The following is a 48434-nucleotide window of genomic DNA, read 5'->3' on the forward strand; positions in this document are numbered from 1 at the left end:
CTGTGGCAACCGTTAGCCACCCACTGCCCTGGCGGGCACCACAGACTATGAAGTTGCGTTATTTTCAAGTAGAATATGGCATTCGTTAAACGGAGAAGTCCCCGTCGTCTACAACTTTCTCAAAGTAACGTTTTCTTCTTGAGGGTAGGGCGCAAACCCCGGCGGGAGGCTCGTTCGGTTCTCCATGGGGCGCAAACCCCGGCGGGAAGCTCGTTCGGTTCTCCATGTGGCGCAAACTCCGGCGGGAAGCTCGTTCGGTTCTCCATGTGGCGCAAACCCAGGCGGGATGCTCATTCGCCGGCCGCCGCATCCCTGGCGTCTCCTCTATTGCGGACGGTACGTTTCTTTGTCTTCCGTTTCGCTCGGATTCAGGATCGAGAGGACGACATGATCCTCCCAGACGCCGTTGATCCGTACGTTTTTCCGCGCCACGCCCTCGCGCTCGAAGCCCGCCTTTTCCAGCACGCGAAGCGAACCGGGATTGCGCGGCATCACCTGCGCTTCAATCCGGTGCAGGCCGATCACGTTGAACCCGAAATCGACGATGCGAAGCACCGCTTCGGTGGCGTAGCCTTTTCCGTGCACACTCCGGTCCAGGCTGTAGCCGATCAGACACCGCTGGAGAAACCGGCGCTCCACCTCGAACAGACTGACGCTCCCGACCAACTCGCCGGTCGTATTCAAAAAAACGCCGAAAGCGTACCCTTGGTCGTTTTCGCGGTCTTCCTTCGTTTTGCGGATGTACTGCAGCGTCATTTCCCTCGAATAGCTTTCCTCTTCGCGTTTTGGCGTGACGGTCTGAAACAGCTCCCGGTTTCTCCGGTTCATCTCCATCAGGGCATCGGTATCCAGCTCGGAAAAATAACGGATGTGAATTTGCTCGGATGCGGGGGACGTCATGGAAGGTCAGCTCCTTTGGTCAGTTCGTGAAGTCTCGTTTGTAGCGTTCTGCGATTTGCCCCGCTTTTTTGCGGATCACCTGTCTCAAAAAGGGCGGCGACACCACCTCCAGCTCGGGGCCGAAGGAGAGCAGCGTGGCGACGAGGGAATCGTCCATCGGCCAAGTGATGCGCACCTCCAGGCTCCCGTCGGGAAGCGGCGCAACCGCCTCATGCTCGAAAAAGTCGTAGACCCGCCGCGAGGCGGTCCGGGCAAAGCGCAGCACCAGGGGAGCGACGCTCCCGGGCGACACATCGGCCTCGCCGTCGTCCAGCATCTCCGGCCGGCGGGTGAAGCGTTCTTCCAGCGCCTCCGCCGCATGGACGCGGGACAGCCGGAACAGGCGGAAGCCGCCGCGTTTGCGGCACCAGCCCCACAGATACCAGACCCCTCCCTTGTAGAAAAGGGTCATCGGCTCGACCGTCCGGCTTTCGGGGCCCGCGGACCGCAGATACTCGAACCGCATGAGCCGGCGGTGGAGAATGGCGTCGCGGAATTCGCCGAAGCGGCCGTCGGCGCGGCCTGCGCCGAGTCCGGCCAGATCGACCCGCAGCCATTCGTCCATCCGGCCGGGGGCAAACAGGTCGCGCAGGCGTTCGCGAATCCGCTCCTCCTTGAGATCCTGCCGCTGCGCTAGCGCCGCCAGCGCCGACAGCAGGACGTTTCGCTCCGCCTTGTCGAGCAGCCTGGCGAGCGAATAGCCTTCCATCAGCCCCGTATCGCCAAGGGAGACCTGGGAGGCCCGCACGGGAATGCCGGACCGGGCGAGCTCATCCAGATCCTTGCGGACAGTACGGATGGAGGCTTCAAACCGGTCGGCCAGTTCCTGGGCCCCCGTGGTGCCGTGATCAAGCAAATGCATGAGAATGCCGAGCTGGCGTTCGATTTTCATTCGGCCGGTACACTCCAATCGCGGGAGAAATGGAGAAGCGCAAAGCGGGTGTCGGCTCATGCTGCAAAAGAAGGGCTATAACAGCCGGATGATTTCGGCGTCGTTTGCGTAGCGCTCTACGGCGATTTCCCGGACCCGTTCGGACAGCTCCGGGTAAGCCCCGTACGGAGCGGAGGCGAGCAGCCGGCAGAGCCGGAGAAAACGGTCGCGCGGCAGACGGTCGGCGTAGTCGGCGATGAGCCGCGGGGCGGCATCCAGATTGGCGCCGCGCTTCAGGGCCGCCGCCGCAATATTGGTCAACAGCGGCGGGCCGTAAGGGGTGCGCTCCAGATCGGCGCGGTAGCGGAGCACGTAGCCGAGCGTTCGCTCCCGGATCAAGTCGGGCCGCACCAGGGAGACCTCCCAAAGGTATTGATTGAACGGCCGGCTGTATTTGCCCGGGACGACCGTTTCCAGCTCCAGGTCCATGTCCTTGCGCAGAACAAAGCGGGACAGGCACAGTACTTTGTTGTTGTGGATGCGGTCGTCCTGCAGAAAATGACCGATCTCGCGCAGCTTCTCGTAGCACTCCTTGTAGCGGCCGGCGTCGTAGTCGGCTTCCGCCGCTTGCTCGTCGGCCTCCAGGCCGGCCATGATATCCGGCGCGCTGTCCAGCAGGGCGCGGTGCAGCTGCCGCTGCCGGACGGCGTCCCGGTAGCGGCGGCGGAGAAACAGGTTGGCTGTCAGCAGAGCCGCACCGAGAAAAACCGCCGCGTAAAGCTGGAGCGTATCTTCGGCCAGCCAGGCGGCCGCCGCCGCAAGCCCCGCAAGCAGAAGCGTCTCCAGGACGGCATGCGCCGCAAGGCCGCGGGAGGCGAGCCGGACGGCGGAGCCGAACGAGCCCTCCCGGCCGCAGTTCGGGCATACCTGTGAGGGCAGCGAAGTAAATGTTTCACATCGGCGGCACCAAAACAGCCTTTCGTACGTATGTAGGGTGACCCGGGGTTTGGCGAAATGCGCCGCCCGTTTATCCGCCACTGCCATCCCTCCCCGGATTCAGCCGTTCCAGCAGCTCCCGATCCACCGTTTCCGGGGGCGGGGCGTTCTTTTCGGAGCGGCGGTAGAATAGCCATCTGGCAAGCACGTAAAGCGCGATAACGCCAATCGGAATGAAAGCCGTCATGGGGTTCCTCCGAGAGAAAAGTAATGGAATTTTCCAAACGCTAAAGGTATGATAATTTGTAGAATTGAGACTTGACAGCATGCGAAACAGACTAGAGAACACAGGCTCATTTTACTATTTGCCGGCTCCGTTTGACCAGAAGATTATGCGGCGGGCCGGAAAAGAGCCGACCGAGAGGGGTCTACCATTGAACAGAAACCATAAAACCAACCGAACCGGATACAAGGCTCTGCTAGCCTTGCCGCTCGTCCTGCTGCTGCTTTTGACCCTGCTGCCGGCCCGGGCGCACGCCGCGGATACCGACCAGAAGCTGGACGCGGTGCTGGCGGTCGACGTGAGCACCTCGATGAACGACAGCGACCGGAACAAGGTCGCCAACGAAGCGATGAAAATGTTTGTCGACATGACATCGGTGGCGGGCGACAAAATCGGCGTCATCGCCTACACCGACCAGATCGTCCGGGAGAAGGCGCTGCTGGAAATCCGGTCGCCCGGCGACAAGCAGGATTTAAAGACATTTATCGACCAATTGAATCGCGGGCCTTATACGGATATCGCCGTCGGGGTGCGCGAGGCGGTCAAGGTGCTGGAGGCGGGCCGCGACCCGAGCCACCATCCGATGATCGTGCTGCTGGCGGACGGCAACAACTGGCTGAACGAAGGCCGCACGCAGGCGGAATCCGACCGGGAGCTGGCCGATGCGATCAAGCAGGCGCAGGCGATCGGCATCCGCGTCTACACGATCGGGCTGAACGCGGACGGCCAGCTGAACAAGACGGCGCTGGAAAAAATCGCCCGGGACACCGGCGGCAAGTCATTCGTGACCGACACGGCGGAGACGCTCCCGCAAATTTTAAGCGAAATTTTTGCCAGCCACCTGAAGCTGAAGGTGGTTCCGCTCCAGGGCTTCACGGCAAACGGAGACTTCCAGGAAGTGACCGTGACCGTTCCGAACGCCAATGTGCTGGAAGCGAACATTTCGATCATGTCCGGAAAGCCGGTCGAGGTCCGGCTGACCGATCCGAACGGCGCGCAGGTCGCGGTCCCTTCGGACAACGTGCTGTATTCCCGTTCCAGCTCGTATTCGCTGGTCAAGCTGACAAAACCGGTCCAGGGCGACTGGAAGCTCCAGGTAAAAGGGGCCGCCAGCGACCAAATCGACATCAATCTCGTCTTTAATTATGACCTGGCGCTTGTGATGGAGCCGCTGCAGGGCAGCTCCTTCAAAAAAGGCGACAAGGTGGCGGTCAAGGCCGGCCTGCAGTCCGGCGGCCAGCCGCTCGCCGACGCCGAGCTGCTGAAGACGCTGGAGGCAAAGCTGCTCGTCACGGATATCGACGCCAAGACGACGGAGGAAATTCCGATCGCGCTGGCCGGAGACGCGTTTGCCGGCGAATGGACGATTCCCGACAGCCGCCGGTACGAGCTCAAGGTACGGGTGGAGGACGCCAGCTTTTACCGGGAGACCGAGCCGGTAACGGTTGACGCGGCAGCCGGAACGGCCACCTCCGTCCCGTCCTCTTCTCCGGCGCCTTCCGCTCCGGCGGCGGACAAAAAACCGTTCCCGTGGCTCTACGTCCTGATCGGAGCCGCCGCGCTCGTTGCCGTTCTGGCCGCTGTCTTTTTCATCCTCGGCCGGGTCAAGAAAGCGAACCGCGGCTTTATCGGCCAGCTGGTGGTGGAGGTCCGCGACGAGAATACGGGCGAGCGCACCAGCCCGCAGTACAAGAAGCTGAACGTGTTCAAAGGCCGCTTCAGGCTGCATCAGCTTCTCCAGCTTGCGCCGGAATTCGCGGAAACGGATAAAATCGTGTTCGAGCCCGGCAAAGGCGACACCATTGTCCTGTACAACCGCTCGGAGGCTCTGATCGAGAAGGCCGGACGGGCGCTGGACGCCTCGGGCGGCGTGGAGCTGCGCAAAGGCGACCGGCTGCGCGTCGTGCTGCAGGGAGCCGGCAAATCGATTCAACTGGAGTATTTACTATAGGAGGCTTGGACCCATGAAAGCACTGGTCAGGGAACACATCCAGCAACTCGATGTCACGCTAGGCGGGGGCATCATCTCGGAGAAAATCCGCGTCGACACAATCGACAACCCGATGCTCGTCATCGGGCTCGGCGGAACGGGCATCGACGCCCTGCTTCGCCTCAAATACCAGATCAACCGGCGCTTCAAGCTGCCGAACGATCCGCTTTCCAAGAAAAAACGGGAGAAACCCGATAACATTGAATTCATCGGCTTCGAGACAAACGAAGGCGAGCTGCAAAAGAAATACAAGGGCATCGGCCTCGATCCGCTTACGGAGTTCGTGCTGCTCTCCAATGCCGAAATCGGCAGCCTGCTGCAAAACCGCCGGGTGCTGGAGCCGTACATAACGGAATGGCTGTCCCCGGAGCTTCTGGTGACGGACGGCGTCGGCGGAGCGTCGGGCAACCGGCAGACCGGCCGGCTGCTCCTGTTCACCAAGATCGTGCAGGTGGTCCAGACCATCGAGAAAAAAATCAAATCGCTGACCGAAGGCACGAGCAAAAAGCTGATGGTGTTCCTGCTGACCGGCTTGTCGGGCGGCACCGGAAGCGGCGGCTTCCTCGACATCGCCTACATCGTGCGCGGGCTTATGGAGCGCGAGCATTCTACGGCGGGCGTCGACAAGGTGAGCCTGCTCGGCTACCTGTTCATGCCGGATGTCAATTTGTCGAACAAAAGCCTGACGGACCATACCCGCGAATATATTAAAAAGAACGGATATGCCGCCCTGAAGGAGCTGGACTACTGGATGAACGCCGACGAGCGCGGCGAGCGGTTCCGCCAGCAGTACGGCAACATCCTGACCGTCAACTCGCCGCTGCCGCCGTTCAACCTGGCTCATCTGATCTCCGCGACCAATCTGGACGGCAAGCTGCTGGAGAACGCCTACGACTACTGTATGAACGTCACGGCCGAGAACATCACCAACTTCATGGCCAGCGAGGAAAAGCAGTCCGGCGAGGAGTTCGCGATCCACGACTACATCAGCAACATCCGCAGCAACATCAACCAGATGCCGAAGCCTTACGCGGCCAACTACCAATACAATATCATCGGGGCGTCTTCGGCCGTGCTGCCGATTGAGGAAATGACCACTTACCTCGCGTACCGCCTGTTCAAAAAGATGGAGACGATGTTCCAGGCGGGCCCGACGCGCGAAGACGCGGAAAAGCTGGCCCACAAGCTCGGCGCGGACATCGATTCCGTCCACCGGGAATTTCTGAAGCGGGTGCCCGAGCCGCTGCCGGGGTACCAGAACAGCGAGCGCCTGAGCTACCAGAACGTCATCAAGCAGCAGACGGTCAACATGGACACCGAGCTGGAGCAGAACTTCCTTTCGCGCGCGCGGGAGGAGTACATCAAGACGCGCCGGCAGCTTCCGGGCGAGCTTCTGGAGCGGTTCACCGAGGAAATCCGGCGGATGTTCCTGAACCCGGAAATGGGTCCCTTTTATGCAAACCGGATCATTTATACCAATAACGGGCCGTCGCTGCTCAGCATCATTCGCTCGTACATCGACAGCCTGAAGGAGTCGCTCTACCGGATTCCGCAGGACATCGAAGCGGCCGCCGACAACTCGCTGCAAAAGCTGGGCGATGCGCGCGACGCGTTCATTTCCAAAGAGAAAAAGAAGGACCTCTACATCGACGCCAAAATCCAGGAGTACTACCTGTATTCCGACCGGGACCGGATGGAGCAGATGATCGACTTTTACGAGGATCTGTACCGGGCCTACAACGAACAGAACGCGCGCATTTACGAGGTGTTCACCGAGCTGCTGAACGCGCTGAACGCCATTTTCGAGAAAAACGGCAACATTCTCGCCCGGGGCGACGAGGACGTCGACCACAAGGGCAACCGCACCTACTACTGGAACATTGTCAATGTGCCGGATGTGGAGCGGGTAATCGGCGGCATTCTGGACGAGAAGAACGTCCAGGACCTGATCCGCGCCTTCACGGCGGAGCTGATGGCCAAGTCGGAAAACTGGATCAAGGACTCCGAAGTGGACATCGTCGGCTCCATCTCCGAATTCATGACGGATCAGTTCGGCGACCTCATCACCAAATCGATGGAGGATTTCCTGCTGATCAAATACGGCAAGGACGAGTCGATCGAAAACATTATGGAGCGCGTCATCGCGAAGCGGCTGAACGAAGAGGCGGTGCCCGTTTTCCACCTGAGCAACAGCTCCGGCAGCTTTCATTTTCCGTCCTACGGGTTTGTGTCCGTGCCGGTCAAGGCGCCGAACCTGTACAAGGGCATCAAGAATTTCGAAGCGCACGCGGTCGGCAACTCGCGGTTTACGGTGAAGGAGAGCGAGGTCAAAAACCGGATTTTCTGGCTCAACACCAAAAACGGGGTGCCGCTTTTCTCCTACGCGCCGCTCAAGAGCTATGAGGAAAGCTACGAGAAAACGATTCTGGAAGCGGAGGGCACGGGCCGGCATCTGGTGCAGACCGACAAGGTCAACTGGGTCAACCTGCCGTCGCCGATCCCGGAAAAATCGTGGGGCGACACGTACGTCAACGCACGCGTGCAGCGGATGAACGAGACGATCCGCGAAGCGTTCGCGGAAGCCGAGAAGTACGGTGCCGTGCGGGAAAAAGGCCCGGATTCGAACACGTTCAGCCGCTACGAGGTCGTGCTGACGCGGCCGTTCGATTTTGAGACGTTTGCGGCAGGCTTCAACATGCAGCTTGACCAGCCGAAGCCGAACCTGGGCGAGGTGAAGCAGGCGGCCGCCCGGCTGAACCAGCTGCTGGAGAACGGGCTGGAGCCGTCCGGCACCCGCGAAATTTTCGGCAGCGTAAGCCGCGAAGCGGCGATCGACAACCTGATCCGCTACCCGGGCCTGTTCGAGGAAATCCGCAGCGAGCTGGCGAAGTACCGCCAGATCGCCGAGCAGGCGGCGCGCCTTGCGGGAATCATTGCGGCGGGCGAGAGCGAAGAAAAATGGATCGACCTGTTTATCGAAGCGATGTATACCGGCACGGTTGCGAAGAAGGGCGCGCAGTTCGTATACGACCACGATCCGGAGGAGGAAGCCTGGGAGCCGTTCGTCAACCTGCTGCGGGTGACCAAATTCGTCGACTACGCAATCTACGAAAAGCTCCGCTCCCTGGACGCGAAACGGATCAGCCAGCTGGAGCGTAAAGCCGCCCGGCGAAGCGAGACGCTTACTTCCTCGGAGGATATCGGCGGGCTGGTGGCGCACTTGGAGAAAATGGCGGCCGGCTTCCGCGAGGTCAAGTCGGCGCTTGATTTCGACCGCGCCGAGCTGGTAAACGGGGAAGAGATGTACCGGTTCTACCGCCAGGTATCGGCCAAAACGGCGGATATGCTCAAAACCATCCGGTAAACGCGCGTTTCCCGCGTTTTTCCGGTCCCGGCCCGTAGCGTTTCGGCTTGCGGTCCGCTGCGCGCGGACTGCCGCTAGACGGAAGCGGGGCGGGACATGAAACCGAAAGGAGCGGCCCACGGTGCGAGAGCGACTGATGGCTTTTGCCGAAGAATACGACAACCGGTCCGACGCGGCGGCCTCCGCCGCCGACGGGCAGAGAAGCCTGCACAATCCGCTTGCTTTCCTGTTTGTGGGCGGCAAGTCGGCGCCCGCTCTTGCGGAGGTGCGCCGGCTGATGAACCGCAAGTGCGACAACGGGGCCGCCATCGTCTATTTGCACTTGTGCGGGGAAGAAAATGCGTCCGGCGGCGCGGGCTCCGGATATGGCTCGGCGGGTTCCGCTGCGGCGGGCGGAACGGGAAGCGGCGCTTCCGCCGGTCCCGACGGGCGCCTTCGTCCCGACTACGCTATGGCGCCAGGCTCCGGCACAGACGCCGGGCCGCACGGCGCCGGGGTTATGGAAGGGTTTCGGCCGGACGCGGCGCGCCAGGTCCTCGGAAGGCCGGAGCCGTTTGTCGGGCGACTTGGCGTAAAGGACCTCGCGCTCGACCGCAAGTCGGCGCGTCCGGATGTCCGGCGCCGCTTTTATGCGGACCGGGCGATGCTCGCCTCCATGAACCGGGAGATTCGGCGGGCGGCGGCCCGGCTGTCCGAAGCCGGGCGGTTTTTCGCCAGCTTCGAGCGGCTGAACCTGGCGGTTGTGACGCAGGCGGACGACCCGCTCAATGTGCTCCTCCCGGAAGCGGTGCTGCTGGCGCGTTCCATCCTCGGCGAATCGTTCAAGCATGTCCAGACCGATCTGTACGTGCTGACCCGGGAAGCCGACACGGGCGGGGATTTCGCTTACTCCGCATCGCTCGGCTACGCCTTCCTGCGGGAGCTGGACGGGATGCAGGAGCGGGGCTTTCACTTGAAAGCGCCGCTGCTTCTGACCGAGGACGGCTTTGCGCTCGACCTGGAGCACACGCCCTCTCCCTTGTTCGATCTGGTCTATGTGCTGGGCGACAAAGACGAAAAGGGGATTCTCGACAAGACCGGGCTCGGGACCGCCTACAAGGCGATCGCCAGTCTGAACCTCCTCAAGAACCGGCGCACCATCCATGAATTTGACCGGGAGCGCGCGCTGTACAACAACCTGCAGTACAAACAGAGCATCACTTCGCCGGCGGTGCCGGAAAATGTTTATTCCACGGCGGGGTATTCGGAGCTCCGGCGGCCGAACCGGGCCATCGCGCTCACGGTGCTGGACGAAGTGTTCCGCGCGTTTGCCTCCCGGCTGGCGGAAAGCGCCGAAGCGGGGCGGCGGGACGCGGCGGCGCTTTTCGGCCTCGACGCCGCTTCCGTGGCCCGGCAGACGGAGGTTTTGCTTCCTCCCCGGGAACGGCTGGAGGACATGCACGCGCTGCTCGCCCGCGATACGCCGCTTGCAGCGCTCCGCCGGATGACGCTGCGGGAGGCGGAGGAGGAGCTTTACGGCGGAAACGCCCGCGCCTTTTTCGCCCGGCATTTTGAAGAGGCGGCCAAGGCGGGAGCGGAGGAGCTGGACATCGCCTCCGCCGCGGGGCGGCGGCTGGCGGCGGAGCTTCAGCCGCCGTATACGTTTTTCTCCGTGTACCGGTGGACGGACGAAACCGATCCGGACAGCCTGCACGCGGAGCTGAACCGGCAGCAGGAGGAAACCGCCCGCCAGCTGGCCGACGCCCGCGAGGAGCTGCAATCGGTATTGGACCGCTCGGCGGAGCCGCTTGCCTCGGGCGGAGGCTTCGGCTTTCTGGCCAAGCCGGCGCGGCGGAAGCTGCAGCGCGCTTTGCTGGACGCCTTGTACGGCCTCCGCTACGCGATTCTCGTCCTGGAGACCCGCCGCCGGGTGCTCGACCGCTGGGAGCTTGCGCTTGCCGGGCTTCATGCGGCCGCCGCCCGCCGGGTCGCCCGGATTCGGGAAGCGGGCGAGCTGCTGGCTGCGGCGGCGAAGGAAAGCGCGGCGGAAGGCGGGGACGACCGGCTCGGGCGCAACCTGCCCGAATACTACGGGCGCGAGGTGCGGCGCATTCTGGACGGCCTGGCCGCCCGCCGGGGGCCGGATTTTTTCCTCGACGACAAGTATTTCGGGGATGCGGCCGCCCTTGCCGACGAAGGCGCGTCCGCGCTGCTGGAGCGGCTGATCGCCATCTGCGAACGGGAGGTATTCCCGGACGCGGTCTTCCGGCAGACGTTTGAGGAAGAGCTGCTGGAGCGGGCGAACGTCGCCGTGCGCTATGAGGAGCAGGAACAGCTGGTGCCGCGGGAGGAGCTCTTTCGCGATTTATTCGAACGCCTTGAAAGCGGGGCCACCGTCCGGCAAACCCTGTTCCACTACACGCAAAAGCACCGGTACGAGGAAAAATACTTTTTCGGCGATTACGAAAGCGAGTTCATCCGCTATGCGTTCCGGCTCGACCAGGAAAGCCGGGCTTACCAGCTCGGCTGCGTCCATGAGCGGCGGGCGGTCGGCATCGACAAGCTGAACATTATGGGCGGCTTCCGGCTGGACGATACGATGTACAGCCGAAACGCGCGCAAATATTACGAATCCTATGCGGCGAACGAATTCCGGTTTCACGCCGGGCCCGGCGAGGAAAGCGGACCGCCCGCGGACTAGGGTCCGCCGATGGCGCAAGCGCAGAAACGGAAATTTGCTGGCGCGAAGTACCCGCTTCGGCAGGCGGACGGCGGGGCGGGAGCCGCTTTCGCGGCGGCGCATGATACGGAATGGAGAAAGCGGGGCCGTTATGCAGCGGCTCCCGAAATGGCAGGGGGGCTTGTTTGATGCGCCGGAAATGGAGCGCGCTATTGTTTTTGTTCAGCCTGATCGGCGGGGCGGCCGGCTTTGCGGCCGGGGAGGTACTGCTCGGGGCTTATGACGGCCGGATGGCCAATTTTTTGCTGATGGCCATTTATTTCGGCGTGCTTGGGCTCTTTGTCGCGCTGGCCTGTCTGATCGCGGAAACGCTGTCGCCCGATCTGAACGGGCGCGGCTGGCGGCTGCGGCATGTCGGAAGCGGCTGGAAGTGGCTGGTCCCCGCTTCGTTTGCCATGCTTTTGGCGGCAGGCGCTTTGTTTCAAACGATTTACGGGTTCGGGTTCGGCCGGCACAAGCCGGTGGAAGACATCGTGCTTGTGATCGACAAGTCTGAAAGCATGCAGGAGACCGACCCGAACCGGGAAAGCATCCGGGCGGCGCAGGAGCTCGTTTCCCGCATGGACGGCGGCAAGCGTCTCGGCGTGGTGCTGTTTAACGAGCGCCCGGAGGTGCTGCAGCCGCTCCGGCTGATCGACACCGCCTCCGCCAAGGAGGAGGTAACCGCAAAGCTGAACGAGTACCAGCCTGTCGGGCAAACCAACATCGCAGGCGCGCTGGAAACGGCGCTGGCCGAGCTCCGGTCCGTTCCGGACCGCCGCAAGGCGATGGTAATTCTGATCTCCGACGGGTACAGCGACGTGGATGTGAACGCAGCGGTCGCGCCGTATGCCAGCGACGAGGTGGCGATTCATACCGTCGGAATGAATGGAACGGACTCTGACGCGACTGCGCTGCTTCGCGAGCTTGCGGGGCGCTCCGAGGGCAGCTATCACGGCATTGACAAGGCGACCCAGCTGACGGGAGTGTTCAACAAGCTGTACGACTTGAACAAAGGCTGGCATCTGATGGGCGACCGCACCGGCACCGGAGCCGACAACCTCTATTACCTGGCTTTGCGGATTCTTTTCCTCGGCCTGCTCGGCGGGCTGATGGGGCTTTCGCTTGGCATTATTTTCGACAACCGCCATCTGGCCAAAGCCTTCACCGTCGGCGGGCTGCTCGCCGGCCTGCTGGCGGGCTGGCTGCTGGAGTCGTGGATTCGGGCCGGCTGGAGTCCGGGGTTTGGGCGTTTCGCCGCCGATCTTGTGCTGGCCGCCGTTATTTCGCTTTCGACGCTGATCGTGCCGGTCAAGGCGGGAAGCGATCTGACGGGCGGAACGCCGATCGACCGACAGGGCCGCGGGCCCCATGGACCGGGCTACCGGCAAACCGGCGGCAGCAGCTTTAACCGGAGGTGAGCGGGTTTATGAAAGAATGGCAATGGAATCCCGGGGAAGCTCCTCCCGGTCTGCGCATCGCCGGGGCGGCCTGCCGCGTGCGGGAGGGGGAATGCGTGCTTACCTGGGAATGGCCCGGGGAACTGAAGTACGTTTACGTCTACGGCTTCGATCCGGCCGAGGAAACGGGAGACGAAGCGGAATCGGCGGACCGCCGGCGCATGAAGCTGTACACCCGCGAGGAATACAAGGCGGCCGGGGGCTACCGCGACCGGCCGGACCGCGTCGGCGGGTACGGCTACCGGATCTTCCCCTGTATCCGGGAAGGCGGCGAAACGATCGTGTACCCGCAGCGGGACGGCGGGAACGAAGCAAGGTTCAGCCTTGGCAAAGCGCTGATCCGCTGCTCGGTCAAATACGGCGGAGGCTGGCTCGGCAAGCGCAGAACCGCACGGATCAGCGTCGAGGCCGAAATTCCCGTCTCGCGAGACGCGCTGTGCTACGTCAAGAAGACCGGCGGCCTCCCGCTCGGCAAGGAGGACGGCACGGCTTACCCGCTGCTCGGCGACCTGCCGGCCGGCCGCAGCGTGCTGCCGGACATCGAGGTGGGACGCGACGACCGGGTCAAGCTGTTTTTTACCGACGGGAAACGGTACGGAGCCGTCTACGAGCTCATTCACGTCTGAGCTTGGCGGGAAAGCGTTCGGTTAGCGCGGTTTTTTGCTGCTATTCCCGGCCGCGGCAAGCGGGACGGATAATGGCGGCAAAAAACCGCGTTAAAGCAAAGATCGGCGTTCCGCGTCCGTCCGTTGCGCCGGCCCGCCAGCGGGCTGCCCGCTTTGACGGTGTTCCGGCAGGACCAGGTTAGGCCGAATGTGAACCGCTATTTTCGAAATCCGGGGGGTCGCCCCGTTTATCAACTGCCGGTGCCGGCAGAGGGAGGATTGCCGCATGCTGAAAGCGTTAAAAGGCTTGTTCCAGAAAACTCCGGTCAAGGTCAGGCCGCCTTTTTACGATATCGTTTGTCCCTACTGCTTTCTGAAATTCGAACCCGACCGGGTGGTGTTCCGGGCGGCGCATCACAAAGAAAACGATCCGGAGTACGCCTTGCAAGAAGACGAGGAGCTGGACCGCTACCGGGCGAAGTTCAACCTCGACTCCGTAGGGGACGTGGAAGCCGTCGTGTATCCGTCGTCCATTCCGGAGGAGAACAAAACCTATTCCGAAAACGTGCTCGTCGCCGTAACGGACAAGCACGGGGTGAACACCCGGCGCAGGCTCTGCCCGAACTGCCACAACGAGCTCCCGCTGTCGGCGGGAAAAGTCCCGAGCAACATTATCTCCATTGTCGGAGCGACCTCGGTCGGCAAGTCGGTGTACATGACCTCGCTGATCCATACGCTGCAGCATGTCACCGCTTCAAACTTCAACGCGGCCTGCATCCCGATGAACGCCGAAATCAGCCGCCGGTTCCGCACCTACTACGAGGAGCCGATCTTCGAGCAGGGCCTGATGCTTGGCGCAACGCAGAAAATCGAGAAGATGGAGCCGTTTATTTTCAACTTTGTGTTCAAAGATGAAAGCCTGGCCCCGCTTACGCTCGTTTTCTTCGACGTTGCCGGGGAGGGCATGACGGACCGCAATTACATGGACATCTACGCCGCCCACATCAAAAACTCGTCGGGCATCCTGTTCATGGTCGATCCGCTGCAGATGAAAACGATCCGCGACCGGCTGCTCCTGAGCCTCGGCGATCACAGCGGGGATTTGGCGCCCCGCCACGCCGAGCCGCGCGACGTGATCATCACGATGTTCGAAAATTTTATCGGCCACCAGGAAAAAGGAAAAACCGACATCCCGACCGCCATCATCCTGACCAAAAGCGATATGCTGAAGCACCTGAAGGAGGAAGAAGGCGACTACATCGATACAAACAGCAACGTGTTCCGAAACGTCGTTCATTCCGGTTACCTGAACCTGACGGAGTTTGAGAACATCAACGGGGAAATTCGCCGTTTTATCGAAAAGGTGGACCGGCCGTTCAAGGACGCCGTCGATGTCTACTTCAACAACACCGCCTACTTCGCCGTTTCCGCGCTGGGCAGCAACCCTGTGGACAAGCGGGTGGAGGGCGTGGTGAGCCCGACCCGGGTGGACGAGCCTTTTGTCTGGCTGCTCCATAAGCTGGACTACATCGAGGGGAGAGAAGGCTGATGGAACCCTTGGGCAAAATTCAGCAGCATTATTACACCCGGGGGCGGGAGGGGCTTTTTCAGGGCGGCGAAGGGTTTGACACGGTTGCCAAATCGCCGGGGCTGGACCATGCGTTTATCAAAAAAACGCTTCACCCGTACTGCCTCTACATCCCGCCGCAGGAGCTGGTGCGCAGCGGCGAGCGGGACCCCGCGCGGTATCCGGCCTCGCTGACCGTCGTTCCGGCGGAAAGCGGCGAGCTGGTCATCGGCCGCAGCGTGTTTGCCGGTCCGGACTTTTCGGGGCAGCGCGATGTCATGTTCACGCACCAATATGTCGTTCCGGCCGGCCGGCGGGAGGAATACCTCCGCAGGCCGGATGTTCTGCTGCATGCGGCGGGCTTTCGCGCGCTCTACGACGAAAGCGAAGGCAAGACGCTGGCCGAACTGGACGATTTGCAGGCCGAAGGCCGCTTCGATGCCGCCGCCCAGGAGAATGTGCTGGCGGCGCTTGGCGTAGATGGTCAGCGCTACAAAGCTATGCTGAATGCGATTTTTTCTGCGGTCTCCTCCAAGAAAAAGGTGTACGTCGCCCTCGACACGGACGTGTCCGGCAGCGCCATTTCCGCGGCCGCCCTTCTGGATAGTCTGTACCGGGCGCTTCCTTACGGCGTGAGGCGCCGCTTTGGTTTTACCACGTACCACAACGAGCCGCAGGGACGCAAGGGCATCGACCTCATGTTCGTGGAAAAAGGCAGCCTGCGCGCCGGAGCGATGGGCAAGGACTACCAGTTTGATTTTCCGAACGGCCGGTTTTCCGACCGGGACCTTCCGGCCCGCGCCGCCTTCCTGGATTTTGCGTGGGACGAGCGCCGCGATCCCGCCCGGCTGGACGACTTTTTCGGGTTTGCCGAGGAAGCGCTGGACGGCCTGCCGGCGGAAGCGTACACGGATCTTTCGCTCTATAACCCGCTGGCTGCGATTTACTCGGCCGGCACCGGGAGCCGCGAGCGCTTTGAGGCGGACCGCGAAGGGGCGATTGAAGGCGCGCTCCGCTGCCTCCGCGTCGGCGGAGCCGACAAAAAACCGCGCTTGAACGAGCTGCTGCTGGACTTGTTCCGGGAGGAGACGGGGCAGCTGCCGGTTCCCGGCGCTTCCGAATCCGCCGCTGGCGCAGCGCAGGAGCGGGTGCCGGGCGTAAGGCTTTTGGCCGGCCTGATGGAATACTACGGGCTTGCGCCCGACGGAGTCCGGCCGGAGCTTCTGGCTGCGCTCACCGCCTGCCTGGACCGGGCCGCGTCCCGGCCGGACGGCGGAACCGCCTACCTGACCGAGGCGGGAGTGGCGCTGAAGAAGTACCCCGAGCTGCAAAAGCTCGTGTACGAGCGGATCGGACGCGACCTCCGCTATGCGGAGCTGGGAGAGGCCCTGCTGGCGAACCGGCTTGCCCGTGTCAAAACGGCGAAGGAATACCAGGAAGAAATCTTGTTCTGGGTCGGGCATTCGCCCGATTCGCTGGGGCTGCCGTATTTTACCGGCCAGTTCCGGGACAAGCTGAAAAAAGTGCTGTATCATTCCGGCGATCAGGTTTCGGCGGGCGGGCATTTGTTCCGCTTTTTCGTGCAAATCGGATCTGCCTCGGCCGGGCGCAGAGGATTGGCCGCGTTTTGCTCGGAGCTGGAAACGGAAACGGCCCGCGCCGTGCTGGATATTCTTCTGCTTTCGGACGGGCTGTGGTCGGAGCTGAAGGAAGCGTCTTACCTGGTAACGGAGGAATGGGCCGTCGCCGACAGCGGGCTGACGGCCGAGCAGGCGCGCAAGCTGAAGCTGTTCCGGGCGGTGCATGCCGCGCTCAGCCTGAAGCCGGCCGGGCCGGAAACGATTTTGCCGGCTGCGGAGCTGGAGCGGGCCATGCACTCGGCCCGGAAATCGGGTGCCCGTCCGTTTGACCAGCTGCGCGAAACGGACGATTCCGAGGGGCTTCCGGAGAGCGGCGCCGACGATAGCGGCCGGCTGACCGGCCGCGAGCTGGACCGTACGCTGCGGCCCGAACCGCCGCATCAGAGGGGCGAATCCGAGCGGCCGGGAACGGGGGCCGCGCCGCGCACCGGCGCTGCGGCGAAAGCCCGGCCGCCGCTTTCGTCCGGCCGTCCGGCGTTTGATTTCGACGACCTGAGCAAAAGCGAGATGGAAGAGGTGCAGCGGCTTGTGCGCCGCTTTTTGACGGGCCGGATCGGCCCGGATGCCTATGAGTCGGTTATCTTTGCCTTTACCGATTGGGGCGTCCATACCGGAGGCGCCATCCGTCCGGTGGCGTACTACGAAATGCTGGACTACATCCGGCGGGAAACGGAAGGGACCGACCTGGTGTACGACTTTATTTTGTGGTCGGCTGCGAACCCTGCCTTCAAGGACGCAGGCGGCCGGAAAATCCATACGGCCTACCGCAATGCGCTGCGCAAGTATTTTGCCGAAGCGGACCGCAAGGCGCTGAAAACACGGCGGCTCGTGCAGAAGCTGACCTCTCCGCCCGCCACTGCGGATCTGGCTGAGCTGATCCGCCAAATCCGGCACAGGCAGATGAACCCGATCGTCCGCCTGTTTGGCGGGAGCCGCGTCTTGGCGGCCGGCGCGGGCGTACTCGTCCTGGCCGGGATCGCCGCGGCCGTCGTGCTGAGCCTGCCGGGCGACGAAACCGAACCGGCCACGGGCACCACCGCCTCGCCGGGCGTTTCCGCACCGGCCGTATCGCCGGGAGCATCCGGGAGCGGGCTGGCGACGCCGGACGCTTCGGGCGCGGCGGCGTCCCCGAACGCGGGCGGCGCCGCCACGGAGGCGCCTTCCGGCGCGGGAGGGACGGCCCAGCCTTCCGGAGCGGAAAGCTCCGGGGCACCGGCGGAAGGGGCGGCCACCGCCTCTCCGCCGGCGTCCTGAGGCGGCACGGGCCTTCGGTTGTGGTTTCGCTGCTGGCGCCCTGGCGTGCACCGCCGTATGGCCGCCGCTTGCCGCTGGCGGGCTAACATGCGCCGCCTCTCGACCGCCGCTTCGCTGCTGGCGACCTGGCGTGCACCGCCGTATGGCCGCTGCTTGCCGCTGGCGAGCTAACATGCGCCGCCTCTCGACCGCCGCTTTGCCGCTGGCGCCCTGGCGTGCACCGCCGTATGGCCGCTGCTTGCCGCTGGCGCCCTGACGTGCGCCGCCTCTCGACCGCCGCTTCGCTGCTGGCGCCCTGGCGTGCGCCGCCTCTCGACCGCGCCCTGGCGTGCACTGTCTCTCGACCGCCGCTTTGCCGCTGGCGACCTGGCATGCGCCGCCTCACGGCCGCCGCTTCGCAGCTGGCGACCTGACATAGGCCGCCGTTTGGCTACTGCTTCGCCCTCTGTCCTCTAGGCGGACCGAAATGCTAACCCGCTGAAAAATGGAGATGCGGGTGAGCGTTCCTGTGCGTTCGCTCAGTGCCGATAATGTCTTTGTCCGTGTCATGGCGTACCGCCCCTGCGGCGCGCGAGTGTATGCCCCCTGTCACCGGCACCGCGTCCCAAACGCAATCAAGGGGCTGCTTTTTGGCCATTCTGTTTTTGCAGCCTTGCGAATTGAGAGTTAAGTGCATACGTGCACCTATTTGGAGCCAAAAAGCAGGCTTAGACCCAAATAAGTGCGCACGCGCACTTAAAAATTCGTTTTCTTACCTTTTTTGCTAATCGGGGTCTTAATAAGTGCATTCTCGCAATTATTCTCCCGAAATGAGGCGGAGAGCAGGAGATTAAGTGCGCTTTTGCACTTAATCCTGTGCATCTCTTCCGAAACGGCAAACTAGCCATCCGATTGGTCTAGGGTGAGACCCGAACGTTGTCTCGTGCGGACCGCAGTGTGCAGCAGAAAGAGGGGTAGTGCTGTTTATATACTGGTAGAAACGGAGATCAACAAGCCTGCGAGCGAAATGGAGAATAGTGGAAGTGATGCGCGCCACGCCGGAAGTAGCTTTCGGAACAAGGAGGAAAACCGGCCTTTTTGCTCCTGGAATTTGCGTTTAGTGGCTTTGTCATTTGAAGGTCGGTGTGCGGTATTTTGTGAGGATTGGCGGTTGGCATGCAGGGTGCATACACAGCTTTGAACGATTGATGTCGCGTTATATTGAGGACGTGGAGATTGGCGTTCCGGGCACAAGTTGCGAAACTCGACACTTACCGCTTGCTTCTTAATGTCCGGCGTTTGGAGCCGGCGTTTCGGGTGGGATGGGTTTGCGTACCAACAACCGGCCAACAAAAGCCAGACAAAAAACGGAACGGCAAGGGTAACTTCCTTGCTGCTCCGTTTTTTATTTGTATAGGGGGAAGCCCGACGGACTCTTTAAGTGTGATACTGCTGCTTTGGACCAGTGGATTGTTACTTCGGCGGATGGGTTAGCTGACGGTTACCTAGGTCTTTGCCGTGCAAGCCCGTGATTGAGTCCCTGGCCTCGTATATGGCCGCGCGCGCAAGCCGTGCTCCAGCCCTGTGCCTGGCTTCGGCCCCGCCGCCCGAGCGCCTGCGAGCCCCGGCCCCGCCGCATGAGCGCCTGCGAGCCCCGGCCCCGCCGCATGAGCGCCTGTGTGCCCGTGCCCTGCGCCCGAGCGCCTCCGTGCCCCAGCCCTGCGCCCGAGCGCCTGTGTGCTCCGGCCCTACGCCCGAGCGCCTCCGTGCCCGGCCCCGCCGCATGAGCGCCTGTGTGCCCGGCCCCGCCGCCCGAGCGCCTGCGAGCCCCGGCCCCGCCGCGCGAGCCGTGCTCCAGCCCTGTGCGAGCCACGACCCCGCCGCATGAGCGCCTGTGTGCCCGTGCCCTGCGCCCGAGCGCCTCCGAGCCCCGGCCCTGCGCCCGAGCACCTCCGAGCGCTCCGGCCCGCCTCAGCTCCGCCGCGCTAGACGTCGGCGGGGTTCAGCGCGGCGAACATCACATGGTCTTCCCATGTGCCGTTGATTTTGACGTTTTTCTCGGCGATGCCTTCGCGTTTCATGCCGGCTTTCTCCAGCACCCGCTGCGATCCGGGGTTGCGGGGCATCGCGCCCGCCTCCACCCGGTGCAGCCGCAGCTGGCCGAAAGCAAAATCCAGCAGCAGGCGGACCGCTTCCGTGGCGTAGCCTTTGCCGTTATGGGCCTGATCGATGTTGTACCCCATGTTGGCGTTCTGGACGCAGCCGCGGTTGATCATGTTCAGCCCGATAGTGCCGATCAGGGCCCCCGATTCCTTCAAAAAAATGCCGAACGAGTACATTTCGTCCGCCGCCGCGCGCGCCTTGGCCACACGAACCGATTCCAGAGCCGCTTCGGGTTCGTAGTACGAGTCCGGCCGCAGCATGGAATAGGCCTGAAAAAACGCCCGGTTGCGCACGCGCAGCTCCCGCAAGGCTTCTGCGTCCGGTTCCTCCAGAAAACGCAATGAAATGCGTTCCCCTGCAAGCTCATAGCCGCCCATTGCGGTACCCTCCTTGGTCCTTCGTGCTGTTTTTTTCTTGTTCGCCGTAGCGGTCCGCGATGGCCAGCGCTTTTTCCCGGAGCACCTGTTTGATCCAGTCCGGCGAAACGACCTCCAGCTCCGGACCGAAGGAAAGCAGGGTGCCGGTCACCCAATCGTCCATCGGCCAGCGGACGGAGGTTTCGAGCCGGCCGTCCGGAAGGGCGTGGACGGAGCCCGGCCCGAAGAAGTCGGCGACGCGGCGCGTCGCGGACGGGTCGAACCGCAGGTGAAGCACGGTTTCCCGCTCCTTCGGCAGCCCCGCTTCCACCGCCTCCAGCCGGTCGGGCCGCCGGACGAAGGAATCGGCCAGCGTTTCGATCGGACCGATCCGGCTCAGCCGGAACAGGCGGTACGCCTCCCGCAGCCGGCACCAGCCCCACAAATACCAGGCGCTGCCCCGGTACAGCAGAGTCATCGGTTCGACCGTGCGGAGCGCCCCTTCCTGCGCGGAGGTTGCCGAATAGGCGAAGCGGACCAGCCGCTTCGCCCGGATGGCGTCCCGGAGCGCGGAAAAGCGGCTGTCTTTGCCTTCCATCGCCCAGGAGGAAAGATCGACACGCAGCCAGTCCTCCTGCGGCTCGGCGCGGCCGAATAGCGCCCCCAGCTTTTCCAGCGTGCGGTCCGCTCCGGTATCCTGGCTGCGCGACAGATCGTTCATGGCCGCAAGCAGCAGGCTGCGGTCCGTCTCGTCGAGCAGCGCTTTCGGCAGCGTGTAGCCGTCCATCAGGCCGATTCCGCCGCCCGCTCCCTGGGAGGCGTAAACCGGAACGCCGGCTTCCGCCAAATCGTCAATGTCGCGCCGGATGGTCCGGGTCGACACTTCAAACCGCTCGGCCAGCTGCCGGGCGGTTGTTGTGCCATGCCGGAGAAGTTGAATGACAATGCCAAGCTGACGGTTCAGCTTCATCGGAAGCCCTCCTTACCCTTGCGTTTCCGGCGGGGCCGCCGGAGCTTCGGACGGCTCGGCGGAAGCGGAAGCAAGCGGAAGTCGGATCGTGAAGGAGGTGCCGCCCGGAGCGCTGACCACATCAAGGGTGCCGCCGTGGTCCTGTACGATTTTTTGGGAAATGGAAAGGCCCAGGCCCGTGCCGCTTTGCTTGGTCGTAAAAAAGGGATCAAAAATCTTTTTCAACTCGCCCGGGGGAATGCCCGGCCCCGTATCGCTGAAAATGACGACGGCCTGCCCGTTCTTGCGGAGCAGCCGGATCGTCAGCTCGCCGCTTTCCTCCATTGCTTCCAGCGCGTTTTTGGTCAGGTTGATGAACACCTGCACCATTTTATCCACGTCCATCCGCACGAACAGGTCCAGATCGGTCGGCTTGTAGACAATCCGGTGGCCCAAAATGTTCGCTTCCGACTCCGTCAGGGAAATCAGCTTCAGCAGGGTGTCGTGCAGCGGAAAGATTTTGAAGCAGGCTTCGCGCGGCTTGGAGAAATCCAGAAACTCCACCGTCAGATCGTTCATGCGGTCCACTTCCTCGACCATAACGTCGAAGTAGGGCTCGATGTTGTAATTTTGCCGTTTGGACAGCTGCAAAAAGCCTTTGACCGTCGTGAGCGGATTGCGGATTTCATGCGCAAGCCCGGCCGCAAGCTCGCCGACCACGCGGAGCTTTTCGGTTTGGTAGTCCAGCTCGCCCCGGCGCAGCTCTTCCTTGAGCCGGTTTTTCTCTTTTTCCGCCGAGATGATGTATTGAATGATCAGCACCACGGCCAGCGAAGTGAGCAGGTCGGAAATGACCGCCAGCAGCATATACGGCGTAATGTCGGTGTAGGTCAGCCGCACCCCGGTGTAGCAGAAGATCATCGCGAAGCCGACGAGCACCGAGCAGGCCAGGCTGCGGATATGATAAAGCACTTTGGAAAGCAGGATAATGTACAGCGAAAAGCACCAGTTCAACTGGCTGAAAAAATGAAAGCCGACCAGGAGCGCCACTTGAAGGAGGGCAAGCGTCCGCTTGCGCTCGGGAAAAAGACGGTCCGCGTAAAGACTGGCCACCAGCAAAAGACCCGCCGAGACGAGCGGGATATTGTAGGGCGTCTGTCCCAGGACAAGACAGGAAACAATCACGAAGCCGATATACAAAGGCAGAACTGCGTAATACATCAGGTTAAAGATCATTGAGCTGCCACTCCTGCGTTAAATTCGCTGCTCCAACCTTATTCGACACCCTTCGATAGAACCCTTCTTGCGCTGTCGATTTATCCGGGTCCCGGGACAGAAACGCGATGGGCAGATAGGCCCGAAAAGACAAGCCGCCGGACCGGCAGGTTCAAGCCGCGTGTTTTGCCAGCCGTCTCCCGTACAAAGCGGGCATGCAAACGAGCAAAAGGAGCACGGCGGCAAAAATCCAGCCGGAAAAAGCGCCGGGCACAAAGGAAGCCGGCAGCAAAACGGCGCCGCCCGCCACCCAGGTACGGCCGGCGAAGCGCTGCACCCGAAACCAGACGTTCGGATCGGACAAGGCCGCCCGGGTGCGGAAGCCGACGCAGGGATTGCGCTTCAGCTTCGGCAGCAGGTTCCCCATCCAGGCAAACAGCAAGCCTGCTGCGGCCGTCCCCATACGGACGAGAATGGCCGGGGAAAAGGCGTCCGGATCCGCCATGGAAGCCAGAAAATAAAGCGCCATGCCCGAAAACAAAAGGGTGACGAAGCAGGCCGCACCGTCCAGAATGCGGCTTTGCAGAGCCGCGTTTGCGTTCCCCTTTCCGCCGGAGTGCGCCGTCCTGAGCACAAACGTGCGAAGCAGCCGCATGAACGCAAACCCGAGAAACCCGAAGCCGGCGAGCAGCAGAACCTCGGCGCTGCCTTTACCGGCGTAGCGGTCGACCGCACCGGCCAGATCGCGGTGAACCGGAACCCGACCGGGCAGCCGGGGATACAGCAGCGCGTAAAATACCGCGGGCGCAAGCGCAGACAGCAAGCAAAACCATACGGCAGGCGTGTTAAACTTTTTCATGATCATCCCTCCGAAAGGATAAAATCCACTTCATCACGTCCTCCATCACACTGGCGTTTAATTCATAATAGAGGAACTTGCCCCGGCGTTCCGTCCGAACCAGACCGGCCTCCCGCAAGACGGAAAGGTGGTGCGAGACCGTAGCCTGCGTCATATCGAAGCGGGCGGAAATCTCGCCGGCCGTCAAACGGCCGTCCCGCAGCATTTCGAGGACTTCGCGCCGGTATCCGTCGGAAAGGGCTTTAAAGGTTTCTTTGATTCCCACGCTGCCCCGCCTTTCCCTACGAAAATAATCAATTCGAAATTTTTCTAAATGTATTTTATGTATTTGATCTTTCCTTTGTCAATGAACTTTGCAACCGCTTGATCGCGGAGAGCAGGGCTGGGCGCCCGGGGAGGCCCCGGGATGGAAATCGGCGGCCGGATCGTGTACCTTGGAGAGGAACGATCCGGACGGAAACGCCGGACAAACGAGCGGAGGGAAACGGGCATGACAAAGGAAACGGAAAAAGGCGGGGGCGGGACGCGCTCCGAACGGGAGGCGGACAACCTGCTTCCCTTGACGCCGACCGGGGAGCGAAAAATCGAGCACGTGCGGCTTTGCCTGGAGGAGGATGTAAATGCCCAGGGGATTACGGCCGGCTTCGAGCGCTACCGGTTCCGGCATAATGCGCTGCCGGAGGTGGACTTTGACGACGTCCGGCTGGCGTCGTCGTTTCTGGGCCGTCCGCTGCGCACGCCGCTGCTGATCAGCTCGATGACCGGCGGCAGCGCGTCGACCGGGCGGATCAACGCCCGCCTGGCGGCAGCGGCGGAACGCCGCGGCTGGGCGCTCGCGGTCGGCTCGGAGCGGGCGGCGATCGAGCGCGGCGAGCTGGCGGAAACGTTCCGGGTGCGCGACCGCGCGCCGAGCGTTCCGGTGATCGCCAATCTGGGCGCGGTGCAGCTGCGGTACGGCTACGGCGCGGACGAATGCCGCCGCGCGGTGGAGATTGCGGGCGCGGACTGGCTGGTGCTTCATTTGAACAGCCTTCAGGAAATTTTTCAGCCCGGCGGCAACACGGCGTTCGGGGGGCTATTAAAGGAGATCGAAAAGGTTTGCCGGACGCTGGACGTTCCGGTCGGCATCAAGGAAGTGGGCTGGGGCATCGACGCGGAAACCGCCGTGCGCCTGCGCGGTGCGGGCGCGGCGTTTCTTGATGTGGCCGGAGCGGGCGGTACCTCCTGGAGCCAGGTCGAGAAGTTCCGGGCCGGAGATCCGGTTCTCCGGCAGGCGGCCGAAGCGTTTGCGGACTGGGGAAACCCGACGGCCGAATGCGTGGCCGACGTGCGGCGGGCGCTTCCGGACGCGCCGCTGATCGCCAGCGGCGGCTTGCGGGATGGCGTCGACGCCGCGAAGGCGCTCGCCCTTGGCGCCGATCTGGCCGGCTTCGGCCGCCGCCTGCTGGGGCCGGCCGTGGAGTCCGAGGAAGCGCTCGACGCCCGGCTCGCCCGAGTGGAGCTGGAGCTGCGCGCGGCGATGTTCGGCATCGGCGCGCCAACCGTGGCCGCCCTGACCGGCCATCCCCGGCTGATCCGGGTGTAGTCGTTCCGGAAGCGGATGGGGTTCGGAGAGGGTGGGGGGTCCGACAAGAGCGGATAAGGATGATTTTTGCTGCTAGTTGCGCAACCTCTGCGGCTTTCCGGCTTTTCGGAGAATAACGCGTTTTTTTGTTGCTATTGATACGGCCGCCCAATAAATCATCTATTGCAAAATTAAATTTTGTAAAATACATATGGAGACAAGCAAAAATATGGTATACCTATAATAGAGTATGTCAATTCGCCGACGGCCGGCCGACCTCTCCTCCGCTTTTCCGGTTCAGGAGAAGCACGACGCTTGAACCGCTTCGGCGGGATAGGACATTGTTTTTTTGGAGGAAACCGAGATGAGAGAGAATTTTACCCCTGCAATGCCAGCGGTGACGGACGACCTGGTGGTTCGCGCGCTGGATCAAAATCTGGCCATGGTCCGTTTTGGCCTGGACCGGAGGATCGCCTACGTCAACGATAACTTTGCCGCGACGGTCGGCTACACGAAGGAAAAAATGGTCGGCATGCGCCACAGGGAGCTGTGTTTTCCGGAGTTCGCGGACAGCCCGGCGTATGAAGCGTTTTGGAACAATCTGTTGTCGGGCATAAGCTTCCAGGATAAAATTGAACGAAAAGGCGCCAATGGGAATACGGTCTGGCTGGAAGCGACCTATATGCCGGTTTACGACGAAACGGGAAACACCGTGATCGGCGTGTTCAAAGTCGCCACCGACATCACCGCGCGGCAGGGAAACATCACGGCTGTAGTGGACGAGCTGCAGCAGATGGCAGATCACCTCAATCAGCGTTCCGCCGAGGGCATGAACCGCAACCGGGCGCTGCTGGAGAGTGTGGAGAAGATCGCCCAGGTCTCCCTGGAAAATACGCGGACGCTCGCCGGGCTCGAGGGCCAGGCCAAAGCGATTCAGGGGGTTGTGCAGACCATTCGGGACATCGCCTCCCAAACCAGCCTCCTGGCACTGAACGCCGCGATCGAGGCGGCGCACGCAGGAGAGTACGGACGAGGCTTCGATATTGTCGCCAAAGAAGTGCGCAAGCTGGCCGCGCGGTCGGAGGATTCCATCATTGAGGTGCGGGACAGCGTAGAGGCCATCACCAAAGAGATTGCGGCGATCGCCAAAGGCACCGCCCGCGTTCAGCAAAGCGTCGAAGAAAGCCAGCGGCAAATCCAAACGGCCATGGAAGAGTTTGAGGGGATCGCTTCGTCGGCCCGCCAGCTGGACGCCCAGGCCCGCGAAGTGGCCGAAGCCGTTTAACGCGCCGCAAAAGAAAGGGTACGAATACAAAGATGAATCGACTGCATGTATTAAATGTATCGTTTGAATATGGAGGGCAAAGCTCCGCCATCCATCCCGTTATTCTACAGGATAGCCGGGACGCCGTCCTGGTGGACTGCGGGTACCCCGGCTTTCTTCCGCTTCTGGCCGACGCCGCCGGCGTTTACGGTCTCGGTCTCGGCGATTTGACCCGCGTTCTCCTGACGCATCACGACCACGACCACATGGGAACGCTGGCGGAACTGAAGGCGGCTTATCCGCAGCTGCGGGCGTGCGCCTCCCGGGAAGAAGCGCCGTACATACAGGGGGAACGGAAGCCGCTCCGGCTGCGGCAGGCGGAGGAATCGTACGACACGCTGCCCTACGACCAAAAAGAAGGAGCCCGGCAAATGCAGGCCATGTTCGCCTCCATTCAGCCGGCCATAGTAGAAGAAACGCTGCAGGCGGGAGACGAGCTTCCCTGGTGCGGCGGAACCGTCGTCGTCCCGACGCCGGGCCATACGGCCGGACACATTTCTTTGTACATCAAGGCCTACAAGACGCTGATCGCGGGCGACGCCCTGGCGGTGGAAAACGGTGTTCTCGGACTCGCCAATCCGCAGTATGCGGAGGACCTGGAGGCGGCGCGGCATTCCGTTGCCCGTTTGCTCGAATACGACATTGAGAGAATTGTGTGTTATCACGGCGGCGTCTACGACCGCGAGATCCGCAAGTCGCTGGAGCGTTTGGCGGCTATGCGGTAAGTCATTCCTTTCCTCCCGGTTCCTGTGCTAAACTCGTCTTTACGAAAGAGTGAACGCAAACGGATCGGGGAGATAACAGCGATGAGAAAATTTGGTTTTATGGCGCTTCTGCTTTGTCTGGCGCTTGCTTTTCCTTCAACCGCCGGGTACGCGGCGGCGCAGCAGCAAGCTCCGGTTTTCAAAAAAAACGTCAGCTTTTTTGCCAGCGATCTGCTGGACCTTGCTTATGGAAACGGGCTCTATGTCGCCGTGGGAGGAGACGGAGCCATTGTCCGGTCGGAGGACGCCGCCAACTGGAGGGTCGTGGCGTCGGGCACAACCGAGCGCATCCGCACCGTTGCGTACGGCGGCGGCGTATTCGTGGCCGCAGGCGACGGGAACCTGCTTTTGACCTCGACGGACGGGCTCAAATGGAAAAAGCAGGCCCTTTCCTTCTCTCCCAAAACCATATCCGGCTTGAAGGAAGAAATAAAAAAGGACTTCGCCAAAACCAAGCGCTTTTTGCACACCAGTGTCCTCTGGGATGGAAAACAGTTTGTCATGCTGACGGATTTCCAAGCCTTTGACGTGATACGGGATGCCGCTTCCGGAAACGTTTATACCAGCGGCTCGAGCCACGCGCTCGTGTCGACCTCGAAGGACGGCGTAAAATGGAAAAGCGCGATGGCGGCGCCGCATCTCCAGAACATCGGCAAAATAAAGCATCTGAACGGAAGCTATTCCATATTCACGGAAAACGCCGTTTTGACGAGCAAGAACCTGATCCAGTGGACGTCGGACAAGTCCTCCTTTACAGACGCCGCCTACGGGAAAAGCGGATACGCGATCGTTCTGAACCGGGTCGATTTGGCCCGCCCCAGGCCGGCCGTGCAGGCGGCGGCCACCTATGAGAAGGCAAAGGCGGCCAAGCCCAAGGACCTCCTGGCGTGGAATGCTTCCACGGAAGCGTTCGCGGTGGATTATGTCCATGACCGGTATATCGTCAACGCGAACGGCGGTTATTTGCTTTCGTCCAAGAACGGGACTCAGTGGGAGACCCACAACCCGTTCAATGACTTCAAGCCGCAGGTCTATGAAGGCATGCCCGAATTTGCGATTAAGGACATCAATCCGGAGCGAATCAACTTTTTTCGGACGATTTGGGACGGCCGGCAGTTTGTTTCCGTCGCTTCCTTCGGCGGCATATACACGTCGCCGGATCTAAAGGGCTTTGAAAAGCGCACCGTTCAGGGCGCTCTCTCGCCGATTGGTTCGGATTTGTACGGAATCGGGTACCGGTCGGGCACTTATTATCTCTACGGCTCAAACGACAAGCTGCTGACTTCCACGGACGGAGCCACTTGGGAGAACTATTTTAAAACCCTCCATTTCACTGACCGGGAATACAATTTCGTAAGCGTCGCCTACAACGGAAAAGACTTCGCCTGGATAGCCGAGCGGGAAGACTGGTATTGGAAGATTCTCGCGTCCGAATACATTTTTGAGGTTCCCAATTACAAGGGAGGGCTAAAATGGTTCAGCGAACTGGACAGCCCGGTGGACATCCGATGGGACGGGAAGGCGGCCGTCGCTCGAACCCAGCAGGGGAGGGTCTACCAATTCGATCCGGCGAAGGGCAGCTGGAAGGACGTCAGTCCCGCCAAAAAAACGGATCCGAAGTTTGAGCCAATCAAGGTTCAGGGCGGCGGCAATACCGTCAAGTACCAGTATACGGAGAAGGACGGAACGGCCCTGTATTATTTGAAGAACGGAAAATGGGCGAGGGCCGCTTTTCCGGTCTGGTCGGATTACGAAAAGCACTTCTTGCGCCATGAGAACCTCAATTCCAAAAAAGGCGATACGCTGAGCGCCGTTATTTACGGCAATAACGAGTTTATGGCGGTGGGTGCGGGCGGGCTGATTCTGCGTTCCACGGACGGCAAAGCCTGGACGAAAGTAAATTCCGGTACGTCGGAATACCTGAACGGAATCGCTTGGGACGGAAAACAATATCTTGTCGCAGGCAACAAAGGCACCTATCTCGTCGGCGTTCCCAAATCGTAACGGGCGCGAAGGCGCCTTAATCCTACGCAGGCGCGGGAGGCGAAAGGGCCCGCTTATTCGGCCGGAAGCCACCGCAATTCATCGGTTCGGATGAAGTTGTTTTCCGCTTCGTAGCCGAGCCTATAAAGCGGTGTGCCGTCGCCGGAATAGGCTACCCCGTTCAGGTCGTTCCACGGAAGCCCTTTATCCAAGGCGAAGACGACGGCTTTCCCTTCCGGCGCAGGCTGCGACAGGCGGCCGTCCGCAGGCCCCATTTCAATGTATACCACCCGGCGGTCCTCGTTCAGCACGGGGATCGCCGTCACGCCTTTGCCGTTGCTTCCGTCCGTTTGGCTGCTCCAGCCGATCAGCTTGACCTTGTCCTCGGTTTTGTTGGCCCAGGAGGAAGAATCGGTTTTCCAAAGAAAGACCTCGCAGCGGCCTTTGAATTTATCGAATGACGCGATAGCCTGGTAAAAGGTCTCATTCGTCAGTTCCTCCGCCATGGAATGCCGATAGCCCGAAAGCCGGAGCAAGAAGCGGAACACATCCGCCCGGGAATCCTCGTAAAGCTGTTGAAACCGATGCAGGCATTCCACCCCCTCTATAAACGCCGTCTAATAGAGCAGTTGCTCCAAACGAGAAAAGGTTACAAAAAAGCTCCCCCGCGTCCAAAAAAAAAACTTCCTCCGCATTCAGAAAAAAGCCTCTCCGGTCCAGAAAGACATGTCTGCACCAAAACTGGCCTAACGCTTTGCGGACGGCTTTCTTGACAGCTTATCGTATCACGGTTATCATGGACACATGAAGTCTCTAATTGCCAAGCGGCGTCTAATTACAGATATAAAATATCTTTAATATCTTTTAAATAAGGTGGAGGAGATGAAGGTATGCTCTATGATTGCGCGATTGTCGGAGGAGGGCCCGCGGGTTTAAATGCGGCGCTGGTGCTTGGCCGGGCGAGACGAAAGGTGGCGCTGTTTGACGACAGCCGGCCGCGGAATGCCGTGACGCATGCGTCGCACGGCTTTCTGACGCGTGACGGGGTTCAGCCGGCCGATTTTCGGCGCGCCGCCTACGAGGAAGTGCTGCGATATCCTTCCGTCCGGCATTGGCCGGCGGAGGTGACGGCTCTGGACAAAGCCGAAGGGATGTTTGTCCTTCGCACCTCGACAGCCGTGGAAGTGCGGGCCCGGAAGGTGATCCTGGCCGCCGGATTCAAGGAGGCCTTGCCGGAAATCGAAGGGATTCGCGAATTTTATGGAAAAAGCCTGTTCAACTGTCCCTTTTGCGACGGTTGGGAGCTGCGCGACCGACCGCTGGCCGTCGTTTCGGACAACCCGGGCGTGTTTCACAAAATCAAATTGCTGCTGAACTGGAGCCGGGATTTGGCTGTTTGCACCCATGGGGGAAAAAGCTTGACGGCTGAGCAGCGGCAGCAGCTGGCCTCCAAAGGCATCCGGATCGTGGACACGCCTGTTGCCGCTTTTTCCGGGCGGGACGGCGAATTGGAGCGGGTGCATTTTGCGGACGGGACGTTTCTTGAGCGAAGCGGCGGATTTGTGGACCCGGTTCCGGTACCCAATGCGCGGTTCGAGCATGTTCTGGGCTATCAAATGACGGGTAACGGAGGGATCGAAACCGATGCGATGGGCCGGACCACCGCGGCAGGCGTATATGCGGCCGGAGACTCGGCCTATGTGATGCCTTCGCAGCTGATCTATGCCGCCGCTTCCGGCAGCAAGGCGGCGATGGCGGTCGTAGCGGATTTGACGGAAGAGGATTGGCGGGCGGGATGAGAGCGGGGCAGAAGCGGACCCAAAAAGGATAAGCTAAAAACAGTTGAACGATAAAGGGGAAAGCGTCGATGGAAATGGCAAATGAACCATTTGCCCCACAGGGGCATTCAGAGGAGCATGACCGGGTAGCGCGGCCGGAAAGGCTCGCGGAAGCGCAAGACCGGCTACAGCCACCGGGCCGGCAGGGGGAGGGCCCGGCGCCGCAGCCTTCGGACAGGCGCATGGAGGCGGGCGGCCTGATGCGGCCAGCGCCAACGGACCGGCGCACGGAAGCGCAAGGCCCGATGCAGCCGTCAGACGGGCATGCCGAAGCGCAAGGCTTGGTGCAGCCATCAGACGGGCATACCGAAGCGCAAGGCCCGATGCAGCCGTCAGACGGGCATACCGAAGCGCAAGGCCCGATGCAGCCGTCAGACGGGCATGGAGGGGCACAGGGGAGGAAGCCGGATGCGGTTGTCAGGCTGGGGAGAGGTGTCTTGTCCCTGCTGCAGCCCCGGCCCGGGGAGCGGATTCTGGATGCGGGCTGCGGAACGGGGGAGCTAACGGCCGAACTTGCCGCCGCCGGAGCGGTCCCGTACGGCATCGACCTTTCGGAAGACATGGTGAGCCGGGCCCGGGAGAGGCACCCCGGTCTGGATTTTCAGGCGGCAGACCTGTGTCACTACCGAACGGATGTCCCTTTTGACGCCGTGTTCTCGCATGCGGCTTTGCACTGGATGCCGGACGCACCCGCAGCCGCCCGCTCCATCTGGCTGGCACTCCGGGAAGGCGGCCGCTTTGCGGCCGAATTCGCCGGGAGCGGCAATGTGGCCGCGCTGACCACAGCAATTGAGCAGGCGCTGGAAGCGCACGGGTATACGGGCGCGGGGCGGAGCCCGTGGTATTTGCCGACCATTGGCGAGTACGCGGCCCTGCTGGAGAAGACCGGCTTCCGCGTCATGTTCGCCCGGCACTTCGACAGCCCGTCTCCGCTTAAAGGAGAGGCCGGGATCCGGCGCTGGCTGGACAGCTTCGCCGGGTACTTTTTCCCGGACGTCACGCCGGACGACAAGGTATCGATCTACCGCGACATCGAAACCCGGGTGAAGCCGCTCCTTTTCCGGGATGGGCAATGGATGCTCGACACCCGCCGCTTGCGGATCTTCGCCGTCAAACAAACGGTTTGAGCGCACAGCCGCGCCGGCCTTGTACCCGTCACATCCGACGGTTGGCAGGGGCCGGCCGGTTTGGGGATAGGCGGGGCTGACCTTTGGCGATTGGCAGGGGCCGGCCGGTTTGGCGATTAGCCCTTTGGCGATAGGCGGAGGCTGGCCCGTTAGACGGTTAGCGGCAGACGGAACGGTTTGATTCGGTGCGCAGTTTAGGGAGCGGCAGTCGGTTCGGCAGGGAAGGGGGGAGCGGAGCTCATGCCAGAGAGACCAAACGGAGCATTTCCGGACCCGGCGATAAGGCAGACGGAAGCCGAAAAAACGCTAACGGTTGTGAGCGGGCTTATTTCGGCCAAAAACACTCTTTTCCAAATCTAACGGTTGCCACAGAGGCTATTTCGCTCTTTTGCGGTGATTTCGGTTCATTTTCCCCCCAATAAGCTCGCTCACAACCGTTAGAAATTCCAACCCCGGTTTTTTGGCCAAATAAGCTCTGTGGCAACCGTTACAGTTTTCGGCTCCCGCTTTTTGGAACCAATAACCGCAACGGCAGCCCGTTAACGGGAGGAAGCCGGGCGGATCGCAAACCGCTCAAAAGAATTCATACAGACCGTTTGCGAAATACTCGAATTCGGCCTCGGTGATGATCTTTTCGCCATAGCCGTCGAAGAAAGCGCACCGGTCTTCGGGCGTTTGAAAAAGGCCGGGCTTTGGTCTTACGGCGAGTGCCGCATCGAAGCGGGGATCACCGTATGCCCCGCCGCTCCAATCGATTATGCCCGTTACCCGGCCCTCATGCACCAAAACATTGTCGATGGTAAAATCGCCATGAATCAGCACAGGCTCCACACTACGCGGACGCTCGTATTTCAGCTTCTCCAGCAAAGCCGGGCTTCCGTCAACTTTGCCATGGCGCAAATGAAAGCCGGCTTATTCGAGCATCCGGTCGAGCCATTTTTCGCCGCTCTTCAGTTCATCGGGACACGGCGTTTCGTGCAGCTTGCGCAGAGTTGCGCCGAAGCGGGACAGAAGCGTCCGTCTCGCTGCCCGGTCGGCTTCCCGGGCCATTGCGGTGCGCAGCGATTCCCCGGGCAGGCGTTCCATTAGCAGCCAGGCTTGAATTCCTTCAACCTCGTCCTCATGGCGCACAAAGTGATAGACTCTCGGGACGGGGAGCGGCGCCGGGGACAGAGCATCCAAAACGAAGGCTTCCCGTTCCAGCCAATCCGAATAGCGCTTGCCCCGGGTTCTTTTTAAAACGGCGCTGCCTTTGGCGGACGCAATGATTCCGACATCGGACGTATGCCCCTGCCGGAGGAAAAGGATGCGATCAATCCGCCCCAGCCTTTTCACGATTTCATGCGGGATGTCCTGCTCCGTAATCGGGTTCATCCTTTTGCCTCCTATAAGATGTCACGGCCGTGCCCGTCCGGGCTCCAATGAGTCCCGGTAAGTTGGCTATGCGCCCGACGTTTTTCGTGTAAATGGAATCTCCGCCGCTGCGTAGACCGGGAGGCTAAATCATTCCGCCGCTCAAAGCCGCGCGCCGTTCTGCCGAAGAAAGTCCGCCGCCATATGGTTACCCTGCTGGACGGCCAGCGCCAGGGCCGTTTCCCGGCCTTCCCGTCTCGCGTTGACATCGGCGCCATGCTCGATCAGCAAACGGATCAGCTCCGGGTTATCGTCATGGAAGGCAGCGCTGTGGAGAGCGGTATGCCCGTTGCTGTCAAAAATAGCGGGCTGCGCCCGGTAAGCCAACAGCACCCGGATCACTTCCATATCGCGCTCTCCCGCAATGGCGGCATGCAGGGCGGTATTGGAAGGAATGTAAGCGATCCTGGAATGGGAAACCGCATTAACGGAGGCGCCGTGATCCAGCAGAACCTGGACCGCTGCCTTTTGCCCAAAATGCGCCGCGTATCCCAAAGGAGTCAGCCCGTCCCCGTTTTCCACATTGGCCAGCTGCAGACAGGCGTTCAGAAGGTTCTTCAACCGCGTGGCATCGCCCGTCTGAGCGGCCTGAAAGACCTCATTTGTCATTTGCTCCAGCTCCATCGGATTCCCCTCGTTTCGTTTATCGTTTCCCTACTCTACTACATAAGCGCCGCCTGAATCCAGTTCTCGGCTCCCCGGCTCTTATCCCCGGCTAATTGCTCTTCGCCGGTTTAGTGGGCCGCAACACCGTCCACAGCCACAGCCTTCTTCCGAAAAAGAACCCCGAACAGAAACCTTACGAAAGGCTGAATCAAAAACAGCTGGGCGAAAAAGGCGAAGGGAAAGTTAAACACTATCTTCTGCATCCAGTGGGCCAGAAATTCCGAGGTAAAGCCGTCGTACAGGATCGTGGGCACAAAGCTCATCATCGGACACATCAAACTGACGGTTGCGCAAATGATAGCGGTGGTCACCGCATAAGGCCTGTCCTGGCCGGGATTGACCACTCGGAAAGCCAGCTGCAGCGACAGCGGCCCCGCTACAAACAGCTGCAGCAAAAAGGCGAACACAAACTCAATGCATATGAATGACGGTTAGCTTCGGCCAAATTCCCTGCCAGTTCTTTTTCCGGATACGCCTCTCGTATACTTCGGCCCGCTCAGGGGAGGTCAAAAAATAGGGGGAAGGTTTCAATTGCAGCTGCAGGACATCCCGAACTCCGCAGGGTGCGGTGAAAACGATGTTGTTGTACGCGTCGAGTTTAACGCCCAAGGCGGTGGCGGTTTCCGGAAATTTGGATATCGCATCGACGGATGACGTAAACGGAGGGCTGGCGTTTACCACATGCATCCTTGCTTCATTTTTGACGGACCAGGGGAGATCGGGGCGGATGGTTTTTAACCGGGCTTCGTGCTTTTTTTCCGTCGCCTCGCGGATATCGCGTTTATCAAAGTAAATCACATCGATGTCCGGCAGCGGCGTTCGTTCCTCAAATCCATGGAGCGCGTCCCAGATTTTTGAACGAACAAACCCGGCGCACACCCACCAATCGGGCAGCTCCAATGTTTTTGCCGCCTCCAGAATCTCCATCATCCATCGGTCTTCCTGGATCAGTTGAATGATCTCTTGCTCGCCGGTAAGCTCCACTTGGTCACCTCGGGGGTAGGAATGAATGTTCTTATTACACCGCTCAAAAAGGGTAACCGGGCTCTCAAAGCCGCAGGGAATCCGGAAATTCTACTTTTTCACAAGCCTTCAGCCAGCTTTTCGTTGCCGCATCCATGAAGCTTCGCCTGTTCTGCTCTTCTTATACTCTCCTTGGTCCAAGGAGGAGCTTGGGGATGATTCAAAATTTCATCGCGGGTCATCCAGTGAACGGCTTCGACCTCATCGGGGCTTTTGATATGCGCTGTGCCTTGGTCATCTTCACATAGAAAGACCACGTTTATCACATTCCATCCGCTGTCCGTCACAAAAGAGGAACTGTACACAAACGTAACCTCATCCTTGATCTCAATGCCGACTTCCTCAGCAAGCTCCCGTTTTATCGTCCGCTCCAGGATATCAAGTGTGGTACCCTCCACATCGACTTTACCGCCCACAAGAGACAGGGTGCCCCCTGCATGCTCTTCCTTGGCACTTCGCGTAATGAGAAGCCATTTATCCTCTCGGTTAATGGCGCCTTCCACGTTAACGATGAACAATTTCGCTGCTCCTTTCATAGCGGATTTTCCACACCTGGTAAAATAACGTATAGTAGATAGTTTAAAGTCCTAGAGAGAAAAAGAGAAGTGTACCGGTGTCCGTGATACCGGAGCTTTAAAAAATGAGACATGGTTGTGGTCGTCTATTGGCGAAAGGGCAGTGAGAGCGGAATTTCCACCCTCCAGAGACTACCCGCTCGCAGGGGAGGGGACAGGAAGTACATTAAAGCAACTAATCATCCGAAAAATCGCCATATTTGAATAAATAAGTGCATAGAAGCACTTCTTTCTGCCGTTTTCTCCGAATATCGCCCTCTTGTGAGAGAATAGTTGCGCATATGGCACTATATCGCGATAGACACCGAAAGTCATTGGAAATAAGTATCGATTCGCACGTATTTACCTCGCCCTCTCCGGATCATCGTTTCGCGCATCCGCAGCCGCTCTCCTTCTCAACTGGTAAACCTGATGAGGCCTCTCTTCCCATAGTCGATATCAGGTTGCAAACGGTTCGTGGCAACCGAAGAAAACGAACCCGTCCAATGCTCCCTTTTGGATAACATTTAATTGCTTTATCCGCTCACCAAGCCTTGGGGACCAATCCCGAGGCTTTCTTTTGTGGGTTGTAAGCGGGTAGTAGAAGACCCTTACAATTAATATTTATTTTCAATATTAGACGCCCTAATCTAAAAAGACCAATTTATTCAAATTTATCTTATTGGTATCTTCATATACCGAAGACGTTTAGTTAACACACCGCCAGTAAAATAGATTCGGTAACAGTGATAGGAAAAGATTGGAACAAACCATTACTTCCAGGGAGGAATACTTACATGATGCACGTGCAAGGCCGGAAGTGGCTCGCAGTCATACTTGCGGCACTTCTGCTATTCGGTAACTTGGGAGCGACGACCGTCTCGGCTGCTGTCAGCAGCGAAAGTGCGGCTCAGGATCAGGAGCATCCCGAAGCACCCGCTGTCACTTCAGTCACCTCTGCCACCTATGCCAATCCCGTTTGTCCGTCCGAAAATTCATCTTATGTTGTGAATAATAACGGCATGTGTCTGGAAATAGCCGGATTCGACGCTGCCGTAACCGGTAAAGCCAGCTTGTACACCTGGAAGTCCGGTCCAAGTGTTGTCATCAACGGAAATTATGGGGTTTCCCTATTCGTCGATGCTAGTGGAACGCTGGTCAAGTACATAGATTACTTCGGAAAAGAATTTACAATGGAAAACCCGGCAGGCACAGCTCTTGCGGATGGCGGGAATTATCCAAAATCGGGCCTGACGGTGCCGGAAAACGGCTATCTCATCTATGTGCCGAATCCCTCTACCGATGAACAAGGGCGTGATTTGCGTAAAGCAGTGCTTGGAACGCTCCCCCCGGAACAACCGGGCGGTCCCGTTCCGAACTTTGTCGGGGGTATGCTGGGCGAGACGATGACGGCCGTTAACTTTACCCTTGAGCCGCAGCCCGAAGAGAGTACGAAGGTACTGGCGGAGGAGCAGGTGTCCGGGGGCATTCATTACCAGGAAAAGGACATCGCCTTTTTCAATCGGACCGACCAGCGCCAACGGGTCAACCAGTTGGAGATCAACTTGGCGGAGCCGAACACAAAAGTGATCAGCAGCAAAGCGAGGGACCGTGTTGTCGCTATGGAGACGGTGCCTGCCCAGGTGCAGCGCGAGACGATCCGCGGCAACCGCGTCGTCGCCGCAATCAACGGAGATATGTTCGGCACCCAGAACGGCATCAATATGGGCCTTCAGGTGCAGGACGGCAAGCTGCTGATCAACCATGCGAGCGATGCCTCCGCCAATGTATCACCGGCTTTTTTTATCGATGAAAACAACATGCCCCATATCGATACGCTCACAATGAAGGGCGAGCTGACGGCCGACGGACAAACCGCCGCCATCGACAGCCTGAATCGCAATGAGAATGTAAACGACAAGATCGCGCTCTATACGCCGGTTCATTCGCCTAACGGGAAAATAACCTTTAGCAGCAGCGCAGCCTATGCTTCAACTGCGGCTTACGCCGTTATCCGGACGAATGCCGATCCGGCGGAGCTTCAGCCGGGCGTTGCCGTAACAGGAACGGTTACTTCAATCGCCGATAACGTCAATAATGTGTCCATTCCGTCAGACAGCGTAGTCATTGCTGCGTTTGGCTCGAAGGCCGACTGGCTGCGCGCAAATCTGCCGGCAGAGCAATCCGTAACGTTTGCATTCAACCTGTATCAAGGCGAAAATGAGCAATTGAACAACGGCATCACCACCGCTGTCAGCTCTTACAGCTGGCTGATCAAGAATGGCAAAGCGCTGACGCAGGCGGAGCTGCTGAATATGGGGTACTCTTCCTCGCTCGTTGCCACGCCGAACGCGCGAACCGCTATCGGCATCACCGCAGAAGGACGCCTCCTTGCCGTCACAGTGGACAAAGCGAGTACTCTGTTCAATGACAGTGACGGCATGACGCTGCCGGATTTGGCTTCCTATATGCAAAGCCAAGGCGCCATTGCCGCGATCAATCTCGACGGCGGCGGCTCGACGGAGATGATGGTGCGCAGAAGTGGCTCCAGTGCGCCCACTACCGTCAATCATCCGAGCGACGGCGGTTCGCGCCAGGTAACGAATGCCCTTTTGTTCCTAAGCCAGGCTCTTCCGACCTCTGAAGTCGGCAGCGTCATCGTGGACTACCCGATCAAAATTTATACCGGGTCCACTTACAAATTTGGTTATCGTGTCACGGATGTAAATGGCAACCCGTTCTTGCCGGACACGAAGCAAGGAACATTCGCGTCGACGATCGGCGAAATTGATCAACAGGGCCTTTTCACCGCGAGCGGTGAAAGCGGCACAGGCAAGGTAACGGTAACGGTTGACGGCGTAACGGGGGAGGCGGCGGTTGAAGTCGTAGACACGATCCAATCCCTGTCGTTCGTCCAAACCGGCGACCTCATTTTGCAGCCGGGCGATGTGGTTTCCTTTGCATTGAAATCGCTGGATGCCGGCGGAAAATCCATTGTACTCGACCCCTCGCTTGTAGAGTGGAAGCTCGACCCCTCGCTCGGTACAGTGAGTCCGTCAGGCGAGCTGACCATCACGGCGCAATCCGGAGCAGGCCAATTGACGGCGACAATCGGCGGTCAGACAGCGACCGCTCACGTAATCGTTGGTCTGGAAGAGCAGGTGATCGACGATTTCGAAACGTATGACATTACCGGCTATCATGTCGGCGGCTATATGTACAATCAGCAAAATCTTTACGGTTCGCCTGACAGCGATAACCCTTCTTTCTCGACGGCTGTCAAGAAATCCGGCGATCAAAGCCTGAAGATCGACTATGATACCGCCAATTGGAAACGGGTCTATAACGGCACCATCAATATCATTCCGCACTGGTATTACGCAACGGGCTCCGCGACAGGAAAGTGGAGCAACGAACTGGCTGATCAAATGCTCGAATCGTACCGTACTGAAGTCCGCCCGAAGAAGTTCGGCTTGTGGGTGTATGGGGATGGAAAGGCACCTTGGCTGCGCTCCATTTTCAAGGTGAACGGAGCGAACAAAACAATTGACATTGCTTCCAAGGTGGATTGGGTAGGCTGGAAGTATCTCCAGGTAGACATTCCTCAAGAATGGGAACTGCCGATAACGTTTAACTATCTTTATTCCGTTGAAACGAACAAAAGCATTCCGGACTACAGCGGAACGATTTACATCGACGATTTGAAGTTTATCTACACCGACAAAGTGCAGGATTTCACCGGACCTTCGTTCAGCGGCACAACGCCGGCGAAGAATACGGTTTACAAACCAACGTTCGATTTCATGACAAAAGTGAAAGACGACCTTTCGGGCATCAACAAGAATACGATCCGTGTTCTGGTAAACGGCGAGCCTTATGCCTATACCTTTGATGAGACAACCGGGCAGTTGAAAGTATCGTTTTCCAATCTGTCCGAAGGCGAGTATCGTTTGCAGATCCAGGTGTCCGACAACGCCGGCAATGAATCGCTGCCCGGCATCGACCGAGTCCTGCGTGTCGATTTGTCACCGGACGCCGATAAGCCTGTTGTCAGCGACTTCGTGCCGGATTCGCGCGTAACGGTGCGTACGCCGGTGCCGCGCATAACATTCCGCCTGACGGATGAAAAGAGCGGAGTCGATCCCGAGACGGTAATGGTGCAATTGGACGGCACCCCGCTAACGGTAGAGTATGACGCCGCTACGGGTTGGGGCTATGCGATGCCGGAGGCGACAATCCCGGATGGCAGTCACAAAATTTTGCTTCAAGCCAAGGATGAAGCGGGCAACCTGCTGGAGACAACGCAAGAGTTCAATCTGGTTGCGGTTCAGCAGCCGAAGGACCCGAATCAATTTAATATTTCTATCGTTCCCGATACGCAAGGCAATGCCTTTACGGAGGCGATCTACAAAAAGGTAGCGGAAGAGGACACGGAGCTGGTGCTGCATGTCGGCGATATCGTGGACACCGGAAACGACGCGGATTATCAGGTGAGCCACCGTCTCGTCAAGCAGTTTGTGACAAAACCGTTTTTCGTTATCCCGGGCAACCATGAAACGTTCCAAGGCGATTTGAGCAATTTCTATGCCCTGTTCGGCATGCCGACCTTCCATTTCGACTATGGCAATACGCTGATCATCGGGTTGAACTCGGCTTACGGCCAATCGATCAAAGCATCCGATTCTACGCAGTTTGATTATTTGCAGCGGCTGCTGAGCGAGAACAAGAAGAAAAACGTGCTCGTTTACAACCACGTGATGACCAAGGACGACTTTGGCACGCTTCACGAGATGGCGGCTGATGAGGCGGCCAAGTTCGAAAGCATTTTGGGCGACTACAAGAAGCTGCGTCCGGATGTAAATATCGACGTTGTATTTGGCCATTTGCATACGCTGCAGCAATGGAAGAAGGACGGCGTCACGTACACCATATCGGGCAATGCCGCGAACAAAGCCTACGTCAGCCATGAGAATGGAGATATTCTTGGCTCCGGCATTATGAAGGTGACGAATGAGGGAATGCAGTATACGTATGCTCCGCTGGTCGGCGAAGTCTACTTGCGCAATCCGGGCCTGCAGCAAGACCAACTGAGCCTGGTGGAAGGCGCGAGTTCCCAGCTGGACCTTTATGGAAACTTCAATGTCTATCCGAGCAATTACTTGGCGAAGATCAGCTCATTCCCGCTCATCGGCATTGATTGGAAATCCGATGCGCCGGATATCGTCTCCGTCGATCAGAACGGGTTAATCCGTGCGGTCGGGTCCGGAGCAGCGCATATTACGGCAACATCCGGCGGCAAGTCGCATACCATTGCCGTCACAACCGTGGCCCAGGACAGCATCAAGCCGATCAAGCTGGAGTTGTTTGTTGACGGACGCATGGCAACCTACAGCATGAAGGTTCCGACCGTTACGGCAACCGATGCGCTCGGGAACCGCTATGCGCTGAACAATGCGCTGGTTGAGTGGAGCTTCAAAGAAAAGCTGATTAGCCTGAACGACAGCAACGACTTGGTAGCGGGCGGTCAAATTGGTACCGAGGAAATTACCGCAACCTTTGGCGGCCTGTCCGCAACCGCAACGGTGGAGGTGTATCGGGAGCCCGTGAGCGGAGGAGGCATTTACCCTCCGGCAGTGCCAGATGCGCCGGTTCCTTCTGCAGAACCAAGCGTTGAAGACATCGGCGGCGTCATCCAGGCAACGGTAAAAGCGACGGCCAAGCTTGATACCGACGGCAGACAGACCATAACCATAACGAATCAACTCATTAAGCAAGCGCTGAATGCATTAAAGGAGCAGTCCGCCGAAAAGAGGACACGCGTTCGTTTTGCTGCCGAAGGGGCGGAAGACGGTCTGATCGGGCAAGCAGCCTTCCATCTCCAGGCAGCCGATGTAAACGAGCTGCTCCAGGAGCCTATTGATGCGGTTGCTTTCGACACCGGCAGCCATTCGGTAAGATTTGACCGCAAGGCGCTGACGGCTATTGCGGAAAAGGCAGCGGGCGAGGTTATTGTTTCGATGAAGAGCAGGGAAGAGGGACAAGCTGCCGGCGCGGGTCATCCCGTCGTGGAATTGACCGTAACGAACGACGGGCGGCCGGTCGCTGCATTTGGCGGCGGATTCGCTGACGTGAGCGTAGCGTACACACCGGCGGCAGGCGAGGTGCAGGAAGCCATTGTGGTCTATTATATGGACAATTCCGGCCGCCGAACTCTGGTGCGCAACGGCCGGTACAATGCGGAGCAAGGGACCGTCGACTTCCGGACGCAGCACTTCTCCACGTATGCGATCGGATACGTGCCGTTCCGCTTTACCGATGTCCCGAACAATTACGCTTATGATGCCATTGCCTACCTGACTGCTCGCGGCATTGTTGCCGGCGTTGCGGAAGGGCAATTCGCCCCGACGAACCGGATCACGCGGGCGGACTTCACCGTCATTCTCGCCCATATCGCTGGCGTCGACCTTGCCGAATACAGCAGCGTTTCCGCCTTCACCGACGTGAAAGCGAACGCCTACTATGCGCCGGCCGTAGCATGGGCGAACAAGGAGGGAATTGTGACCGGCATCGGGGCGGGGAAATTCGCGCCGAAAAAGAACATCTCACGCGCGGAGATGGCCGTGATGATCCACCATTTCGCATCGGTTATGAAGCTGGAGCTGCCGGTCACATCCGGCCACGCGGAGTTTGCCGATGCGGCTGAGATTCCGGCTTACGCCTCCCAAGCCGCAAAGAGGATGCAGCAAGCCGGCATTCTCAGCGGCAAAGCAGGAGGCGGACAGACCGTGCTCTTCGCGCCAGGCGATCTGTCCATGCGCCAGGAAGCCGCGACCATGCTCGCGCGGCTTATGCAAATGATGCAGACGGGGACAGAGGAAGCGTTCATCCCATAACAGCGTTCGGCCAATAAACGGTGCCCTCCCCAAACTGGCATGGGGGAGGGGCTAATGAAAAAGCACCCCTTCGTAAAATCATCGGCCACCCGGGACGGTCCGATGAAAACGAAGGGGTGCGTTTTTTATGGCTATTCAAGAGATGGTGGGGGAGCGTCAGACCCGTAGCGAGCCGCGGAATCCTCTGGCGCCATAGTACGATTCGGCTCCATTGTGGTACATGAAAACCGTGTCGTAGCGGCGGTCGCAGAAGATGGCCCCGCCCAGCTTTCGGATCGCATCGGGCGTTTTCACCCAGCTGGAGGTTTTCTTGTCAAAGCTTCCGAGCTTCTGCAGCTCCCGGTATTGCTCCTCCGTCAAAAGCTCAATGCCCATGGCGGCGGCCATGTCAACCGCGCTGGTTTGCGGTTTGTGTTCTTTTCGGGACTCGAGCGCTTCCCGGTCGTAGCAAATGCTACGGCGGCCTTTGGGGCTTTCCGCAGAACAATCATAAAAAAGGTATTCGCCCGTCTCCTTATCGAAGCCAACCACATCCGGTTCTCCACCGGTTTTCTCCATTTCATGCAGCGACCACAGTTTTTCGGCCGAGGCTTCGAGCCTGGCCTGAACAGCGGGCCATTCAAGTCCCGGATGACGGTCCATGTTCTTTTCAAACCGGACCTTCAAGGTCCCGAGCAGTTCTTCGCGTTGCTCCGGTGCCAATTCTTTTGTCATGGGGATACCTCCCTTATTAGCGGCTCTTGTAGTTTACCATGAGTACAGTGCAGCGGCTCGCGGATGGCGCTTAGCACCTTACATGTTTGCGTTTGAAGCCGATTTGCCCTTTATCTACTGCCTTTTGGATGTTGGCGAGAGCGTGGATGGACTTGCTTTTGGTTTTGTCCCGATTGACTTCGACCGGGCCGACGGCCCTGGCGGTCTTAACCGCTTCTTCATGGAGCGGCAAATACGATACCGCCACCGTGTAAATAAAATTGTTCATCGCGTATTTTGCTCGTTCGGGAGCGTCATGAATCGTTCGCTCCGCCAGGTCAAGCATACCGGCCATTTTGTCCTTGGCAAATTCGCCGTCCGGACGGTTCCCCAACAACCAGCAGTAACAGCTCCAGCCAGCCGACATTCTCAACTCTTCGCCGCTTGCGATCCATTTGTCGGCGACCACTTGCGCGATGGCGGCTTCCGCTAAAGTGACGGCAACCACATAATCGGAAAGCATATAAAAATAAGCGGCGTCCATCCAACGGTCGTAATCCGCCTCCGACATCGCATTGGGGTCTGCAATAATGCCGGCAAAGTACATGGCGTCGTAGTTTCCGGTTGCGTAAAGCTGCTCGGCCAGAGGCTGATTGATTTTTGTTTTTTTGAAAAGGGGCTTCATCTCGCCGGTCGCCACGCCGAAAAGCGGTTCATGCGCGCCGTTGGAAAGGTACATTTTCTTGAGCCGTTCCTTGCCGAGCGCCTCCAGCTCCTGCATGACCGTTTCCAAGTCCATTGTTCCAGCACTCCTTTCGCCGTTGCGTATGTTGAATTAAGAACGTTTCCTTTGTTCCCAGTTCATAGCCAAACCAATCATAGATCGTAATCAAACTATCAAGCCCTCCTTTTTTACAGGGAGTACAGGTTTAAAGGAATGTCATTGCCGCAATTCATAAAAATACTGCACCGCCGGATGCTTTGTCGCCATCTTCTCGGACATGGTTATAATCCGTTTTTTTCCAACCCTCCGGTCCACCAGAGCAAGGATATTCAATAGGATCTCCTTGCTTTCCAGGCTCTCCTCTACAGAGGTCGTTAAGAATTTATTAGCCACAACGATAAAATTGGATTTGCTTAAGGAAGCCTGGGCGGACAAAAGCTCTTTGGCATGTTCCGAGCGTTTTCTGCTTCGGGCCATTACGAGTAAACGATCCTCCGGCACGGGCCCCTTGGTATCTTTTCTAACCGCCTCAATGTCGTCGCGGGTGACAGGAAGTTGAATGTCCGGATCATTCTTGATTTCCAGCTCCGTTTGATACCATTTGATAGGGCTCGTTTTCTCACTCATTTGGAGCACATTCTTTTTATCTACCAAAAGATAACAAAGCCCTGATTTATCCGGTAAGTAACGGTAACCCGGTGCGCGGTATTCGACCCTTCCCTTTAACGCGGGACTGAGAAAGCCCTCCAGCTGCTGCTTCAATTTGCTCCAGGACATGAATTCCCCTCCACACGTTCTTTTCTAGATTCCGCGTTCTTCCGCCCCGTCATATTCCTTATTGCCAAATTCATCGAGCAGGGCGCGCACTTCGCTTGTGGACTTTGTGTTCATCAAGCTGGTTCTTAATTCACTGGCCCCCCGGAAGCCGCGGACATATATTTTGAAGAATCGGGCAAGAGGGCCGAACGAGCGCAGCTCCTGGGCTGAATATTGATCATGGAGATCCAGATGCAGCCGCAGCAAATCAAGCAACTCCCCGCTGCCGTGATCCTTCGGCTCCTTCTCAAAGGCAAACGGATTCTGAAAAATGCCGCGTCCAATCATAATTCCATCTATCCCGTATTGCTCGGCGAGCCTGAGGCCGGTCTGGCGGTCCGGGATATCCCCGTTAATGGTCAGAAGGGTATCGGGTGCCACCTCGTCGCGAAGCTTCTTGATTTCCGGAATGAGTTCCCAATGAGCGGGTACTTTACTCATTTCTTCTCTGGTGCGCAGATGAATGGACAGGTTCACAATGTCTTGTTGCAAAATATGGGTTAACCAGCCGCGCCATTCGTCTATGGCGGTAAAACCGAGCCTTGTTTTTACGCTGACGGGCAGTCCCCCGGCTTTCGCAGCCTGGATGATAGCCGCTGCGGTTTCCGGGCGGCAGATCAGGCCGCTTCCTTTTCCATTCTCCGCTACATTCGCTACAGGACAACCCATATTGATGTCGATGCCTTTAAACCCTTCCTTCGCCATGCCGATGCTCATTTGACGAAAGTGCTCCGGCTTGTCTCCCCAGATATGGGCGACGATGGGCTGTTCATCCTCTGTAAAAGTCAAACGCCCGCGCACACTGTGGTTCCCCTCCGGGTGGCAGTAGCTTTCGGTATTCGCAAACTCCGTAAAAAACACATCCGGTCTGGCCGCTTCGCTTACGACATGGCGAAACACAACATCCGTCACATCTTCCATGGGCGCCAGTATAAAAAAGGGCCGGGGCAAATCACGCCAGAAATTAGTTGTCATCTCAAAAACCTCTCTGTAAATAGTTCAGGTTCGGCAAGTTCATTGCAGCCGTAATTGACGACTTCAAAAACAAATAGACCGCCTTGTCCAAAGGAAACGGTCTATCTCATGACTGCTATTCCGAAGCCGCCGGCCTTAAAAGCGGCTATTGCAAACGGGGAATCGTGTCGTGCAAGGCTCTCTTTACATGTTAGGCTATTTCTGCCTTTATTATAACATGGCAAAAGGAAATTTCAATCCAAGCACCTTTGGAATGGTTACCCGACCATATTGGTAAATTAGCCAATAGAGAAATGAATGCCTATCTAAAAAATGAATCGTTCCTCTTCAACGGTATTCCTTACTGGGAATAAGAGGGGCTCGCCGCCCCTCTTTGCTATTTCCGCCAATACCTTCACATCTATTCCACCAGTAAAGACCTGCTTTGGTGAATCTCCTTTCTGCGAAAGGCTGTTTTCACTCATTTCAACCATTAGTCTCCAGACGATGCCGTTATCCTCGGAATGGACCAGATCTCTCAAAACAGCACGCAGCCCGAACTCATTCCATACAACAGCCGTATAAATAAATGGCTGGTTGTTTACTCCCATTTTCCGATCGGGATAGGCGACACCCTAAGGATATACGAAACTTGTAACAATATGGAACAAGGCATATTGAAGTATTTTGAACTTATCGGATATACAAAAGGCGCCGATATTGGGATCGGCGCCGATTGGTTTTCATAAAAACGGTAGGTCCCCTTTAGTTCGTCACGATAAAGTTAGGTAAATTTTTTTCAAGATACTTCATTCTCTCCGAATAATCTTGTTTTGCATGAGTTTCCGAAAGGATATTGTTCGACACTAACAAGTCATAAAAGGATTTCAGCATCTGGGCGGATACAGCGGAAGTAATCATCATTCTTTGACCGTCGATCAGAACCGAAGATATTTTTTCAGGCTGTATAAGTTCAATCTGAACGCCGTTCCTGTCGATTATGAAATACATCTCCTTCTCATTTTCATACACGAAATGTTTTACTTCTGCCCCGTTCGCCAGGCGACTCTGAACTTCTTTCATTGAATAGCCCGGAATCGGATCATTTATCAGCAGCCATTTTGCAAATTCTTTTGCATCGACTTTATCGGTATCATATTTTTTCCAAACCGCGCCATTATCTTTGCTTATCTGTACTGTGTTATCCAGCATGACACGAAGATAGATTTCATTGTCCATATAAACGGCACGATACTTTGAAGCCATAAGGCTGTCTATCAACTTCGGTACATCATATTTCCTGTTGAATGATAAATCGTGCGGCATTAAATCGGTAATGGCGGCACCTTGAGATAATGCGGGCACTATTTCGGTTGTGATGACACCTTGATATAGCGAGGGCTCACTATAGGCTATAGGTTCGTCGACACCCGTAAAAGCATCCGTTTTGTCCGATGCAGAAGTCGCAAAGATAATTACGACACCGGCTACAAGCCCAATAGCGAGCAGCATCGTGGCGATCGTGATTTTCTTGGTTTTCATGATCGATAGAATCCTTTCTTCGGTTGAGTTTTTGGAAAAGCTATTCATCATCGGCGACAAACCGACTTTCTTTTCTTCCAAACGGACAAGTGCCCTGGCATAAGTAGCTTTCGTGTTTTCCCCAAATTTTCGTAGGACGGTTTCATCACAGAATAGCTCGATATCGCGGTTGGCAAGGATATACATGACCCACACAATAGGGTTGAACCAATGGACGCATACGCAAGTGGCAAGAATCCATTTTTTTAGTGTGTCGAATCGCTTGATGTGCGTAAATTCGTGGGTCAGAATGAGCGCAAGCAGTTTCTCATCGTCAAAATCTAGATTTTTCGGCAAGAGTACGACAGGCCGACAAATACCGTAGGTAAGCGGAGTTGAAATATGATCCAGCTGCCTGATTTGAACATTTCGCCATAACAAATTTGAATGCTTCCATTTTCTTATAAAATCGTTTCTCATGGGCACAGCCATTTTGTAGATTTTGCGATACCTTAAATGCGGAATGACAAAAAATAAAGCACATAACGTAAAACCAGCGATCCACACCCATGCAAAAGGCGAGAGTTGTGAAGCCGTCTTCAATGGCATAATCGGCGCGGTCAAATGGTCTGTAATGGGTGGCATGATTACCGTAGTGTCATTAATAAAGGTGGAGCTTTCCGGCGCGGGAATCAATTTTGGCGTCGTAAACACTCTGCTTAAATGTTCCGCTGCCGTAAATATACTAAATGGCGATGGAACGGAAACAGGGACAAGCAATTGAACGAATGCAACACCCCAAAGAACCATAAAGGTCATTTTGGGCAGCTTGTGAATAAGCAAAGACCGTAAGAAAACAACTGCAAGAATAAAGACGGAAGCCGAGATGCTTATTTGAAGCAACGACATTCCCTCACCTCATTCCATGCTGTCGATAAGACGTTTCAAGCGGCTAATTTCTTCTGTCGACAGTCGTTTCTGTCCCAACAATGAAGCAATCAGTCTGTCGGGGGCGCCATCATACAGTTTATTTATCAGTTCCGTTGTTTCGTGTTCTTGTGCCTGCTCTCGTGTAACAACGGCATGGCAAACGAAATTAGGCTCATGCCGCTCGATCGCCCCTTTATCAAGGCATCTTTTGATGACGGTATACGTTGTTGTTTTACTCCAGCCTACTTTTTCTTTTGCAATTTCTGCAATTCGCTTTGCGGGGGTAGCGCCTTCTTTCCACAAGATTTCCATAACAGTAAGCTCGCTATCGAATAGCTTCATAACCAAATGAAAAAACACCTCGTTCCTATATATTCTACTGCTGTAGAATCACATATCAACATTCTACTGTAGTAGAATCGTTTTGTCGATAGAGACCTCTCTTACACCCGTTAGCCACCCATGCCCTGGCGTGGGCACCACAGAAAATGAAAATAAAGTTGCGTTATTTCAGGGTGG

General features: G+C 58.4%; 35 protein-coding genes and 1 pseudogene. 14 read left to right on the plus strand and 22 right to left on the minus strand.

What is annotated here, in order from left to right:
- Window positions 1-324: 324 nt before the first annotated feature.
- The 4 genes from AC6I6H_RS16740 to AC6I6H_RS16755 all read right to left on the minus strand — a co-directional run bounded on the left by AC6I6H_RS16740 (window position 325) and on the right by AC6I6H_RS16755 (window position 2993).
- Window positions 325-900 carry a GNAT family N-acetyltransferase gene (locus AC6I6H_RS16740; protein WP_497955120.1) on the minus strand — a complete coding sequence of 192 codons (576 nt, stop codon included), beginning with the start codon at window positions 898-900 and terminating at the stop codon, window positions 325-327.
- 19 nt (window positions 901-919) lie between these two features.
- Window positions 920-1831 carry a helix-turn-helix transcriptional regulator gene (locus tag AC6I6H_RS16745; RefSeq protein WP_497955121.1) on the minus strand — a complete coding sequence of 304 codons (912 nt, stop codon included), beginning with the start codon at window positions 1829-1831 and terminating at the stop codon, window positions 920-922.
- A gap of 75 nt (window positions 1832-1906) precedes the next feature.
- On the minus strand, window positions 1907-2848 hold the full coding sequence (locus tag AC6I6H_RS16750; protein ID WP_497955124.1) for a hypothetical protein: 942 nt from the start codon (window positions 2846-2848) through the stop codon (window positions 1907-1909).
- Window positions 2838-2993 carry a hypothetical protein gene (locus AC6I6H_RS16755; protein ID WP_497955125.1) on the minus strand — a complete coding sequence of 52 codons (156 nt, stop codon included), beginning with the start codon at window positions 2991-2993 and terminating at the stop codon, window positions 2838-2840. Before AC6I6H_RS16755 ends, AC6I6H_RS16750 begins: the two co-directional genes overlap by 11 nt.
- A gap of 145 nt (window positions 2994-3138) precedes the next feature.
- Here AC6I6H_RS16755 and AC6I6H_RS16760 point away from each other — a divergent pair, with 145 nt between their 5' ends.
- From AC6I6H_RS16760 to AC6I6H_RS16790, 7 genes are all read left to right on the plus strand, one after another.
- Window positions 3139-4980 (plus strand): vWA domain-containing protein, encoded by a 1842-nt coding sequence (locus tag AC6I6H_RS16760; protein ID WP_497955155.1) that lies wholly within the window; start codon window positions 3139-3141, stop codon window positions 4978-4980.
- Between the two features lie 13 nt (window positions 4981-4993).
- Window positions 4994-8383 (plus strand): tubulin-like doman-containing protein, encoded by a 3390-nt coding sequence (locus AC6I6H_RS16765; protein WP_497955126.1) that lies wholly within the window; start codon window positions 4994-4996, stop codon window positions 8381-8383.
- Between the two features lie 121 nt (window positions 8384-8504).
- Window positions 8505-11063: a hypothetical protein gene (locus AC6I6H_RS16770; RefSeq protein ID WP_497955127.1), complete on the plus strand. Its 2559-nt coding sequence runs from the start codon at window positions 8505-8507 to the stop codon at window positions 11061-11063.
- 167 nt (window positions 11064-11230) lie between these two features.
- Window positions 11231-12502, plus strand: a complete 1272-nt coding sequence (locus tag AC6I6H_RS16775) for a vWA domain-containing protein (protein WP_497955128.1) — start codon at window positions 11231-11233, stop codon at window positions 12500-12502.
- Between the two features lie 8 nt (window positions 12503-12510).
- A complete protein-coding gene (locus AC6I6H_RS16780) occupies window positions 12511-13167 on the plus strand; it encodes a hypothetical protein (RefSeq protein WP_497955129.1) in 657 nt (218 codons plus the stop codon).
- 265 nt (window positions 13168-13432) lie between these two features.
- Complete coding sequence (locus AC6I6H_RS16785; protein ID WP_497955130.1) at window positions 13433-14695, plus strand: TRAFAC clade GTPase domain-containing protein; 1263 nt, start codon at window positions 13433-13435, stop codon at window positions 14693-14695.
- Entirely contained in the window at window positions 14695-17607 is a 2913-nt protein-coding gene (locus AC6I6H_RS16790; protein WP_497955131.1) for a GAP1-N2 domain-containing protein, read from the plus strand. The genes AC6I6H_RS16785 and AC6I6H_RS16790 overlap by 1 nt, the downstream gene beginning before the upstream one ends.
- 1964 nt (window positions 17608-19571) lie before the next feature.
- Here the strand turns inward: AC6I6H_RS16790 and AC6I6H_RS16795 are convergent.
- The 5 genes from AC6I6H_RS16795 to AC6I6H_RS16815 form a co-directional block, all read right to left on the minus strand.
- Window positions 19572-20126, minus strand: coding sequence for a GNAT family N-acetyltransferase (locus tag AC6I6H_RS16795; protein ID WP_497955132.1), 555 nt, complete (start codon window positions 20124-20126; stop codon window positions 19572-19574).
- The gene (locus AC6I6H_RS16800) at window positions 20113-21075 is read right to left on the minus strand and encodes a helix-turn-helix transcriptional regulator (protein WP_497955133.1); all 963 of its coding nucleotides are present in this window, start codon (window positions 21073-21075) and stop codon (window positions 20113-20115) included. The genes AC6I6H_RS16795 and AC6I6H_RS16800 overlap by 14 nt, the downstream gene beginning before the upstream one ends.
- A 12-nt stretch (window positions 21076-21087) precedes the next feature.
- Window positions 21088-22290: a two-component system sensor histidine kinase NtrB gene (locus AC6I6H_RS16805; protein WP_497955135.1), complete on the minus strand. Its 1203-nt coding sequence runs from the start codon at window positions 22288-22290 to the stop codon at window positions 21088-21090.
- Between the two features lie 151 nt (window positions 22291-22441).
- Window positions 22442-23128 (minus strand): SdpI family protein, encoded by a 687-nt coding sequence (locus AC6I6H_RS16810; protein WP_497955136.1) that lies wholly within the window; start codon window positions 23126-23128, stop codon window positions 22442-22444.
- Window positions 23115-23393, minus strand: a complete 279-nt coding sequence (locus AC6I6H_RS16815) for an autorepressor SdpR family transcription factor (RefSeq protein ID WP_497955137.1) — start codon at window positions 23391-23393, stop codon at window positions 23115-23117. Before AC6I6H_RS16815 ends, AC6I6H_RS16810 begins: the two co-directional genes overlap by 14 nt.
- A 225-nt stretch (window positions 23394-23618) precedes the next feature.
- On the opposite strand from AC6I6H_RS16815, the gene fni reads away from it, so the two are divergent.
- From fni to AC6I6H_RS16835, 4 genes are all read left to right on the plus strand, one after another.
- Complete coding sequence (gene fni / locus AC6I6H_RS16820; RefSeq protein WP_497955157.1) at window positions 23619-24713, plus strand: type 2 isopentenyl-diphosphate Delta-isomerase; 1095 nt, start codon at window positions 23619-23621, stop codon at window positions 24711-24713.
- Between the two features lie 343 nt (window positions 24714-25056).
- Window positions 25057-25977: a methyl-accepting chemotaxis protein gene (locus tag AC6I6H_RS16825; protein WP_497955138.1), complete on the plus strand. Its 921-nt coding sequence runs from the start codon at window positions 25057-25059 to the stop codon at window positions 25975-25977.
- Window positions 25978-26009: 32 nt separating this feature from the next.
- Window positions 26010-26741, plus strand: coding sequence for an MBL fold metallo-hydrolase (locus tag AC6I6H_RS16830; RefSeq protein ID WP_497955139.1), 732 nt, complete (start codon window positions 26010-26012; stop codon window positions 26739-26741).
- A gap of 81 nt (window positions 26742-26822) precedes the next feature.
- Window positions 26823-28784 carry a beta propeller repeat protein gene (locus AC6I6H_RS16835; RefSeq protein ID WP_497955140.1) on the plus strand — a complete coding sequence of 654 codons (1962 nt, stop codon included), beginning with the start codon at window positions 26823-26825 and terminating at the stop codon, window positions 28782-28784.
- 53 nt (window positions 28785-28837) lie between these two features.
- Here AC6I6H_RS16835 and AC6I6H_RS16840 read toward each other — a convergent pair whose 3' ends face one another.
- Window positions 28838-29362 carry a hypothetical protein gene (locus AC6I6H_RS16840; protein WP_497955141.1) on the minus strand — a complete coding sequence of 175 codons (525 nt, stop codon included), beginning with the start codon at window positions 29360-29362 and terminating at the stop codon, window positions 28838-28840.
- A 291-nt stretch (window positions 29363-29653) separates the two neighbouring features.
- On the opposite strand from AC6I6H_RS16840, the gene AC6I6H_RS16845 reads away from it, so the two are divergent.
- Window positions 29654-30562 (plus strand): NAD(P)/FAD-dependent oxidoreductase, encoded by a 909-nt coding sequence (locus AC6I6H_RS16845; RefSeq protein ID WP_497955143.1) that lies wholly within the window; start codon window positions 29654-29656, stop codon window positions 30560-30562.
- A gap of 401 nt (window positions 30563-30963) precedes the next feature.
- On the plus strand, window positions 30964-31728 hold the full coding sequence (locus tag AC6I6H_RS16850; protein WP_497955158.1) for a class I SAM-dependent methyltransferase: 765 nt from the start codon (window positions 30964-30966) through the stop codon (window positions 31726-31728).
- A 573-nt stretch (window positions 31729-32301) separates the two neighbouring features.
- On the opposite strand, the pseudogene AC6I6H_RS16855 reads toward AC6I6H_RS16850, so the two are convergent.
- The 5 genes and pseudogenes from AC6I6H_RS16855 to AC6I6H_RS16875 all read right to left on the minus strand — a co-directional run bounded on the left by AC6I6H_RS16855 (window position 32302) and on the right by AC6I6H_RS16875 (window position 35348).
- A pseudogene (locus tag AC6I6H_RS16855) lies at window positions 32302-33102 on the minus strand (phosphotransferase family protein).
- A gap of 141 nt (window positions 33103-33243) precedes the next feature.
- Entirely contained in the window at window positions 33244-33765 is a 522-nt protein-coding gene (locus AC6I6H_RS16860; protein WP_497955144.1) for an ankyrin repeat domain-containing protein, read from the minus strand.
- Window positions 33766-33875: 110 nt separating this feature from the next.
- Window positions 33876-34202: a DUF2798 domain-containing protein gene (locus tag AC6I6H_RS16865; RefSeq protein WP_497955145.1), complete on the minus strand. Its 327-nt coding sequence runs from the start codon at window positions 34200-34202 to the stop codon at window positions 33876-33878.
- A gap of 16 nt (window positions 34203-34218) precedes the next feature.
- A complete protein-coding gene (locus AC6I6H_RS16870) occupies window positions 34219-34791 on the minus strand; it encodes a nucleotidyltransferase family protein (protein WP_497955146.1) in 573 nt (190 codons plus the stop codon).
- A 98-nt stretch (window positions 34792-34889) separates the two neighbouring features.
- Window positions 34890-35348: an NUDIX hydrolase gene (locus AC6I6H_RS16875; protein WP_497955147.1), complete on the minus strand. Its 459-nt coding sequence runs from the start codon at window positions 35346-35348 to the stop codon at window positions 34890-34892.
- 833 nt (window positions 35349-36181) lie between these two features.
- On the opposite strand from AC6I6H_RS16875, the gene AC6I6H_RS16880 reads away from it, so the two are divergent.
- Window positions 36182-42277, plus strand: coding sequence for a phosphodiester glycosidase family protein (locus AC6I6H_RS16880; RefSeq protein WP_497955148.1), 6096 nt, complete (start codon window positions 36182-36184; stop codon window positions 42275-42277).
- A 156-nt stretch (window positions 42278-42433) separates the two neighbouring features.
- Here the strand turns inward: AC6I6H_RS16880 and AC6I6H_RS16885 are convergent, their stop codons facing one another.
- The 7 genes from AC6I6H_RS16885 to AC6I6H_RS16915 all read right to left on the minus strand — a co-directional run bounded on the left by AC6I6H_RS16885 (window position 42434) and on the right by AC6I6H_RS16915 (window position 48257).
- Window positions 42434-42991 carry a DUF4256 domain-containing protein gene (locus AC6I6H_RS16885; RefSeq protein WP_497955149.1) on the minus strand — a complete coding sequence of 186 codons (558 nt, stop codon included), beginning with the start codon at window positions 42989-42991 and terminating at the stop codon, window positions 42434-42436.
- A gap of 70 nt (window positions 42992-43061) precedes the next feature.
- On the minus strand, window positions 43062-43769 hold the full coding sequence (locus tag AC6I6H_RS16890; RefSeq protein ID WP_497955150.1) for a DNA alkylation repair protein: 708 nt from the start codon (window positions 43767-43769) through the stop codon (window positions 43062-43064).
- 141 nt (window positions 43770-43910) lie between these two features.
- The gene (locus AC6I6H_RS16895) at window positions 43911-44471 is read right to left on the minus strand and encodes an SF0329 family protein (RefSeq protein WP_497955151.1); all 561 of its coding nucleotides are present in this window, start codon (window positions 44469-44471) and stop codon (window positions 43911-43913) included.
- A gap of 24 nt (window positions 44472-44495) precedes the next feature.
- Window positions 44496-45485 (minus strand): tRNA dihydrouridine synthase, encoded by a 990-nt coding sequence (locus AC6I6H_RS16900; protein WP_497955152.1) that lies wholly within the window; start codon window positions 45483-45485, stop codon window positions 44496-44498.
- Between the two features lie 305 nt (window positions 45486-45790).
- Window positions 45791-46075, minus strand: a complete 285-nt coding sequence (locus tag AC6I6H_RS16905) for a hypothetical protein (protein ID WP_497955153.1) — start codon at window positions 46073-46075, stop codon at window positions 45791-45793.
- Between the two features lie 154 nt (window positions 46076-46229).
- Window positions 46230-47894 (minus strand): M56 family metallopeptidase, encoded by a 1665-nt coding sequence (locus AC6I6H_RS16910; protein WP_497955154.1) that lies wholly within the window; start codon window positions 47892-47894, stop codon window positions 46230-46232.
- 9 nt (window positions 47895-47903) lie between these two features.
- Window positions 47904-48257, minus strand: coding sequence for a BlaI/MecI/CopY family transcriptional regulator (locus AC6I6H_RS16915; protein WP_497955159.1), 354 nt, complete (start codon window positions 48255-48257; stop codon window positions 47904-47906).
- Between the last annotated feature and the right edge of the window lie 177 nt (window positions 48258-48434).

Source organism: Gorillibacterium sp. sgz306347, from assembly GCF_059735245.1.

What these genes read in the sequence shown, in the direction of transcription:
- AC6I6H_RS16740 (WP_497955120.1), bottom strand. Translation starts at nt 900, where the DNA reads ATGACGTCCCCCGCATCCGAGCAAATTCACATCCGTTATTTTTCCGAG.
- AC6I6H_RS16745 (WP_497955121.1), bottom strand. Translation starts at nt 1,831, where the DNA reads ATGAAAATCGAACGCCAGCTCGGCATTCTCATGCATTTGCTTGATCAC.
- AC6I6H_RS16755 (WP_497955125.1), bottom strand. Translation starts at nt 2,993, where the DNA reads ATGACGGCTTTCATTCCGATTGGCGTTATCGCGCTTTACGTGCTTGCC.
- AC6I6H_RS16760 (WP_497955155.1), top strand. Translation starts at nt 3,139, where the DNA reads ATGCGGCGGGCCGGAAAAGAGCCGACCGAGAGGGGTCTACCATTGAAC.
- AC6I6H_RS16765 (WP_497955126.1), top strand. Translation starts at nt 4,994, where the DNA reads ATGAAAGCACTGGTCAGGGAACACATCCAGCAACTCGATGTCACGCTA.
- AC6I6H_RS16775 (WP_497955128.1), top strand. Translation starts at nt 11,231, where the DNA reads ATGCGCCGGAAATGGAGCGCGCTATTGTTTTTGTTCAGCCTGATCGGC.
- AC6I6H_RS16780 (WP_497955129.1), top strand. Translation starts at nt 12,511, where the DNA reads ATGAAAGAATGGCAATGGAATCCCGGGGAAGCTCCTCCCGGTCTGCGC.
- AC6I6H_RS16785 (WP_497955130.1), top strand. Translation starts at nt 13,433, where the DNA reads ATGCTGAAAGCGTTAAAAGGCTTGTTCCAGAAAACTCCGGTCAAGGTC.
- AC6I6H_RS16790 (WP_497955131.1), top strand. Translation starts at nt 14,695, where the DNA reads ATGGAACCCTTGGGCAAAATTCAGCAGCATTATTACACCCGGGGGCGG.
- AC6I6H_RS16795 (WP_497955132.1), bottom strand. Translation starts at nt 20,126, where the DNA reads ATGGGCGGCTATGAGCTTGCAGGGGAACGCATTTCATTGCGTTTTCTG.
- AC6I6H_RS16800 (WP_497955133.1), bottom strand. Translation starts at nt 21,075, where the DNA reads ATGAAGCTGAACCGTCAGCTTGGCATTGTCATTCAACTTCTCCGGCAT.
- AC6I6H_RS16805 (WP_497955135.1), bottom strand. Translation starts at nt 22,290, where the DNA reads ATGATCTTTAACCTGATGTATTACGCAGTTCTGCCTTTGTATATCGGC.
- AC6I6H_RS16810 (WP_497955136.1), bottom strand. Translation starts at nt 23,128, where the DNA reads ATGAAAAAGTTTAACACGCCTGCCGTATGGTTTTGCTTGCTGTCTGCG.
- fni (WP_497955157.1), top strand. Translation starts at nt 23,619, where the DNA reads ATGACAAAGGAAACGGAAAAAGGCGGGGGCGGGACGCGCTCCGAACGG.
- AC6I6H_RS16825 (WP_497955138.1), top strand. Translation starts at nt 25,057, where the DNA reads ATGAGAGAGAATTTTACCCCTGCAATGCCAGCGGTGACGGACGACCTG.
- AC6I6H_RS16830 (WP_497955139.1), top strand. Translation starts at nt 26,010, where the DNA reads ATGAATCGACTGCATGTATTAAATGTATCGTTTGAATATGGAGGGCAA.
- AC6I6H_RS16835 (WP_497955140.1), top strand. Translation starts at nt 26,823, where the DNA reads ATGAGAAAATTTGGTTTTATGGCGCTTCTGCTTTGTCTGGCGCTTGCT.
- AC6I6H_RS16845 (WP_497955143.1), top strand. Translation starts at nt 29,654, where the DNA reads ATGCTCTATGATTGCGCGATTGTCGGAGGAGGGCCCGCGGGTTTAAAT.
- AC6I6H_RS16850 (WP_497955158.1), top strand. Translation starts at nt 30,964, where the DNA reads ATGCAGCCGTCAGACGGGCATGGAGGGGCACAGGGGAGGAAGCCGGAT.
- AC6I6H_RS16860 (WP_497955144.1), bottom strand. Translation starts at nt 33,765, where the DNA reads ATGGAGCTGGAGCAAATGACAAATGAGGTCTTTCAGGCCGCTCAGACG.
- AC6I6H_RS16880 (WP_497955148.1), top strand. Translation starts at nt 36,182, where the DNA reads ATGATGCACGTGCAAGGCCGGAAGTGGCTCGCAGTCATACTTGCGGCA.
- AC6I6H_RS16885 (WP_497955149.1), bottom strand. Translation starts at nt 42,991, where the DNA reads ATGACAAAAGAATTGGCACCGGAGCAACGCGAAGAACTGCTCGGGACC.
- AC6I6H_RS16890 (WP_497955150.1), bottom strand. Translation starts at nt 43,769, where the DNA reads ATGGACTTGGAAACGGTCATGCAGGAGCTGGAGGCGCTCGGCAAGGAA.
- AC6I6H_RS16895 (WP_497955151.1), bottom strand. Translation starts at nt 44,471, where the DNA reads ATGTCCTGGAGCAAATTGAAGCAGCAGCTGGAGGGCTTTCTCAGTCCC.
- AC6I6H_RS16900 (WP_497955152.1), bottom strand. Translation starts at nt 45,485, where the DNA reads ATGACAACTAATTTCTGGCGTGATTTGCCCCGGCCCTTTTTTATACTG.
- AC6I6H_RS16905 (WP_497955153.1), bottom strand. Translation starts at nt 46,075, where the DNA reads ATGGGAGTAAACAACCAGCCATTTATTTATACGGCTGTTGTATGGAAT.
- AC6I6H_RS16910 (WP_497955154.1), bottom strand. Translation starts at nt 47,894, where the DNA reads ATGTCGTTGCTTCAAATAAGCATCTCGGCTTCCGTCTTTATTCTTGCA.
- AC6I6H_RS16915 (WP_497955159.1), bottom strand. Translation starts at nt 48,257, where the DNA reads ATGAAGCTATTCGATAGCGAGCTTACTGTTATGGAAATCTTGTGGAAA.